64 protein-coding genes and 1 tRNA gene (1 of these 65 running past the window's edge) are annotated in these 52,925 nt (G+C 69.1%); 36 read left to right on the forward strand and 29 right to left on the reverse strand.

Going from position 1 to position 52,925, the window contains the following annotated elements:
• Positions 1-212: 212 nt before the first annotated feature.
• Positions 213-1,181 carry an AraC-like ligand-binding domain-containing protein gene (locus tag IEY82_RS28385; protein ID WP_189127308.1) on the reverse strand — a complete coding sequence of 323 codons (969 nt, stop codon included), beginning with the start codon at positions 1,179-1,181 and terminating at the stop codon, positions 213-215.
• A 182-nt stretch (positions 1,182-1,363) separates the two neighbouring features.
• Between IEY82_RS28385 and IEY82_RS28390 the strand changes: the two genes are divergently transcribed.
• Together IEY82_RS28390 and IEY82_RS28395 are read left to right on the forward strand one after the other, a co-directional pair.
• Positions 1,364-1,690: a PadR family transcriptional regulator gene (locus IEY82_RS28390; RefSeq protein ID WP_189127309.1), complete on the forward strand. Its 327-nt coding sequence runs from the start codon at positions 1,364-1,366 to the stop codon at positions 1,688-1,690.
• Between the two features lie 2 nt (positions 1,691-1,692).
• Complete coding sequence (locus tag IEY82_RS28395; protein ID WP_189127310.1) at positions 1,693-2,178, forward strand: hypothetical protein; 486 nt, start codon at positions 1,693-1,695, stop codon at positions 2,176-2,178.
• Between the two features lie 12 nt (positions 2,179-2,190).
• On the opposite strand, the gene wrbA is transcribed toward IEY82_RS28395, so the two are convergent.
• Entirely contained in the window at positions 2,191-2,799 is a 609-nt protein-coding gene (wrbA, locus tag IEY82_RS28400) for an NAD(P)H:quinone oxidoreductase (protein WP_189127311.1), read from the reverse strand.
• A gap of 211 nt (positions 2,800-3,010) precedes the next feature.
• Between wrbA and sigJ the strand changes: the two genes are divergently transcribed.
• On the forward strand, positions 3,011-3,946 hold the full coding sequence (sigJ, locus tag IEY82_RS28405) for an RNA polymerase sigma factor SigJ (protein ID WP_189127312.1): 936 nt from the start codon (positions 3,011-3,013) through the stop codon (positions 3,944-3,946).
• 67 nt (positions 3,947-4,013) lie between these two features.
• Here the strand turns inward: sigJ and IEY82_RS28410 are convergent, their stop codons facing one another.
• The 3 genes from IEY82_RS28410 to IEY82_RS28420 form a co-directional block, all read right to left on the reverse strand.
• Positions 4,014-5,075, reverse strand: coding sequence for a DUF418 domain-containing protein (locus IEY82_RS28410; protein ID WP_189127313.1), 1,062 nt, complete (start codon positions 5,073-5,075; stop codon positions 4,014-4,016).
• A gap of 104 nt (positions 5,076-5,179) precedes the next feature.
• Positions 5,180-6,418 (reverse strand): RNA polymerase sigma factor, encoded by a 1,239-nt coding sequence (locus IEY82_RS28415; protein ID WP_189127314.1) that lies wholly within the window; start codon positions 6,416-6,418, stop codon positions 5,180-5,182.
• A 67-nt stretch (positions 6,419-6,485) separates the two neighbouring features.
• Positions 6,486-6,857 (reverse strand): YciI family protein, encoded by a 372-nt coding sequence (locus IEY82_RS28420; protein WP_189127315.1) that lies wholly within the window; start codon positions 6,855-6,857, stop codon positions 6,486-6,488.
• 200 nt (positions 6,858-7,057) lie between these two features.
• On the opposite strand from IEY82_RS28420, the gene IEY82_RS28425 reads away from it, so the two are divergent.
• The gene (locus IEY82_RS28425; protein WP_189127316.1) at positions 7,058-7,483 is read left to right on the forward strand and encodes a hypothetical protein; all 426 of its coding nucleotides are present in this window, start codon (positions 7,058-7,060) and stop codon (positions 7,481-7,483) included.
• Between the two features lie 154 nt (positions 7,484-7,637).
• Here the strand turns inward: IEY82_RS28425 and IEY82_RS28430 are convergent, their stop codons facing one another.
• Positions 7,638-8,621, reverse strand: coding sequence for a zinc-binding dehydrogenase (locus tag IEY82_RS28430; protein ID WP_189127317.1), 984 nt, complete (start codon positions 8,619-8,621; stop codon positions 7,638-7,640).
• A gap of 122 nt (positions 8,622-8,743) precedes the next feature.
• The gene (locus tag IEY82_RS28435; protein WP_189127318.1) at positions 8,744-9,139 is read right to left on the reverse strand and encodes a cupin domain-containing protein; all 396 of its coding nucleotides are present in this window, start codon (positions 9,137-9,139) and stop codon (positions 8,744-8,746) included.
• A 52-nt stretch (positions 9,140-9,191) separates the two neighbouring features.
• Here IEY82_RS28435 and IEY82_RS28440 point away from each other — a divergent pair, with 52 nt between their 5' ends.
• Complete coding sequence (locus IEY82_RS28440) at positions 9,192-10,184, forward strand: GlxA family transcriptional regulator (RefSeq protein WP_189127319.1); 993 nt, start codon at positions 9,192-9,194, stop codon at positions 10,182-10,184.
• 39 nt (positions 10,185-10,223) lie between these two features.
• Here the strand turns inward: IEY82_RS28440 and IEY82_RS28445 are convergent, their stop codons facing one another.
• A complete protein-coding gene (locus tag IEY82_RS28445) occupies positions 10,224-10,700 on the reverse strand; it encodes a MarR family winged helix-turn-helix transcriptional regulator (RefSeq protein ID WP_225264005.1) in 477 nt (158 codons plus the stop codon).
• 57 nt (positions 10,701-10,757) lie between these two features.
• Here IEY82_RS28445 and IEY82_RS28450 point away from each other — a divergent pair, with 57 nt between their 5' ends.
• On the forward strand, positions 10,758-11,534 hold the full coding sequence (locus IEY82_RS28450) for an alpha/beta fold hydrolase (RefSeq protein ID WP_189127320.1): 777 nt from the start codon (positions 10,758-10,760) through the stop codon (positions 11,532-11,534).
• Between the two features lie 53 nt (positions 11,535-11,587).
• Here the strand turns inward: IEY82_RS28450 and IEY82_RS28455 are convergent, their stop codons facing one another.
• From IEY82_RS28455 to IEY82_RS40405, 4 genes are all read right to left on the reverse strand, one after another.
• A complete protein-coding gene (locus tag IEY82_RS28455; protein WP_189127321.1) occupies positions 11,588-12,016 on the reverse strand; it encodes a hypothetical protein in 429 nt (142 codons plus the stop codon).
• 276 nt (positions 12,017-12,292) lie between these two features.
• Positions 12,293-13,540 (reverse strand): formamidase, encoded by a 1,248-nt coding sequence (gene fmdA / locus IEY82_RS28460; protein ID WP_189127322.1) that lies wholly within the window; start codon positions 13,538-13,540, stop codon positions 12,293-12,295.
• Positions 13,541-13,619: 79 nt separating this feature from the next.
• Positions 13,620-14,285, reverse strand: coding sequence for an AmiS/UreI family transporter (locus IEY82_RS28465; RefSeq protein WP_189127445.1), 666 nt, complete (start codon positions 14,283-14,285; stop codon positions 13,620-13,622).
• A 99-nt stretch (positions 14,286-14,384) separates the two neighbouring features.
• Positions 14,385-14,663: an FmdB family zinc ribbon protein gene (locus IEY82_RS40405; protein WP_189127323.1), complete on the reverse strand. Its 279-nt coding sequence runs from the start codon at positions 14,661-14,663 to the stop codon at positions 14,385-14,387.
• A gap of 374 nt (positions 14,664-15,037) precedes the next feature.
• On the opposite strand from IEY82_RS40405, the gene IEY82_RS28475 reads away from it, so the two are divergent.
• Complete coding sequence (locus tag IEY82_RS28475) at positions 15,038-15,889, forward strand: DUF72 domain-containing protein (protein WP_189127324.1); 852 nt, start codon at positions 15,038-15,040, stop codon at positions 15,887-15,889.
• Between the two features lie 107 nt (positions 15,890-15,996).
• Positions 15,997-16,929 (forward strand): TolB family protein, encoded by a 933-nt coding sequence (locus IEY82_RS28480; RefSeq protein ID WP_189127325.1) that lies wholly within the window; start codon positions 15,997-15,999, stop codon positions 16,927-16,929.
• A gap of 11 nt (positions 16,930-16,940) precedes the next feature.
• On the opposite strand, the gene IEY82_RS28485 is transcribed toward IEY82_RS28480, so the two are convergent.
• Positions 16,941-17,087, reverse strand: a complete 147-nt coding sequence (locus IEY82_RS28485) for a hypothetical protein (protein WP_189127326.1) — start codon at positions 17,085-17,087, stop codon at positions 16,941-16,943.
• Between the two features lie 138 nt (positions 17,088-17,225).
• Here IEY82_RS28485 and IEY82_RS28490 point away from each other — a divergent pair, with 138 nt between their 5' ends.
• Positions 17,226-19,013, forward strand: a complete 1,788-nt coding sequence (locus IEY82_RS28490; protein ID WP_189127327.1) for a flavin-containing monooxygenase — start codon at positions 17,226-17,228, stop codon at positions 19,011-19,013.
• Between the two features lie 31 nt (positions 19,014-19,044).
• On the opposite strand, the gene IEY82_RS28495 is transcribed toward IEY82_RS28490, so the two are convergent.
• The gene (locus tag IEY82_RS28495) at positions 19,045-19,584 is read right to left on the reverse strand and encodes a GNAT family N-acetyltransferase (RefSeq protein WP_189127328.1); all 540 of its coding nucleotides are present in this window, start codon (positions 19,582-19,584) and stop codon (positions 19,045-19,047) included.
• A complete protein-coding gene (locus IEY82_RS28500) occupies positions 19,581-19,937 on the reverse strand; it encodes a YciI family protein (RefSeq protein ID WP_189127329.1) in 357 nt (118 codons plus the stop codon). The genes IEY82_RS28495 and IEY82_RS28500 overlap by 4 nt, the downstream gene beginning before the upstream one ends.
• 106 nt (positions 19,938-20,043) lie before the next feature.
• Here IEY82_RS28500 and IEY82_RS28505 point away from each other — a divergent pair, with 106 nt between their 5' ends.
• Together IEY82_RS28505 and IEY82_RS28510 are read left to right on the forward strand one after the other, a co-directional pair.
• On the forward strand, positions 20,044-20,352 hold the full coding sequence (locus IEY82_RS28505; protein ID WP_189127330.1) for a hypothetical protein: 309 nt from the start codon (positions 20,044-20,046) through the stop codon (positions 20,350-20,352).
• A complete protein-coding gene (locus IEY82_RS28510) occupies positions 20,352-21,455 on the forward strand; it encodes a bifunctional WXG100 family type VII secretion target/C40 family peptidase (protein ID WP_189127331.1) in 1,104 nt (367 codons plus the stop codon). The genes IEY82_RS28505 and IEY82_RS28510 overlap by 1 nt, the downstream gene beginning before the upstream one ends.
• Positions 21,456-21,622: 167 nt before the next feature.
• Here the strand turns inward: IEY82_RS28510 and IEY82_RS28515 are convergent, their stop codons facing one another.
• Complete coding sequence (locus IEY82_RS28515; protein ID WP_189127332.1) at positions 21,623-22,084, reverse strand: hypothetical protein; 462 nt, start codon at positions 22,082-22,084, stop codon at positions 21,623-21,625.
• Positions 22,085-22,410: 326 nt separating this feature from the next.
• Here IEY82_RS28515 and IEY82_RS28520 point away from each other — a divergent pair, with 326 nt between their 5' ends.
• The 9 genes from IEY82_RS28520 to IEY82_RS28560 are packed head-to-tail and all read left to right on the forward strand — an operon-like array spanning position 22,411 to position 27,308.
• Positions 22,411-23,667: an SRPBCC family protein gene (locus tag IEY82_RS28520; protein WP_189127333.1), complete on the forward strand. Its 1,257-nt coding sequence runs from the start codon at positions 22,411-22,413 to the stop codon at positions 23,665-23,667.
• Positions 23,668-23,714: 47 nt separating this feature from the next.
• Positions 23,715-24,119 (forward strand): gas vesicle protein GvpJ, encoded by a 405-nt coding sequence (gene gvpJ / locus IEY82_RS40515; RefSeq protein WP_189127334.1) that lies wholly within the window; start codon positions 23,715-23,717, stop codon positions 24,117-24,119.
• A 13-nt stretch (positions 24,120-24,132) separates the two neighbouring features.
• On the forward strand, positions 24,133-24,930 hold the full coding sequence (locus tag IEY82_RS28530; protein ID WP_189127335.1) for a GvpL/GvpF family gas vesicle protein: 798 nt from the start codon (positions 24,133-24,135) through the stop codon (positions 24,928-24,930).
• A 29-nt stretch (positions 24,931-24,959) separates the two neighbouring features.
• A complete protein-coding gene (locus IEY82_RS28535; RefSeq protein WP_189127336.1) occupies positions 24,960-25,184 on the forward strand; it encodes a gas vesicle protein GvpG in 225 nt (74 codons plus the stop codon).
• 43 nt (positions 25,185-25,227) lie between these two features.
• The gene (locus IEY82_RS28540; protein WP_189127337.1) at positions 25,228-25,590 is read left to right on the forward strand and encodes a gas vesicle protein GvpO; all 363 of its coding nucleotides are present in this window, start codon (positions 25,228-25,230) and stop codon (positions 25,588-25,590) included.
• Complete coding sequence (gvpJ, locus tag IEY82_RS28545; RefSeq protein WP_372459755.1) at positions 25,587-25,988, forward strand: gas vesicle protein GvpJ; 402 nt, start codon at positions 25,587-25,589, stop codon at positions 25,986-25,988. Before IEY82_RS28540 ends, gvpJ (IEY82_RS28545) begins: the two co-directional genes overlap by 4 nt.
• Positions 25,978-26,763, forward strand: coding sequence for a GvpL/GvpF family gas vesicle protein (locus IEY82_RS28550; RefSeq protein ID WP_189127338.1), 786 nt, complete (start codon positions 25,978-25,980; stop codon positions 26,761-26,763). Before gvpJ (IEY82_RS28545) ends, IEY82_RS28550 begins: the two co-directional genes overlap by 11 nt.
• Complete coding sequence (locus IEY82_RS28555; protein WP_225264007.1) at positions 26,750-26,992, forward strand: gas vesicle protein; 243 nt, start codon at positions 26,750-26,752, stop codon at positions 26,990-26,992. Before IEY82_RS28550 ends, IEY82_RS28555 begins: the two co-directional genes overlap by 14 nt.
• Entirely contained in the window at positions 26,973-27,308 is a 336-nt protein-coding gene (locus IEY82_RS28560) for a gas vesicle protein K (protein WP_189127340.1), read from the forward strand. Before IEY82_RS28555 ends, IEY82_RS28560 begins: the two co-directional genes overlap by 20 nt.
• Here IEY82_RS28560 and IEY82_RS28565 read toward each other — a convergent pair.
• Positions 27,287-27,877, reverse strand: coding sequence for a dihydrofolate reductase family protein (locus tag IEY82_RS28565; RefSeq protein ID WP_189127341.1), 591 nt, complete (start codon positions 27,875-27,877; stop codon positions 27,287-27,289). The two genes, IEY82_RS28560 and IEY82_RS28565, sit on opposite strands and share 22 nt — an antisense overlap.
• A gap of 116 nt (positions 27,878-27,993) precedes the next feature.
• Between IEY82_RS28565 and IEY82_RS28570 the strand changes: the two genes are divergently transcribed.
• On the forward strand, positions 27,994-28,800 hold the full coding sequence (locus IEY82_RS28570) for an MBL fold metallo-hydrolase (protein ID WP_189127342.1): 807 nt from the start codon (positions 27,994-27,996) through the stop codon (positions 28,798-28,800).
• A gap of 128 nt (positions 28,801-28,928) precedes the next feature.
• Here IEY82_RS28570 and IEY82_RS28575 read toward each other — a convergent pair whose 3' ends face one another.
• A complete protein-coding gene (locus IEY82_RS28575; protein ID WP_189127343.1) occupies positions 28,929-29,429 on the reverse strand; it encodes a hypothetical protein in 501 nt (166 codons plus the stop codon).
• A 158-nt stretch (positions 29,430-29,587) separates the two neighbouring features.
• Here IEY82_RS28575 and IEY82_RS28580 point away from each other — a divergent pair, with 158 nt between their 5' ends.
• Positions 29,588-30,124: a peptidylprolyl isomerase gene (locus tag IEY82_RS28580; RefSeq protein ID WP_189127344.1), complete on the forward strand. Its 537-nt coding sequence runs from the start codon at positions 29,588-29,590 to the stop codon at positions 30,122-30,124.
• 76 nt (positions 30,125-30,200) lie between these two features.
• A complete protein-coding gene (locus tag IEY82_RS28585; protein WP_189127345.1) occupies positions 30,201-31,082 on the forward strand; it encodes a rhomboid family intramembrane serine protease in 882 nt (293 codons plus the stop codon).
• Positions 31,083-31,115: 33 nt separating this feature from the next.
• On the opposite strand, the gene IEY82_RS28590 is transcribed toward IEY82_RS28585, so the two are convergent.
• Positions 31,116-31,361: a cell division protein CrgA gene (locus tag IEY82_RS28590; protein WP_189127346.1), complete on the reverse strand. Its 246-nt coding sequence runs from the start codon at positions 31,359-31,361 to the stop codon at positions 31,116-31,118.
• Positions 31,362-31,505: 144 nt separating this feature from the next.
• On the opposite strand from IEY82_RS28590, the gene IEY82_RS28595 reads away from it, so the two are divergent.
• Genes IEY82_RS28595 through IEY82_RS28605 form a run of 3 tightly spaced genes read left to right on the forward strand, consistent with a single transcriptional unit; the run spans position 31,506 to position 32,888 of the window.
• The gene (locus tag IEY82_RS28595) at positions 31,506-32,126 is read left to right on the forward strand and encodes a class E sortase (RefSeq protein ID WP_189127347.1); all 621 of its coding nucleotides are present in this window, start codon (positions 31,506-31,508) and stop codon (positions 32,124-32,126) included.
• A gap of 1 nt (position 32,127) precedes the next feature.
• Positions 32,128-32,286, forward strand: coding sequence for a hypothetical protein (locus tag IEY82_RS28600; protein ID WP_189127348.1), 159 nt, complete (start codon positions 32,128-32,130; stop codon positions 32,284-32,286).
• On the forward strand, positions 32,283-32,888 hold the full coding sequence (locus IEY82_RS28605; protein ID WP_189127349.1) for an anthranilate synthase component II: 606 nt from the start codon (positions 32,283-32,285) through the stop codon (positions 32,886-32,888). The genes IEY82_RS28600 and IEY82_RS28605 overlap by 4 nt, the downstream gene beginning before the upstream one ends.
• Positions 32,889-33,119: 231 nt before the next feature.
• On the opposite strand, the gene pknB is transcribed toward IEY82_RS28605, so the two are convergent.
• The 7 genes from pknB to IEY82_RS28640 form a co-directional block, all read right to left on the reverse strand.
• Entirely contained in the window at positions 33,120-34,967 is a 1,848-nt protein-coding gene (gene pknB / locus IEY82_RS28610; RefSeq protein ID WP_189127350.1) for a Stk1 family PASTA domain-containing Ser/Thr kinase, read from the reverse strand.
• Between the two features lie 83 nt (positions 34,968-35,050).
• Positions 35,051-36,436 carry a serine/threonine-protein kinase gene (locus tag IEY82_RS28615; protein ID WP_189127351.1) on the reverse strand — a complete coding sequence of 462 codons (1,386 nt, stop codon included), beginning with the start codon at positions 36,434-36,436 and terminating at the stop codon, positions 35,051-35,053.
• 21 nt (positions 36,437-36,457) lie between these two features.
• Entirely contained in the window at positions 36,458-37,918 is a 1,461-nt protein-coding gene (locus IEY82_RS28620; protein WP_189127352.1) for a peptidoglycan D,D-transpeptidase FtsI family protein, read from the reverse strand.
• Positions 37,915-39,309, reverse strand: coding sequence for an FtsW/RodA/SpoVE family cell cycle protein (locus IEY82_RS28625; protein WP_225264008.1), 1,395 nt, complete (start codon positions 39,307-39,309; stop codon positions 37,915-37,917). Before IEY82_RS28625 ends, IEY82_RS28620 begins: the two co-directional genes overlap by 4 nt.
• Positions 39,310-40,587: a Stp1/IreP family PP2C-type Ser/Thr phosphatase gene (locus IEY82_RS28630; RefSeq protein WP_189127353.1), complete on the reverse strand. Its 1,278-nt coding sequence runs from the start codon at positions 40,585-40,587 to the stop codon at positions 39,310-39,312.
• Positions 40,584-41,054 (reverse strand): FHA domain-containing protein FhaB/FipA, encoded by a 471-nt coding sequence (locus tag IEY82_RS28635; protein WP_189127354.1) that lies wholly within the window; start codon positions 41,052-41,054, stop codon positions 40,584-40,586. The genes IEY82_RS28630 and IEY82_RS28635 overlap by 4 nt, the downstream gene beginning before the upstream one ends.
• Positions 41,055-41,071: 17 nt before the next feature.
• The gene (locus IEY82_RS28640) at positions 41,072-41,812 is read right to left on the reverse strand and encodes an FHA domain-containing protein (RefSeq protein WP_189127355.1); all 741 of its coding nucleotides are present in this window, start codon (positions 41,810-41,812) and stop codon (positions 41,072-41,074) included.
• Positions 41,813-42,011: 199 nt separating this feature from the next.
• Between IEY82_RS28640 and IEY82_RS28645 the strand changes: the two genes are divergently transcribed.
• From IEY82_RS28645 to IEY82_RS28675, 7 genes are all read left to right on the forward strand, one after another.
• Positions 42,012-42,094: transfer RNA gene (locus tag IEY82_RS28645), tRNA-Leu, on the forward strand.
• Positions 42,095-42,444: 350 nt separating this feature from the next.
• Positions 42,445-42,900, forward strand: a complete 456-nt coding sequence (locus IEY82_RS28650; protein ID WP_189127356.1) for a hypothetical protein — start codon at positions 42,445-42,447, stop codon at positions 42,898-42,900.
• The gene (locus IEY82_RS28655; protein ID WP_225264010.1) at positions 42,897-43,961 is read left to right on the forward strand and encodes a peptidoglycan-binding protein; all 1,065 of its coding nucleotides are present in this window, start codon (positions 42,897-42,899) and stop codon (positions 43,959-43,961) included. The genes IEY82_RS28650 and IEY82_RS28655 overlap by 4 nt, the downstream gene beginning before the upstream one ends.
• Positions 43,958-44,686, forward strand: a complete 729-nt coding sequence (locus tag IEY82_RS28660; protein ID WP_189127358.1) for an ABC transporter ATP-binding protein — start codon at positions 43,958-43,960, stop codon at positions 44,684-44,686. The genes IEY82_RS28655 and IEY82_RS28660 overlap by 4 nt, the downstream gene beginning before the upstream one ends.
• Positions 44,686-45,882: an ABC transporter permease gene (locus IEY82_RS28665; protein WP_189127359.1), complete on the forward strand. Its 1,197-nt coding sequence runs from the start codon at positions 44,686-44,688 to the stop codon at positions 45,880-45,882. The genes IEY82_RS28660 and IEY82_RS28665 overlap by 1 nt, the downstream gene beginning before the upstream one ends.
• A 58-nt stretch (positions 45,883-45,940) precedes the next feature.
• A complete protein-coding gene (locus IEY82_RS28670) occupies positions 45,941-46,528 on the forward strand; it encodes an RNA polymerase sigma factor (RefSeq protein WP_225264012.1) in 588 nt (195 codons plus the stop codon).
• A 3-nt stretch (positions 46,529-46,531) separates the two neighbouring features.
• Positions 46,532-47,161 (forward strand): hypothetical protein, encoded by a 630-nt coding sequence (locus tag IEY82_RS28675; RefSeq protein ID WP_189127361.1) that lies wholly within the window; start codon positions 46,532-46,534, stop codon positions 47,159-47,161.
• 172 nt (positions 47,162-47,333) lie between these two features.
• Here the strand turns inward: IEY82_RS28675 and IEY82_RS28680 are convergent, their stop codons facing one another.
• Together IEY82_RS28680 and IEY82_RS28685 are read right to left on the reverse strand one after the other, a co-directional pair.
• On the reverse strand, positions 47,334-48,350 hold the full coding sequence (locus IEY82_RS28680) for a hemolysin family protein (RefSeq protein ID WP_189127362.1): 1,017 nt from the start codon (positions 48,348-48,350) through the stop codon (positions 47,334-47,336).
• Complete coding sequence (locus IEY82_RS28685; protein WP_189127363.1) at positions 48,347-49,693, reverse strand: hemolysin family protein; 1,347 nt, start codon at positions 49,691-49,693, stop codon at positions 48,347-48,349. The genes IEY82_RS28680 and IEY82_RS28685 overlap by 4 nt, the downstream gene beginning before the upstream one ends.
• Positions 49,694-49,937: 244 nt before the next feature.
• On the opposite strand from IEY82_RS28685, the gene IEY82_RS28690 reads away from it, so the two are divergent.
• Entirely contained in the window at positions 49,938-51,170 is a 1,233-nt protein-coding gene (locus tag IEY82_RS28690; RefSeq protein WP_225264014.1) for an LCP family protein, read from the forward strand.
• 39 nt (positions 51,171-51,209) lie between these two features.
• On the opposite strand, the gene IEY82_RS28695 is transcribed toward IEY82_RS28690, so the two are convergent.
• Positions 51,210-51,857, reverse strand: coding sequence for a GOLPH3/VPS74 family protein (locus tag IEY82_RS28695; protein ID WP_189127364.1), 648 nt, complete (start codon positions 51,855-51,857; stop codon positions 51,210-51,212).
• Positions 51,858-51,881: 24 nt separating this feature from the next.
• Between IEY82_RS28695 and IEY82_RS28700 the strand changes: the two genes are divergently transcribed.
• Positions 51,882-52,487, forward strand: coding sequence for a TenA family protein (locus IEY82_RS28700; RefSeq protein WP_189127365.1), 606 nt, complete (start codon positions 51,882-51,884; stop codon positions 52,485-52,487).
• A 51-nt stretch (positions 52,488-52,538) separates the two neighbouring features.
• Positions 52,539-52,925, forward strand: partial view of an Fpg/Nei family DNA glycosylase gene (locus tag IEY82_RS28705; protein ID WP_189127366.1) — the 5' portion only. 492 nt of this gene lie beyond the right edge of the window; the window shows 387 of its 879 coding nt (coding positions 1-387); the start codon lies at positions 52,539-52,541; the stop codon falls past the right edge of the window.

The following is a 52,925-nucleotide window of genomic DNA, read 5'->3' on the forward strand; positions in this document are numbered from 1 at the left end:
GACGGGCTGGGCAGTGAGTCACGCTGCCTGACGCGGACCAAACCGTCGAAACCACCGACGGCCAGGAGCTGCAAGCTCAGTCCCTTCAGGGCTGAGAAGCTGACTCTCCTTGTTGCTTCTAGGTCCGAGTTCCTTGTGGTCTCCAGCATGCTGATCGGCCGCTCGCCGGGCTTGCGGCTGCGTGCCAGGCGCTTGACGATCCGTGCCGGGCCTCAGCCACTCGGTGTCAGGCTCGCTCGGCGGTACTCAACGGGGGGCATCCCGTACGCCCGCCGGAACAGCCGGCTGAAGTGCGCCAGGTCGGGCAGTCCCCAGCGGGCCGCGATGCTGCTGACCGGCTGGTCGAAATTGACCGGGTCGGCCAGGTCGCGGCGGCAGCGTTCGAGCCTGCGGTGCCGGATCCATGCCGCGAGCGTGGTGTCCTGCGACGCGAACAGGCGGTGCAGGTATCGCAGCGAGACATGGTGCGCCGCCGCGACCGTCGCGGGACCGAGGCCGACGTCGCCCAGGTGCTGCTCGATGAAGGTGTGCACGTGCCGCAGCAGCACCCGTTCGCGGGTCTCCGGATCGAGCGCCGGGAGCTGGGACACCTGCTCGGCGATGGTGGTGGCCAGCAGGTCCATCACCACCGTGGACACCCGGGCCGCGCTGGCCGGCTGGTAGGTCTCCACGTCGCGGGCCACCCGGGCCAGCAGCGGCGCCGCCAACGCCGCCGTGCCGTCGCTCCCGGAGATCGCGACGGCCGTCAGCCGGGCCGCCGGATCGGCGGGCACGGCCAGCATCTCGCGGGTGAAGCTGAAGACGGCCAGCTCCACCGTCGTGTCGTAGACCAGCTCGTAGGGCCGGGAGAAATCGTAGACGGTGAGGTCGCCCGGCCCCAGCCGCGCCGCGCGGCCGTCCTGCTCGACCAGGATGGTCCCGGACACGGGCATCACCACCCGGTAGAGCTTCGGGGCTTCCTTCCGGATCAAGCCGGGCGTCCGCAGAACGCGGTGCGGCGTCGTCGTCTGGATCCTGCCGACACCGACCGGGCCGAGCCAGCCCGACTCGATCTGTCCCCGCAGGTCGGCGTCCCGATCCATCCGTACGTCCAGCGGCCCCAGGATGTCGCACACGACGCTCAGCCAGGCATCCACCCGGTCCGCGGCGGGCACATCACTCGCCCGGATCAGAACAGCCAACCCGTCCTCCGATCCCGGAAGATCATCGAGCGCGACCATGATCGGCCTGAAGGGCGCAATCCGCACGACCATTCTGGCCGACCGCTGCCGTCCCCGCCTACCGGCCGTACACCGAAGGGGCGTTCGGAGCGCCGTCGCCGCCCCCTCTTGCCCCATAGTACGGATGACGATATATATCGACTATGGCGCTACGCGAACAGAGCTACCTTGTGCTGCTGGCCCTTTCCGAAGGTCCCCTTCACGGTTACGGCGTGATCAAAGCCGTGCGGGAGTTGTCGGAGGACCGCGTACGCCTCGGCGCGGGCACCCTCTACGGAGCACTCGACCGCCTGACCAGAACGGGGCTCGCCCGCGTAGACAGCGAAGAGGTCGTGGACGGCCGTCACCGCCGCTACTACGAACTGACCGGCCAGGGCGCCGAGCTCCTGGCCGAGGAGACCGCCCGACTGACCAGGCTCGCCGCGACCGCGCAACGCCGACTCGGCTCACGACTTCAGCCCGGGACGTGATCATGAATTCCTACGAACGCCGCTGCCGACTCCTTCTGCAGGCCTACCCGTCCCGCTATCGACAGGCGCGCGGCGAGGAGTTGATCGGCACGTTGCTCGACCTGGCGGAGCCGGAGCGCGCCTGGCCCACCCTGCGCGACTCGCTCGACGTCGTACGTGGCGGCATCGTCCTGCGCCTGCGCGAGCGCCCACCACTGTGGCACTGGGCGAGATACCGGCTGTTGCACAAGCGCCTTCCCTACGCCTACCGCTGGTGGGCACGCGACGACCTGGTCGGTAAGTGGTACCTGGCGCGGCAGTACATGGCGTGGCTGCTCCTCACGTCGCCCCTGTGGACCTTCATCGCCCCCGGAGGTCTCCTCTGGGGCGACCTGGTGATCGCCTCGGCGCTCCTCCTCATGGTCGGCTATCTCAGCCGGCCGACCCTGCGCCGCTACCAGCTGAGCAGACACGAGTTCGACCACGAGGGCACACCCATCGGCCAATGAACGTTGACGGCGTCAAGACGATCCCCCGGCCTTGAGTGCGGCGGCGGTGTCGACGGCGCGCCGGGCCTGGTAGCGGGCCGCCTCCAAGGACACGTCGTTGGGCGGACCATCGCCGACCACGTGGGAGGTGCCGTAGGGATTGCCCGACTTGAACTGGACGGGGTCGGTGTAGCCGGGTGGCACGATGATGCCGCCCCAGTGGTAGAACGTGTTCCCCAGCGCCAGGAGGGTGGACTCCTGTCCGCCGTGGGCGGTGTTGCTGGCGGTGAACGCCGAATAGACCTTGTCGGCGAGCCTGCCCCGTGCCCACAGGCCGCCGGTGGTTTCGATGAACGCCCTGAGCTGGCTGGCCGGGTTGCCGAAGCGGGTGGGGGTGCCGAACAACACCACGTCGGCCCAGTCCAGGTCGTCGAGGCCGGCCTCGGCGACGTCGGCGGTGTCCTGGAGGTGCTGGGCCCAGGCGGGCTTGGCGTTGATCGCCGCCGGTGGGGCCAGTTCGGCGACCTTGCGCAGCCGCACCTGTGCGCCGGCCTTCTCCGCGCCCTCGGCGGCGGCTCGCGCCAGGGCGTGCACGGTGCCGGTGGCGCTGTAGTAGATGATGGCGACGTTCACGGGTTCCATGGTGGGTTTCCTCTCTTCGCCGGATCCAGCCTGCGCATGAGTACCGGCGGAAATGGCGTTCGTCTCAGCAGTACGACGAGACGACCCCTCAGAATGTGAGGCGATGCGGCCAACCTCACATTCGCCAACCTCACATCGCCAACCTCACATTCCAGGCGGTTGTCTCGTCGATCTCATGAGGACAGACGCGACAAAGGAAGTCGGCGGCACCATGACCACCCCACCCCAGCCAGAAGACGGCCGGCTCGATCCGGGCCTGAGCGCGATCATGAGCGAGCGGCGTCAGCTGATCAATCTCGCGTACCGGCTGCTCGGCTCCCTGGCCGACGCCGAGGACGTCGTACAGGAGACGTACGCCCGCTGGTACGCCATGTCCCGGCGACAGCAGGAGGCCATCGAATCGCCCGGCGGCTGGCTGACGAAGGTCGCCAGTCGCATCTGCCTCGACCTGCTCGGCTCGGCACGGGCCCGGCGCGAGAGCTACGTGGGCGAATGGATCCCGGAGCCGCTGCCCGATCGTACGGAGTGGATCAGCGGACGGCGGGGCGGCACCACCGTCGACCCGGCCGACCGGGTCACTCTCGACGAGTCCATCAACATGGCCTTCCTCGTCGTGCTCGAATCGATGACCCCTGCCGAGCGGGTCGCGTTCATCCTGCACGATGTCTTCCGCTACTCCTTCGCCGAAGTGGCCGAGATCGTCGGCCGCACGCCGGCGGCATGCCGCCAGCTGGCCTCCTCGGCCCGGCGCCGCATCCGCGCGTCGCAGGCGTGCGCGGTTCCGTCGACCCCGCGCGCCGACATCGTCAGGGACTTCAAGCAGGCGTGGGAGGCCAAGGACATCGACGCCCTCATCGGCCTGCTCGATCCCGACGCCGCGGCGATCGCCGACGGCGGCGGCCTGGTCAGCGCCGTGCTCCACCCCATCGAAGGCGGCGAGCGGATCGCGCGCGCCCTCGTCGACATCGTCGGCGAGGTGCCCGACCTGACGATGCTGGAGCGCACGGTCAACGGCCAGCCCGGTCTGGTGACTCAGCAGGACGGCGTCACCGTGGTGGTGATGGCGTTCGACGTCGCAGGCGACCGGATCAAGCAGATCTGGGCGGTACGCAACCCGGAGAAGCTCCGGACGTGGACGACGGGCTGACGCGCGTCTCGTACCGCCGGACCGGCTACGGGCAGCTTCGCGGGTCGTCAGCGCGTGCGGCCGGCGGTCAGGGGGTGCGGCGCAGAGGTGGACGGCTGACCCAGGTGGCCCAGCGCCAGAGCCATTCGAGAGGACCTTGGCGATAGCGACGCAGCCAGAGCGTGGACACCAGCCACTGGGGGATGAGGATGGCTCCGGCGATCAGGAGCACCGTCGCCGAGGACCAGCCGTCCGGGACGCTGCCGATGAGGCGGGCGGCCAGCAGGACGAGGACCGTGGCGGACAGGTAGTTGGTCAGCGCCATCCGGCCCAGCGGGGCGAAAACCGTCTGAAGCACCGGCCGGAGCGGCGTCCTGAGCAGGAGCAGCAGGGCGCACACGTAGACGCCCGCCATCAGCGCCCCGGCGAGGCCGAACCAGGTGTTGAGGTGCGCGTCGTCGATCGGTGTCCGGACCTGTAGCCACACCGCGGGCAACGCTCCCGCCGCGAAGACCAGGCCCAGCGCGGCCGGAACCCGAACAGAGCCCTCGATCCGGTCGATCACCCCGTAACGGGTCAACGCCGAGCCCAGGAGGAACAGTCCGGGCACCAGGGGCACGCCGTTGCCGCCGAGGATCAGCGGCGTCACGATGAGAACGGCCGCGAGTCCCGCGACGGCCCAGCGCGGCAGCCAGGTCGAGGGCAGCAGCACCAGCAGGCCGACGATGGCATAGATGGTCAGGATGTCGCCCCGCCACAGCAGGAACATGTGAGCCAGGCCGATGGCGAGCAGGGCCAGGAGCCGGCGCAGCAGGAGCACGCGCGGACGCGGCACCCGTCGTCCCGCGGATCTCACCAGTAGCGAGAAACCGATGCCGAACAGCAGCGAGAAGATCGGGAAGAAGCGCTGGTCGACGAAGAGCCCCAGCCCCAGCCAGGAGCCGTCCTGGCTCGTCGCCACCACGGGCTGCGTGGTCGACACGGTGTGGACCATGTGGGCGATCGGCTTGACGTTGGCCACCAGGATTCCGCATAAGGCGAACCCTCGCAGCACGTCGAGCGCGGCGATCCGCGGCTGGTCGGAGGGCGTCGTGGCGGGGTGCGCCGATCCGGCGGCCTGCGGTGTCGGGGGGTGTTTTTCCTGCGGCATGGGGCTTGATTCTGTGGTCCCCGGGCCGATGCCGGATCGGTCGAAAGGAGGTTGTTCGGCGGTCCGGACCGTACTTCCAGCCGATTCTGTGCCGGGCTGACCCGTCAGCCGAGGCGGTCGGCCCGGCCGAGCAGGTATCGCCGCTCTACCTGGTTGTCCGTCAAGGTGGCCGCCTCGCGGTACAGCGTCGCCGCCCCGGCCGTGTCGCCGGTCAGCTGGAACAGGTGGGCGCGCACCGCGCGTTCCCGTTGCCGGGTGAGTGGTTCCTGATCCAGCCGGTGGCGCCGGTTGAGGTCGTCGAGCAGGGCCAGCCCCCTGGCCGGCCCGTACGCCTGGGCCACCGCGACCACCCGGCTGAGCCGCACCGGCGCGGTCGGGGTGAGCCGTTCGAGCCACAGGTACAGCGCCGCGATCTGCGGCCAGTCCGTCTCCGCCGGGCCGGCGGCGGCGGCGTGCACGGACGCGATCGCCGCCTGCAACTGGTACGGGCCCACCATCCGCCGGCTCCAGGCGCGGTCGATCAGCTCGGTGCCTTCGCGGATCAGCCGGGAATCCCACCGGGTCCGATCCTGCTCCTCCAGCGGCACCAGCTCGTCGTCGTCGGTACGGGCGGTGCGCCGCGACTCGGTGAGCAGCATCAGCGCGAGCAGCCCGGTCACCTCGGCGTCGTCCGGCAGGGAGTCACGGAGCATGCGGGTCAGCCGGATCGCTTCGCGGGTCAGGTCGACGCGGGCGAGCTCGACGCCGGTGGAGGCCGTGTAGCCCTCGTTGAAGATCAGATAGAGCACCTGCGTCACGGCGGCCATCCGACTGTCGCGGTCCGTTTCCTCCGGCGGTGTGAAGCGGGCGCCGGCCCGGGCCAGTCGCTGTTTGGCGCGGCTGATCCGCGTACCCATGGTGTTCTCGGTGGTCCCGTAGGCGTGTGCGATCTCGGCGGTCGTCAGACCGCCCACCGCGCGCAGCGTGAGCGCCACCTGGGACGTGGTGCTCAGCGCGGGGTGGCAGCAGAGCAGCAGCAGGGTGAGGCTGTCGTCGCTCTCCTGAGGAGGACCCGCCCGGCGGGCCGGTTCCTGCATGGCCAGTTCGGTCAGTCCGGCTTCCCGCTCGCGCCGGCGCCGGGCCTGGTCGGAGCGGAGCAGGTCGACCATCCGCCGGTAGCCGATCCGGATCAGCCAGCTGCGCGGGTCGTCCGGCACGCCGTCGGCCTGCCACGTCCGGCTCGCGGTGAGCATCGCCTCCTGCAGCGCGTCCTCGGCGATGTCGAAGTGTCCGAACCGCCGTACCAACGCGCCGAGCACCTGCGGCGCCTCCGCGCGCAGCAGTCGCTCGACGTCCGTGGTCATGCGGAGGCCGCCCCTCGCGTGCCCTCCCGCCACTCCGCTCCGGCCAGGCGTCGCTCGGTACGATCGATCATGCCGTGAAGTCCTCGCCCATGATCGGCCGGATCTCGATCGGCTCACCCAGCACCTCGGCGATCCGCGAGCCGATCTCGACGGCTCGTTCATGGCCGGCCACGTCGATCACCGCGAAGCTGGCCAGGACCTCCTTGAGCTCGGCGAACGGTCCGTCGGTCGCCACCACGCCGTCCGCGGTTCTGCGCACCGTGGTGCTGACCGCCGGGTGGCCGAGGCCCTCGCTGCCAACGAACTCGCCGGTCTCGATCAGCTCCTTCTCGAACAGCTGGTACGCGGCGAACGCGGCCATCGCCTCATCGGACGGTGTGTCGGCGGTCGCGGCGTCCCACGCGGCGGCGGGAGTGTAGCTGAGCAGCAGATACTTCATGAGGAAATCCTCTTCGATCGTGCCCGTGCGACGGTGCCCGGGGTCAGACGGAGCGGCGCGAGGACGGGTTCGTGCCGGTACCTCGAAGCCGGACCTGGGATCTCGACCTGGCCGCGATGTGATCCACATCACACACGCCGGGTGTCGAGGTGCGGGGGCCGGCTTCGAGGTAGCGGCAGGAACTCACCGAGGAGGACGAGATGTCTGAGAACAACCAGCCGAGCGCCGAACTGAAGGCTCTGGAGCGCCTGGTCGGCACCTGGGCGGTTACCGGCGGCGCCGAGGGAACCGTGCGGTACGAGTGGATGCCGGGCCGGTTCTTCCTGCTCCAGCACGTCGAGCTCAGCCAGTTCGGCCAGCCGGTCACCGGGCTGGAGGTGATCGGAAACCTGCGCCCGTTCGGCGAGCCGGTCGGCGCGGACGTGGTGTCGCGGTTCTACGACTCGGTCGGCAACACCTTCGACTACGTCTACGAGCTGAACGGCGACAAGCTGACCATCTGGGCCGGGGCCAAGGGCAGCCCGGCGTACTACGAGGGCACGTTCAGCGCCGACGACGCCACGGTCACCGGCGAATGGGTCTACCCCGGCGGGGGCGGATACGAGTCGAGCATGACCCGCATCTGAAGCCGTCCCCGGCATGGCCGGAAGCGGTGGGCTCACCTGAACAGGGGGACCGCCGTTCCCGGCCGTTCACCCGGACGGTGCGTAACGCCGCGGCGACTCCGCTTGCTCGGGTGCCGGTCCCGGTCAGAGATGAGCAGGGCGTCGAAGGCGATCTCTAGTCGGCCGGCCGTTCAGCGCCCACCAGCAGCAGTGACTTGCCCACCGTGGTGCGCGCGGCCAGTGCGCGGTGGGCATCGGCGGCACGCTCCAGTGGGTAGGTGGCGCCGATCGCCGGCCGCAGCCGTCCCTCCGCGGCCCGTTCCAGTGCCAGGCTCAGCAACGCGCGCACGGTCTCCTGGTCCGGTGGACCGTCGAGGAGCGGGGTGTGCACCCGTACGCCGCGGCTCGTGGCCGACTCTGGGTCCGGAGCGGCGAAGCCGTCGGCCGTGCCGTAGGTGACGAATCGGCCGCCATCGGACACCGCATGGACAGTGTCCGTGCCGAGCGGGCCGCCCGCGCCGTCGTATACCAGGGCGGCACCGCCATCGGTGGCCTCACGCACCCGCTCGATCCAGTCTGGCCGCGTGTAGTCGACGACGACCTCGGCGCCCAGCTCACGGGCGAGTGCCAGTTTGGCGTCGCTGGACGCGGCGGCCACCACCCGGGCTCCAGCGTCGACGGCCAGTTGCACCAGCAGTGACCCGGCTCCACCGGCCGCCGCCGACACCAGCACCCATTCTCCCTTCTCCGGCCTGCCCAGCCGGTCCAGGTTGAGCGCGGTCACGCCGTCGTGCACCAGTGCCGCCGCCGTCTCGGCGGCCAGACCGTCGGGTATCGGCATGATCTCCTGCTCGCCCGCGACGATCCGTTCGGCGTACCCGGTGCCGGTCCGTACGACCACGCGCCGACCGATCCATGCCGGATCCACGCCTTGGCCGGTCTCCACCACCTCACCCGCTCCGCCGCCGCCTGGCACGTACGGCAGGGTCCGTGGGAAGAAGTCCTGACCCCAGCCGCCGCGCAGGAGAGTGTCCAGAAAGATGACATCCGCCGCGGCCATACCGACGACGACCTGGCCGGATCCGGGCACCGGGTCGGGCAGGTCCACAGCGGACAGTGCTTCCGGACCGCCGAACGAGGCCACCTGGATTGCGCGCATGGTGAACACCTTTACGTGAGACGTCGTGATGGCTCAGTGTTCAACCTGAAGGATGGTTGAGGTCAAGGGCCGGTCGGCCCGTCGGCCGACCTCCCATGCCGTTCTGAGCGAAGCCTGTCGGCTCAGGTGTCGAGTGCGTGCCCGGTGGTCGCGTCCACGTGGTCCGGGATCTCATCGTGGCGATCGCCCACGGACGGTGTCCCGGTGGGCTCGAACATCAGGATGGCGGTGCCGGACGGAGCGTAAGGCTTGTGCTCCGTGCCTCGGGGGACGGTGAAGACCGCACCCCGGGGGAGCACGACCGTGCGCTCCCCGGCGGGCTCGCGCAAGGAGATGCGCAGCTCTCCGTCGAGTACGAGGAAGAACTCGTCGGTGTCGTCGTGGACGTGCCAGAGGTGTTCGCCCTCGACCTTGGCGACGCGGACGTCATAGTCGTTGACGCGCGTGACGATACGCGGGCTCCACAGGGCGTCGAAGGAGGCCAAAGCCTTGCTGAGGGGGATCGGTTCGTTGCTCATGAGGTGATCCTTCGCCGTTTCGCGTGGTCGGCGTGAGTGCTAGGAATAGCACATGGCGAAAGAATCCTCGCACGCAGTGCGCGCGACGGGCGTGCACCGGGTCGTCGTGATCGTGGACGAGAACTCGAACCCCTTCGAGCTCGGCTGCGCGACCGAGGTCTTCGGTCTGCGCAGACCGGAGATCGGTCGTGATCTCTACGACTTCAGGCTCTGTTCGCCTGAGCCTCGCACCCTGATGCGGGACGGATTCTTCACGCTTACCGGAGTCGGCGACCTGGAGGTGGCCGACACGGCGGACACCTTGATCGTCCCCAACCGCCCCGACGTCGAGGTGCCCCGCCGCAGGTCCGTGCTCGCCGCCATCCGGCGGGCGCACGCGCGTGGTGCGCGCCTGGTCGGCTTCTGCAGCGGCGCTTTCACGCTGGCCGAGGCCGGAGTGCTCGACGGGCGCCGGGCCACCGCGCACTGGCAGTGGGCGGATTCCTTCCAGGCCCGCTTCCCTTCGGTCCAGTTCGAGTCAGACGTGCTGTTCGTGGATGACGGGGACATTCTCACCGCAGCGGGGAGCGCGGCCGCCCTCGACCTTGGGCTGCATGTGGTCCGCCGCGACCACGGCGCGGAGATCGCCAACTCTGTGAGCCGGCGCCTGGTCTTCGCGGCACATCGGGACGGTGGGCAGCGGCAGTTCGTGGAGCGTCCCATACCCGACCTGCCGGACGAGTCCTTGGCTCCTGTCCTGGCCTGGGCCCAGGAACGCCTCGACTCGCCGCTCACGGTGTCCGACCTCGCGGCGCGTGCGGCGGTCAGTCCGGCGACGCTGCATCGCCGCTTCCAGGCGCAACTGGGCACGACGCCGTTGACGTGGCTCACGGGAGAACGACTTGCCTTGGCGTGCCGGTTGATCGAGCGAGGTGAGTCTCGCTTCGAGATGGTCGCGCGGAGCAGCGGGCTCGGCACCGCCGCCAATTTGCGCACGCTGATGCGTCGCGCGACCGGCATCACTCCGTCGGCCTACAGGCGCAGGTTCGGGCCTGAGACGAGTTGACGGCGGGGCGCCCATGGCCGAAGGGCGCTGCCGGCCACGTCAGCCGTCCAGGTCGACGTTGTCGACGAGTTGGAGGAGGCGGGAGAGCACCCGGATGCAGGTGGCGACCTCGGCCTCGGTCAGGTCGCCGCCGATCTGGCTCAGCACCGCGCGCTCGCGGGCCATGACGGCGGTGATGGCGGCGCGCCCCTCCTCGGTCAGCCGGATGAGCGACGACCGCTGGTGCGCCGGGTTGGGGACTGACTCGACGAGGTGGCGCGCGGCCGCGTCGTTGATCATGCGTTGGACGAACTGGCGGCTCAACGCCTGAGCCCGGCCCATCTGGGGGACGGTCATGGGCCCGTGCTCACGCAGCATGTTGAGCACGGCCCGTACCCCGACCGACAGGCCCTCGATGGGCGCGTCCTGCTCGACCTTGCGCTGGGCGCGCCGGTACAGCGGCCCTACCAGGTCGAACACCTCCATGAGCCGGTCGGTCAGCTCTTCGGACGCCTGGGCACGCTCTGTGTCGCTCACTCCACCATGATGACACCTGAGTTGTCATTGTGCGCCAATGATGACACCTTGGTTGTCATGAATGACTTGTTCTGGCTCGACACCGGCTCCGGTCGGCCCCTCGTTCTGCTGCACGGCGGCTTCGTGGACCACGGCATGTGGGACGACCAGATCCCGGCCCTCGCCCCGGGATACCGCGTCATCGCGCCCGACGCCCGCGGCCATGGCCGCTCGGCCAACGCCACCGAGCCGTTCCGGCTCACCGACGACCTCGCCGCGCTGCTGCGCCACCTGGACACCGGCCCCGCCATCCTGGTCGGAGTCTCCATGGGGGCGGGCATCGCGGTCGACACGGCGCTGGAGCACCCCGACTTGGTCAGCGCCGTGGTCGTCAGCGGCGCCGGCACCAGCGAGCCGTACTTCACCGACCCCTGGACCACCCAAGCGCTGACCACGTGGCACTCGGCGATGGCCGCCGGCGACCTGGACGCCTCGATCGAGGGATTCATGCGGTTCGCGGCGGGGCCGCACCGCACCCTCGACGATCTCGATCCCGGCGTCGTGAGCCACCTGCGGCGGCTGGCCCGGGACACCATGTCCAAGCACACCGCCGGCGAACCCGACCGGCTCGTGCCGGTGCGCGACACCTGGGAGCGCGCCGCCGGAATCGACGTTCCGGTGCTCGCCGTCAACGGCGCCGTCGACTCGCCCGACCACATCGGCATGGCCGAACGCCTCGCCGGCACGGTCGTCAACGGCCGCGCCATCTCGATCGACGGGACCGCCCACTACCCGAACATGGAACGCCCGGACCTCTTCAACAAGATCCTCGAAGACTTCCTGCGCACCGTGTGACCGTCATGTCGTCCCTCTCGATCAGGGCGTACGGCCGGCGCGGAGCCGGAGGCTCACGGCGCGCCGGCGATCGCGCACGCGCGGCACGGGGGCCGTCCGCAGGTGCACTGCATGATCGCCTCAAGGACGTCGTGGTCGTGGTAGAGGCACCGGTCGTTGCAGGTGTGACGCGGGACGAACCCTGCCTGGATCTCGTCGGGCCAGGGGTCCTCGCCTTCGCGGCAGCGTACGAACTGCTCGGGGTCCGTCGCGTGCAGCCCCTCCATGCGCGACCGCGCCTGGGTCTCCAGCGCCCGCGTCTCGGCCACCATGGCCTTGAGCTGGGTGGCGAGGTCGGAGTACCGGTCGTCGCCGGTTCGTACGTGTGCCGCCCGCAGCGCCATCACGGCGTTGCCCAGGAAACGGCCGGCGTCCTGGAGGTCGGTGGTGTGGTGCAGCTGGATGCCTGTCACGCCCCGGACCCACACGGCGTCGTTGTTCATCGATCAGACCTTTCAAGGGGGCGCTCGTGTTCCGGAGTTATTTATGGCTATACGCGAGGATAACCGGAATTTGAGCGTGATTTATCGTACGTGTGGTCCTGATGAAAGGGCTGGCAGGGCTTGCGCGGGGCGCTGAGCTGGCGCGGAAGGCGTACGGGACGACCGCCAGGCGTACCTGTATCGCAAAATAGAATTTGACCATATTTTTAACGAAAAATGCCGCGAACCCCTGCCTGGTGATGATTCCAGGCAGGGGTTCACGTCACGGCGTGGCGGTCAGGTCGTCACGGCGCACTGTCCCCGGTCCATCTTCACCGGCCCTTCCGCGGTCGGACGGACGTCGAAGTCGAAGATGCCGGTGGGCAGGTAGAGCGAGCAGCACGCGTTGGGAATGTCGACGATCCCGCTGACTCGCCCCTCGATCGGAGCCGAGCCGAGGAGCAGGTACGCCTGCTCGCCGGTGTAGCCCCACTTCTTCAGATACTCGACGGCGTTGAGGCAGGCCCTGCGGTAGGCCACCGTCGCGTCGAGGTAGTAGTTGGTATCGGTGTCGTGGTCGACCGAGATCCCGATGAACGAGAGGAACTCGGAGTATCGGGGCTCGACGTTCCCCGGCATGAAGACCGGGTTGGTGGTGACACCGTACTTCTCCATGCCGCCCTTGATGAGGTCGACGTGGAAGTCGATGTAACCGCCCATCTCGATCGCGCCGCAGAAGGTGATCTCGCCGTCGCCCTGGCTGAAGTGCAGGTCACCTCCGGACAGTTTGGCGTCCTTCACGTGCACCGGGTAGAAGACCCTCGCTCCACGGGTGAAGTTCTTGATGTCGTGGTTGCCGCCGTTCTCGCGTGCCGGGACGGTGCGGGCGCCCTCGTTGGCGATCCGCTCCATCACGTCGCCCATCGCCGTGCCGGTGATGGCGTTCTCGGGCAACGGCGGCAGGCCCAGCGGCGGGACCCGGTGCGGATCGGTGTCGATGAGCGCCTGCTCCCGGCGGTTCCAGGACTCGAGCAGTGCCGCCGACGGCGCGGTGCCGAACAGCCCGGGATGGGTGATGCCGGTGAACCGCACACCCGGCAGGTGACGGGATGTGGCGGACATTCCGTGGAAGTCCCAGATCGCCTTGTAGGCGTCGGGGAAGTAGTCGGTCAGGAAGCCGCCGCCGTTCGCCTTGGCGAAGATTCCGGTATAGCCCCACCCCTGTCCGGGCGCCTGTCCCATCTGCTGCGGAACCGGGCCGAGATCGAGGATGTCGACGATCAGCAGATCACCCGGCTCGGCTCCGTCCACCCCGATGGGCCCGCTCAGCACGTGCGCGACGGTCAGATCGACGTCTCGTACGTCGTTCGCGGAGTCGTTGTTGCCTATCTGGGCGTCGGTCCATTCTCTGCATTCGATCCGGAATTCATCTCCCGGGTGCACCATGTCGGCCACCGGGACATCCGGGTGCCACCGGTTGTGGCCGGGTATTTTCTGATCACGCATGGATTTCGACTGGTCTATGCTGAATATGACCTTGGGCATGATGATCGGCCTTTCTTCGAATAACGGTGTCCTGCGCCTGCCGTACCACCTCCTGTCGCGACCACGGGTTCACGGTGTGCTAAGTCCAGTGATGGCGATGCTTGTCGTCATGGGCGCCCATCGACCCCTCGCCTGCGCCCGGTGTCGTGGCGGTGAGCTCCCGCTGCCGGGCGAGCAGCCACAGCCCGATGAAGACCACCAGGCCGAAGACGGCGAGGATGAGGGCGTAGAGACCCAGGTTCACCCAGTAGCCAGTGAGGATCATGAACGCGGGGATCGCCGCCGTGACCCACCCCTGGATCGCCGCGACCCAGCCGGTGTATCTGGTGATCTCCTCGCGCTTCAGTCCCAGCAGCACGAAGAACAGGGTCCACAGGAAGGCCCAGTAGAGCCAGATGACCCCGAACGCCGGGTCGGCCAGGAGTTGAAAGTTCGCGTACGAGTAGCCGAGCGCCATGATGGCCACGAACAAGGAGAAGTAGCCGACTCCCGTGGAGTCGAATCCGCCCAGCAGGGTGATCCCGACATAGAGATAGGTGAAACCGAAGAGATAGAGCCCCGACGCGTTCAGGAGTGCGGCCGGCACGTCGGGATTGGCGATGATCAGCACGGTGGGCGTGACCACCTGCAGGGCCCCGACGAAGAGATTGAAGATCGCGGCCGCACGTGGCTCCACCTTCTTCAGGAGCATCAGTCCGTTCAGGAAGAGCACCGCGCCGACATAAAGTAGCCCGACGGCTCCCATCAGCAACGCACCTCCTTGTGCTCGTGATGGATGGTTTCCGGCCGACCGTGCCGACCGTGCCGAGCGATCCGGCCCGTGGCGCGCGACCCCGTCGGCCCGTCAGGGCCGGGGAAGGCGTCGCAGTGCGGGGTGCTGCGGCGGCGGGCGGCGCCCCCTGGAAGGCAGACCGGTGACGACCTCGGGTGCTTCCCGTCCCTGCTCCTCGCGGGCGAGCGCGGTGGACACGGCCGTGGGCACCTGGTTGAGGTACGGCGCGGAGAAGACGCGAGGCGCCGGGAGGTGGCACGCGGGGCAGTCGCACACCGCCGTGGCAGTGCCTATGGGCAGGCGTATCTCGAATGACCCACAATCAAGGCAGCGATACTCGTAGGTTGCCATAGGCGCTCCCGCCGGAGGTCGAGCCCACTGTTTCCGGCCTTTGGTAAACGAATCTCGTCAATCCAATCACCGCTTGTGGCGATTGAGGCCGCACTTTCAGACAACCTCTGGCGGAAACCCATGTCAAGGTCGGCGGCTGGGTCGTGGAACAGCCGAAAAATCCCGGCGCGAAGCTGAAACCTGTTCGCCGCGCCATTTCGCATGGCCATTCTTTGTGGAGGCGCGGCGAACGATTTCCCGATGGCGCCGGCAAATTTCCCGACATTTGACTCGGCCGGGAGTGCGACGTCACCGAAGCTTTCCGAACCGTTCCGGACGGCTCTGGACCGTTCTGGGCCGCGCCGTTCGAGAGGCGCAGGCGGTAGCGTCGGGGCATGCGTCTTCATGTGGGATGCGCGATGTGGGCGCACGCGTCGTGGCAGGGGCGCTTCCTGCCTCATCCGCTGCCTCCCGCCGAGCGCCTGCGGGCCTATGCGACCTGGTGCAACGCGGTCGAGGGCAACACGACGTTCTACGCGACACCGGCGAAGAGCACGGTGGAGTCGTGGGCGCGGCAGTGCGGGCAGGACTTCCGGTTCGTGGTCAAGCTGCCCAAGCCCATCACGCACGAGCGCCGTCTCGTCGGCGTGGACGACGAGCTCCGGTCGTTCGTGGACACGATGGAGCCGCTCGGCCCGCGTGTCCACAGCCTGTGGATCCAGCTGCCCGGCTCGTTCGCGCCGAACGATCTCGGCGCCCTGGCGGCCTTCCTGCACCGGCTTCCCCGCTCGCACAGATACGCGGTCGAGGTCCGGCACCGGGCCTTCTTCGAGGACGGGCGTGCCGCGCGACTGCTCGAAGAGGTGCTCGCCCGAGCCGATGCCGAGTGGATCCCGTTCGACACCACCGCGTTCTTCCAGAGCCCTCCGACCAGCGACGCCGAACGGGACGCGTGGACGAAGAAGCCCCGCGTGCCGCGCCGGTCGTCGGCTCTGACAGACCGGCCGATCGTTCGCTATCTGGGCAGGGACGCCACGGAACGGACGGTCGAGGGCTGGCAGCCGTGGATCGGCACGGTCGTCGAATGGCTGCGCGAAGGCCGCTCGCCGACCGTGTTCGTCCACACCCCCGACAACGCCGACGCGCTGACGCTCGCCCGCCGTTTCCACGACGACGTGCGGAGCCGGCTGCCCGAGCTGGAGCCGCTGCCCGACCCGATGCCGGTCGAGCCGCTGTCCCTGTTCTGACCGCGCTCGGGCCCAACCTCCTGAGTTGGATCAGTCGTGACGGGTTGCGAACTGAGAGGCCCCTTCGCGCGTCGAACATCCCAAAGACTTCGTGGTGGGAGAAATCCGTGATGCACAAGACCCTGGCCGTAGTGACACTCGGCGCCTCCGTGCTGCTGGCCGCCACCCCGGCCGCAGCTGCTGCCGTCTCCGTCGCGCCGGTCGGCACGGCCGATGACGCGACGGCGGCGCGGGCGATCTCCGGTGCCGCCGTGTACGCCGGCTACCAGCGGGGCTACACGGTCTCCCGGCACCGGCCGGGCGCCGCGCCGAGCACGCTGGCCAAGCCGGGCGACAGCCCGCAGTTCGCGGCCTCGCCCGACGGCCGCAAGGTCGCCTGGATCACGGCCGGTGGGCTGCTGCGGGTGCGCGAGGGCGCCAAGGTCACCACCGCGGCCAGGGGGCTGCAGGGTGGCACGCCCTGCCTGTCTCCCGCCTGGTCGCCCGACTCGCGGCGGGTGGCGTACGTGCACGTGGGGCGCAACCCGGCGGGGTCGGTGAGCGTGGTCAACGCCGACGGCACGGGTGAGCGGGTGCTCGGCAGCACCCGCGGCGTGTGTCATCTGGCCTGGTCGCCCGACGGGCGCTACCTGGCGGGCTACGCCGGCACCACCGCCGGCGTCTACCGGCTGGACGTGAAGACCGGGAAGGCGGCCAAGGTCAAGGGTGTCGCCCTGGCCAACCATGTGCAGAGCCTGTCGCCGGGCGGCAGGTACGTGGTCGTACGGACGCTGCGGGCCGGTGACGACGCCGGCGACGGGTCGTGGCCGGAGTGGTTCACGCCGACGCTGGTCGACACGGTCACCGGGCGCAGGCTGCCGATCGCGGTGAAGGGGCGGCAGATCGGCGCGTTCCACCTGGCCGACGGGCGGCTGGTGGTCAGACTGGCCGGAAGTGGCGGCAACGCCCTGGTGGTGCTGGACGAGCGGGGCCGCGTGGTGCAGCGCCTGTCCGAGCCGGTCGCGGCCAAGAACCAGGCGCTGCTGCAAATCCTCCGCTGACGTTCAGCGGATCAGCGGTGTGAGCGGAACCGGCTGAGGAACCGCTTGGCCTTCTGCTGGTTCTGCGGGTCGTTGGCCATCCGTTTGGCCTTCTCGACTGCCTCCTTGCCTTGCGGGCTGCCCAGGTACGCGCGTACTCGATCGATGATTGTCGCCATACGCGTCCCCTACCCAGGACGGCCGAAAGCAACAGGCCGCCCCTTGCCGGACGTTATTCCCGAATGACATTCTGGAATTGCTGCGCAGCGGACGCCGCCCGGCATCCGGCACTCGTGGACCCGACCTCCGGAGCACGCATGCCCGCCATCGACAAAGACACTCTCCGCCGGAAATACCTTGAGGAACGCGACAAACGCCTCCGTCCCGACGGCAACGACCAGTACCTCCAGATCACCGGTCGGCTCGCGCACTACCTGGACGACCCGTACACCCCACGGGTCGAGCGCGAGCCCAAGACCGACCACGTGACGGTCGCGTTCATCGGGGGCGGCTTCGCCGGCCTGGTCACCGGCGCGCGCCTGCGGGAGGCGGGTGTCGACGACGTACGCCTCATCGAGAAGGGCGGCGACTTCGGCGGCACCTGGTACTGGAACCGCTACCCGGGCGCGCAGTGCGACACGGCCTCGTTCGTGTACCTGCCGCTGCTCGAAGAGACCGGCCACATGCCGACCGAGAAGTACGCGCACGCGCCCGAGATCCTGGAGCACTGCCGGCGCATCGGCAAGCACTTCGGCCTGTACGACAACGCGCTGTTCCACACCGAGGTCCAGGATCTCGAATGGGACGAGAGCCGATCCCGCTGGATCATCCGCACGAACCGGGGCGACGAGTTCACCGCCCAGTTCGTCGCCATGGGCACCGGCCCGTTGCACGTGCCGAAGCTGCCGGGGATCCCTGGCATCGAGTCGTTCAGGGGACACTCGTTCCACACGAGCAGGTGGGACTACGACTACACGGGCGGCGACCCGTCCGGCGCGCCGATGGACCGGCTGGCCGAGCGGCGGGTGGCCATCATCGGGACGGGCGCGACCGCCGTCCAGTGCGTGCCGCACCTGGCGCGGGCCTGCGCGGAGCTGTACGTCTTCCAACGCACGCCCTCCTCCGTCGACGTACGCGACAACCGGCCGACCGATCCCGAGTGGTTCGCCGAGATCTCCACGCCGGGCTGGCAGCAGCGCTGGCTGGAGAACTTCACGGCCAACCAGGCGGGCGGCATGCCCGAGGACGATCTGGTGATGGACGGCTGGACCGACATCGCCCGCCGGGTCCGCTCCAGGATCATGACGCTCCCGCCCGAGGACCGGAGCGTGGCCAGGATGCTGGAGGCTTTCGAGGACTACGACTTCGAGAAGATGGAGGAGATCCGGGCCCGCGTCGACTCCATCGTCGAGGATCCGGAGACCGCGCGGAAACTCAAGGCCTGGTATCGCCAGCTGTGCAAGCGGCCCTGCTTCCACGACGAGTACCTCCAGGCGTTCAACGTCCCCGGCACCCACCTGGTCGACACCGACGGCAAGGGCGTGGAGCGGATCACCGAGACCGGGGTGGTCGTCGCCGGCAGGGAGTACGAGGTCGACTGCGTCATCTACGCCTCCGGCTTCGAGGTCGGCACCGAACACACGCGGCGGGCCGGTTTCGACCTGACCGGCCGAGGCGGCGTCAGGCTCTCCGAGCACTGGGCCGAGGGCATGCGTACGCTGCACGGCATCCACGTACACGGTTTTCCGAACGCCTTCATCGTGCAGCCGACGCAGGGCGCCAACCTCATCTCCAACATCCCGCACAACCTCACGGAGGCGGGCCGGACGATCGCCATGCTGGTCAGGCACGCGCTCGACCACGGGTTCGACGAGATCGAGGTGTCGGAGGAGGCCGAGAACGCCTGGGTCGAGCTGCTGCTGTCGGGAGCCGGGATGCTGCTGGGATCACCGGACTGCACACCGGGCTACTACAACAACGAGGGCCGCGACCCAGGGGCGCGAGGGCGGCTCATGGTCGGCTACCCGCACGGGGCCATGGCGTACTTCAGCTACCTCGACGGATGGCGCTCGTCCGGCGTGTTCGAGGGGCTGGAGTTCCGCTGACCGCTCTCGGATCGCTCGCTCGACGTGCCGATCAGCGGTTCGGCCGGTCCACCCGGTAGAGGTAGTGGACGGGATCGTCGATCGGGTTGTCAGGCTCCAGGTCGCCCACCCCGACGCGGCGCAGCCCGGCCTTCTCCAGGGCCCGCCAGGAGGCGCGGTTGGCGGCCGACACGGGCACCAGCAGGCAGGTGGCCTCCGGAAGCTCGGCCCAGGTGCGCTCGACGATCGAGCGGATCATGGCCGTGCCGAGGCCACGGCCGACCTGGCCGGGATCGCCGATCAGGTAGTCGATGGTCACCGTGCCCTCGGGCACATCGACGATGGAGGCCAGCTCGTCCAGGTAGTCGGGGTAGTCGGCCAGCCGCGAGCGCTGGACCAGGCCGAGCGGCCGGCCGTCGAACAGGGCGAGCAGGTCCGCCGACGGCTCCTCGCCCCTGGTCGCGGGGCCGAAGTCACGCTCCACGGCCTCCATCGAGGTCTCGTGGTTCCACCAGCGGGCCACGTGCGGCTGCCGCAGCCATTCGCGCAGCATGGGGAAGTCCCGCTCGTTCAGCCGCCGCCAGGTGATCACCCGGCCTCTTCTCCCTGGAAGGGGCGCACCTCGACCGGGAGGTGTGCCACCGCGCGGGCCAGCTTGCGTCCCCATGCGAGCGCGGCGTCCAGGTCGGGGGCCCGGATGACGGTGAATCCGCCGATGTGCTCCTTGCCCTCGGTGTAGGGGCCGTCGGTCATGAGCACCTCGCCGTCGCGCAGCCGGAGCACGGTGGCCGTGCTGGGGGAGTGCAGCCCGCCGGAGAAGACCCACACCCCGGCGGCCCTCATCTCCTCGCCCACGGCGTCGAGCTCCCGCATGATCGGCTCCAGCACCTCGGCCGGCGGAGGGTCTCCATCGGGTTGGTACATGCTGAGCAGGTACTGCTTCACGCGGAACCCTCCTTGGCGATCAATCGCTACCACCCCTTCCTTCTTGATCACGACCTGCTACCTTAAATGGGGCGATTGTTGTCTATGTGGCATAGGTGGGGCTCTGGTGGCAGGCTTCGAGATCTATTTTGATGCCCTGAGCGACTGCGCGGACAGGGCCCTGCATATCTCCAAACAGTTCAAGGGCATGGCCGACGAGAGCCCTCCGGCGGTCAGTGCCAAGTGTTTCGGGGACCTCAGCGGCAAGTCCGACAAGCTGGGCGATGCTGTCAACAAGCTGGAAAAAATGCTCGACACCGAGAGTCGGTATGCCGAGCAGAACCTCCTCAAGGTCGAGGGTGCTCTGCACACGGTGATCAATAACATCAAGAGATCCGACAATCCGGACAACCCGAACAACCAGGTGAAGGACTAATGGGGCTCTGGGACACTCAACTCGCGGCCCTCAAGCGCATCGTCGATGAGCTGACCAGCGATCAGGGCGAGATCGCGAAAATCTCACAGCGCTGGCGGACGATGGCGACCGCGGTGACCACGGACACCGGCGCTCTCAACACCGCGGTCGGTACGGTGGACGATGCCTGGAAGGGCGGCGCGGCCGATAATTTTGTCACCTATATGGCGAAATATCCCAAATCTGCTAGCCAGTTGAAGGAGGCGCTGACCACCAGTGCCACCAAGATCGACGAGGCCGGTGCCGCGCTGAATACAGCCCGAGGCGACGTCCAGAAGATCTACACCGACACGAGCACCTGGCTGGCCAAGCAAAGCCCCAAAACTGACAGTGCGATCACGTCCATCACCAATCAGGTGAACGCAGCCGTGAAGCGGGCCGATGAGCCGAGGCAACGGGCGATCGACGCCATCGACGCGGCCATCAAAGAGATCAACAACCATGTCGACGACAAGTTCTTCACCACCATCCCGGCCCCGGGAGACCAGGACTTCTATCCCAAGAACAAGCCCAACCTGCACTGGCTCGTCGATCCGCAGTTCAAGCAGACGGGGGACCCCACCCAACCGACCGGCGACAAGGGCAACGGGTCGCCGAACGGCGGCAATGGTGGCAACGAATCCGGGGCCCCTCCGAACATCCCGCCGGCGGAGTCTCAGGTGCCGCCGGACGCGAAAGATCTCACCGAGAACCCCGATGCCCAGAAGATCCTCGACTACGCGTTCGAACAGCTCGGCGACCCTTACGTGTGGGGCGCGGAGGGCCCGGACAGCTTTGACTGCTCCGGCCTGACGCAGAAGGCGTACGAAGCGGCCGGGATCGAGATCCCCCGGGTCGCCAACGACCAGTGGGGGGCCGGACCGCGCATCCCTGACGGCAACGTTCAGGCCGGAGACCTCATCTTCTTCGACAATGACGGAAACGGCACCGCCGACCATGTCGGCATCGTCGTCGATCCGGAGAAGAAGACGATGGTCCACGCCCCCAACTCGACGACCGTGGTCCAGATCGCCGACTATGGAGGCAGAACCGCACTCGGCTTCACCAGGCCGGGCAACAGCTGACACCCGTACGTCTCTGATCCGGTGTAAGGCCCCGGGCGGCGCCGGCTGAGCAGCCGGTTCTGAAAGTTACCCGCCGATCCCGGTGATTGCGCCACCTTCGGCTTCCGGGCCTCCTGGAACGGTGCCAACGCCGCGCCCTCCCCGACCTGCTCGCCGGCCTACGGCGTTCAGAGGAACCGGGCGAGCCGGAACCTGCGTACGGTCAGCGGGACGGTGCACCGGCTGATCAGCCGGATCTTCCGGAGACGGGTCTTCTGGTTGATGGTGACCTTCACGCACTTCAACCGGACGTCGTGATCGCCGAGGAGCGTGTAGTAGGAGATGATGACCGCGCGCCGGCCGAGACCCCGGTCGGAGAGTCCCAACCCCACCTCCCGGTAGAACCGCCGCGACCCCTTGAGGGCGAACGCGGTGGAGCCGATGATCGCGTGGTTGGCCGTCGTGGGGCAGTGCACGAAGATCCGGACGACGTCGTTCTGGCGTGGCAGTTCGGGCAGGACCCGCAGTGACGTGACCTTCTTCCAGTCCTTCGGGGGCGAGTCGTCGGAGGTCGCCGGCGCCGTGCGCGCGTCGGCCGCCGGACCCATGGCGAGAGCGGCGACCAGGGCCATTCCCATGAGGACACGCATCTCTTCCCCTTGCCGGACGGACGCCCAGGTGTCGGCGGCGCCCTTGCGTGGAGCAGCGCAAACGCCGGTAACAGATGGCGGCCGTGGACGAGGAAACCCCTGCTGAACAGGCCGTTCGTCTCATTATGTCGATCAGGTGGCGATGGCGGGCGCGCCACGCCGAGGCGCGCTGAGGGCGCAAATCGCTGGTTTCTCTCGTGTCAATTCTGTCCTACTTTTCACCGATATTTGATTCTTTGTCGTGGTTGAGGGGCAGGCCCGGAAGAAGCCGCCGCAGCGGTGAGCACGGCTGTCAGAGAGGTCGGTCGGTCAAGGAGGTGAGGCAGATGGCGGACGGAACAGCCGGAGCCGGTCGGCTCAAGGACGCGGCGGAGCGGACAGGACAGGAAGCGGCGGGAAAGGCCGCCGAGCCGGCCAAGGGAGCCGCAGGGGCGGTCCAGGACATCGGCCAGGGGCTTGCCGGCTTGCCGACGGACCGGCTCAAGCAGGAGGTCCGGAACCTGCTGCGGGCGGCGGGCGAGCGGATGATCAACTCCGCCGGTGACCGGATCGCGGGTCTCACCGGCCGGTTGACCGACTATGCCGAGAGCGGTGGGAAGGGACTGGTCGGCGCGGTGGTCGATTCGGTGGCCGAGTCGGCGGGCGGCGGAGTGGCGGGCGGAGCCCTGAAGGGCGGACTCAAGGGCGGGCTCGCGGGCGGGATCAAGGGCGCGCTGAAGGGGCTGTTCAGCAAGGGCGGCAAGGGCGGCAAAGGCGGTAAGGGCGGCTTCGAGAAGGTCACCAACATCGTGGAGACGATCGACGTCGGCGCGTCCCGTCGCCTCGTCTACAACCAGTGGACCATGTTCCAGGATTTCCCGAGCTTCATGAAGAAGGTGGAGAACGTCAGTCAGGACTCCGACGAGGAGCTCACCTGGAAGGCGCAGGTCTTCTGGTCGCACCGGAACTGGAAGGCGCACATCGTCGAGCAGATCCCCGACCAGCGCATCATCTGGCGGTCCGAAGGAGCCAAGGGGTACGTCGACGGGGCGGTGACGTTCCACGAGGCCACGCCCGATCTCACCCGGATCCTGCTGGTGCTGGAGTACCACCCGCAGGGCCTGTTCGAGAAGACCGGAAACCTGTGGCGGGCGCAGGGGCGGCGGGCCCGCCTCGAACTCAAGCACTTCAGGCGGCACGTGATGTCGCACCTCCTGTTGCATCCGGACCAGGTGGGCGACGGCTGGCGTGGTGAGATCCGCGACGGCAAGGTCGTCAAGGACCACGAGACCGCGCTGCGGGAGGAGCAGGAGGCCGAGGGCCCGCAGGAGGAGCCCGAAGAGGGCCGGGAGCCCGAGGAAGCCGCTTCGGAGCGCGGTGGCGAGGAGGCGGCCGAGGAGGCGTACGAGGAGGAAGAGCCGGAACGGCCAGAGCCGGAAGAGGAAGAAGCCGAGGAGAAAGAGCCCCAAGAGGAAGAACGCGAGGAGGAGAAGGCCAAGGAAGGGGAGCCCGCGCGGCGGCGCGCAAGCGCGCGCCGCTCCGAGAGGGGAAGCGCCCGCCAGCGGGAACGCCCGGTCCGGCGGCGCAAACCCAGCACCGAGTAGAACCCGGCCGAGAGAAGAGCCGGGCGATCGATCAGCAGGGATCCGATATGACCATGCAACCCGCGCATCGCGGCTCGGCGGCCGGCGGTGGCTCCGCCACGGGCCTGGCGGACGTCATCGACACCATTCTCGACAAGGGCCTGGTCATCGACGCCTTCGTCCGTGTCTCGCTGGTCGGCATCGAGGTGCTGACGATCGACGCGCGGATCGTCGTGGCCAGCGTCGACACCTACCTGCGTTTCGCGGAGGCGGTCAACCGGCTGGACCTTTCGGAGACGGGCGAGAAGGGGCTGCCGGAGCTCGTCAAGGACGTCAAGCAGGTCCGAGCCGTGGACCAGGGCAAGGAGAAGCCGTTGGAGGCGGCCGGCGAGAGGCTGGAGGACCTCGTGGCCGATTCCTCCACCGAGCGTGAAGACAGGCCGCGCCGGGCGCACCGGCGAGAGGAGGAGTGAGGTGTCTCGACGCATGCGATCCACCGAAACCCAGGAGGCCGAGGCCGAGGCCGACGCCGGCGGTAACGGCGTCGGGTCCTACGTGTACGGGATCGTGCCCGGCGATGTGGAGGTCACCCCCGGCACCAAGGGGGTGGGAGACCCGCCCGGCCAGGTCGAGCTGCTGACCTACGGCGAGATCGGCGCCCTGGTGAGCGACGTGCCGGTGGACCGCCCGCTGGGCAGGCCGAAGGATCTCCAGAGGCACGCGGAGCTGCTGGACGACACCGCGGCCGAGGTGCCCGTGCTGCCGCTGAGGTTCGGCGCGGTGCTCACCAGCCCTGAAGCGGTGGTCGAGGAACTGCTGACCCCCTACCACGACGAGTTCCGCGACGCCCTGGAGGAGCTGGAGGGACGGGCGGAGTACGTGATCAAGGCCAGGTACGTCGAGCGGGCGATCCTGCTGGAGGTCCTCGACGAGAACAAGGAGGCGGCCCGGCTCAGGAAGGACATCCACGGCCGTCCCGAGGAGCTGACGCGGAACGCCCGGATGCGGCTCGGCGAGATCATCGAACAGACGATCGCGGCCAAGCGCGAGCTGGACACCGACACCCTGCTCGACGAGATCGAGAACCTGAGTGAGGCGGTGGTCATCCGCGAACCCACGCATGAGCGAGACGCCGCGCACATTGCCCTGCTGATGGAGAGCGACCGCCGGGCCGAGCTCGAACAGGTTCTGGACGAGCTGCGCGACGAATGGGCGGGACGCGTCGAGATCCGTCTCCTCGGCCCGCTGGCCCCGTACGACTTCGTGGGCACCACCGCGGAGTGAAGGGTGACGAGCGGGAGGAGTGAGATCTGATGGGATTGGGGACGCTGCTCTTTGGCTGGCCGCTCGCGCCGGTCTACGGAGTCATCAAGCTGGGTGAGCTCCTACGTGACCAGGTCGAACGCGAGCTCCACGACCCGGCGGTGGTTCGGCGCCGCCTGGAGGAGGTGGAGGAGGCCAGGGCCGCCGGCCGGATCTCCGAGGAGGAGGAGAGCCGGGCGGTGGACGAGATTCTGCGGAGGATGCTCGGTCAGTGAGGCATCAGGCGGTGCCGCGCTCGGGGGAAGCGGGGGTGATTTCATGCCTGTCAGGCATGGAACCAAGCACGAGGACCATGTCAAGGAAGAGGACGTCGAGGAAGAGGACGGCGGGGAGCCGCGAGAGAGGTCGCGGGAGCTGTCGGCCGCCGACGCAGGCACGGTCGGGTTGCGGCAGATCAGCGAGCTGACCGGCAAGGACGCCGAGGGAGTCACCCGCGTCGAGCCGACCGACGACGGATGGCTGGTCGGCGTGGAGATCGTCGAAGACCGCCGGATCCCGTCGTCCGGCGACACCCTCGCCCTGTACGAGGCCGACTTCGACATGGAGGGCTACCTGCTCTCCTACCGCCGGGTGCGCCGCTACAAGCGGGGGAGCGCCGACGTCGGCGAGGGCGCCCAGTGAGCGCGCCGGCGAGGTCGAGCCCCTACCTGCGTCAGTCCTCCATTCCGGGCACTCCCGGCGGGCGCGAGTCGGCCAACCTCGGAGACATCCTGGAACGCGTGCTCGACCGGGGCGTGGTGATCGCGGGAGACATCCGGGTCAACCTGCTCGACATCGAGCTGCTGACGATCAAGCTGCGCCTGCTGATCGCCTCGGTCGACACGGCCCGCGAGATGGGCATCGACTGGTGGGAGCACGATCCGTGGCTCACCGGCGGCCACCGCGAGCTGGCCGACGAGAACCGCAGGCTGCGCCGGCGGCTCACGGCGCTGGAGGAGACACTGGCCCTGCGCGGCGGGGAGGGCCGGGGCGGGCGGGTCCGCGAGCGCTCGCCCGAGGTGGCCGAGCATGCCGAGTGACGAGGGCGTCTACCTCTACGCGGTCACGCGCGCCGAGGAGCACGCCTGCCCGGAGGGCCTGACCGGCGTGTCCGGCCTGCCCGTGCGGTCGCTCGCGCATCGGGGTCTCGCCGCTCTCTACAGCCTGGTCTCGCTGGACGAGTTCGGCGAGGAGCGGCTGCGGCGCTCGATGGAGGATTTGTCCTGGCTGGAGGAGACGGCGCGCGGCCACCACCGGGTGGTGGAGGCCGTAGCACGGGTGCTTCCCACGGCCCCGGCCCGGCTCGTGACGGTCTACCGTCTCGAACAACAGCTCCGCGACCTGCTCGACGAGCGGCATGACGGCTTCGTCGCGGTGCTCTCCCATGTCGCGGGCCGGTCCGAGTGGGCGGTGAAGGCGTACGCCGAGCCGTACGAGAGCGCGCCGGCCGACGAGAGCGGCCCGGAGGACGACCGGCCGGGGCTCGCCTACCTGAAGCGCCGCCGGGCGGGCCTGCACGGCCGGGAGGCGGCGTGGCGCCGGGCCGCGACACGGGCCGAGTTCGTGCACGAGGTCCTGATGTCCGTCGCCGTGGAGGGCCGGCTCCATCGCGCCCAGGATCCTCAGCTGTCCGGCAGGGAGGAGCTGATGGTGCTCAACGGCGCCTACCTGGTGGACGAGGATCGCGCCGACGAGTTCGCCCGCGTGCTCGGCGACCTCGACGGCGATGGAGTCACCGTGGAGCTGGTCGGCCCCTGGGCGCCCTACTCGTTCGCGGTTCTGGAGGGTGAGGCGGCGCGCGGTGCCGCTCCCTGAGCCGCGCGGCGAGCGGCTCGCCGCGCAGGGCCGCCTGCCGGTCGAACGGGTGGCGCTCGTCGACCTGCTGGACCGCATGCTGGCGTGCGGGGTGGTCGTCGCGGGCGATGTCGTCCTGTCCATTTCCGGCATCGACCTGGTACGGATCTCGCTGCGCGCGCTGCTCGTATCCGTACGGGAGGCCGACGCGATCGACGGAGGGATGCGCCATGACGGCGTCGAGGAGTGACCCGCGCGGCTTGAAGCCGGGCGAGTGGCGGCTGGAGACCGACGCCGACTCCGTGCAGCGCGATCTCAGCCGCCTCGTGCTCACCCTCCTGGAGCTCGTCCGCCAGTTGGTGGAGCGCCAGTGCGTGCGCCGGATGGACCAGGGCGACCTGAGCTCCGAGCAGCTCGAAGCGGTCGGCTTGACCCTGATGCGGCTGGAGGAGGCCATGACGGAGTTGTGCGAGCGGTTCGAGCTGTCGCCGTCGGACCTCAACCTCGACCTCGGACCGCTCGGCACCCTCCTCCCGGCCGCCGATCAGCCGCCGGCGGCCTGGTAGGTGGCGATCAGCACGCCGGTGGTCGTGGGCTTGCAGTCGGTCAGCTCGAACGCGGCCGGAGCCAGGCCCGAGTCGAACAACCGGCGCCCCGAGCCGAGCACCAGCGGGTGGATCAGCAGCACGTACCGGTCGATCAGGTCATGTCGCATCAGCGACCGGATCAGCTCGCCGCTGCCCAGGATGACGAGGTCGTCGCCCGGTTCCTCCTTGAGCCGGGCCACGGCCTCCTCCGCGTCGCCCTTGAGCAGCGTGGAGTTGACCCACGGCAGCGGCTCGCTCAGCGTCCGCGACGCCACGTACTTGCGCATCCGGTTGAGCACCGCGGTGAAGGGGTTGGGCTCTGGCTGGTGGGGCCAGACGGCGGCGAAGTCCTCGTACGTCCGCCGCCCGAACAGCAGGGCGCCCGATCGGGACATGCCCTCGCCCGCGGCCTGCCCCATGACCGGGTCGTTGTAGCGCTGAGCCCAGCCGCCGTGCCCGAACCCGCCGCGCCGGTCCTCGTCGGGCCGTCCCGGCGCCTGCATGACGCCGTCCAGGGTGACGCTGTTGAACACGGTGATCTCACGCATGATCGAAATCCTTGTCTCTCTCTCAGGGCCGCCCGCCGAGGGGCGCTCACCCTCTGTACGAACGGACCCCGTCCGGATCGACACGGGATGCGCGGATTCGTTTAGGGTTTCGTGCCATGAACGAGCAGTGGCAGGAGGTCGGTGACCGGGTCTACGTCCGCCGGCACGAGTCGTTCGACATGAACGTCGGCCTGGTCGTGGGCGACGGGCACTGCCTGGTGGTCGACACCCGCATGTCCCATCGCGAGGCCGCCGATCTGATCGAGGCCATCAGGCGGATCACCAGCAGCCCCTGGACGGTCGTCAACACCCATTCCCACTTCGACCACTTCTTCGGCAACGCGCTGTTCCGCCCCGCCGAGATCTGGGGCCACGTCAGGTGCGTCGAGGAGATCGAGCTGTACGGCGAGCGGCAGCGGGCCGACGTGCTCGGCTTCCTGCCGGCGGACCGGCATGCTGAGGTGCGGGAGGTCGAGATCGTGCCACCTGACCACACCTTCGCAACCGGGGCCACGCTCGACATCGGCGGCCGCGTCGTCCAGCTGCGCCATTTCGGGCTCGGCCACAGCAGCAACGACGTCGTCACGCAGGTGCCCGACGCCGGCGTGGTGTTCGCCGGTGACCTGGTCGAGGAGGGGGCGCCGCCGGCGTTCGGCGACTCCTACCCGCTCGACTGGCCCGGCACGACCGCCGCGATGCTGGCCGAGCTGCCCGACCGGGTGATCGTGCCGGGCCACGGCGCGGTGGTCGACCGGGCGTTCGTGGAGAGCCAGCACGCCGATCTCGTGGCTGCGGCCGAGCTGGCCAGGCGGGCCCACGTGGAGGGGCTGCGCGACCTGATCGGCCGCTTCCCCTACCCCGAGGGCGTCACCCGCAAGCTCATCGAGCGCGCCTTCCTGCAGCTCGACGCCCTCCCCGCCTGATCGAACGCCAAAGGCCTGATCGAACGCGAAAGACCTGACTGAACGCGAAAGGCCTGATTGAACGCGAAAGGCCTGATTGAACGCGAAAGTGCGCCCCCGCGACGCGGAGGCGCACTTTCACTCGCGGATCAAGGCATCTTGCGGGATGCCTCTTCCGCCTTGTCGGTCACCTTGGAGGTGGCCTGCTCCGCGGAGCCGGCGGTTCGGTCCGCCTTCTCGCTGACCCAGCGCGAAGCGTCCGAGGCGGATTCCTTCATGTGCTCCGTCCACTGCTGTGCATTGCGACGGTAGAACATGTAACCCATCGCGCCCAGCGCCACCCCGGTCATCAGGACCATGACCGGCCAGCGCCGCGACTTCGCGTAGCTGGGGTCGATCTTGTGCGCCGCCGTGGTCAGCAGGGAGCTGACCTTGGGAGCGAACTGGTCCTCTACCCGGTGCGCGGCATCTTCGAGCCTGGGCGCGGCCCAGTAGCGGGCTTCCTCGATGCGCTGGGCGGTGGCCATCTTGGCCTGGTCCGCCATAGGCGCCATGCGTTGGCCGGTCTGTACGGCCTGGGCCTTCATTCGGCCTACCCACGTGGCGGGAACCTCTATGACCACGTGGCGTTTTCTCAGTGTCAGGGACACAACAACCTCCCCTGTCGGTGGGGCCCCGCAGCCTGACCTGCCCTGTACGAAGCGGCTCAATCATGGCCGGCCGTGGGAGGATGACTCAGAAGGCCATCCGGTCATAGACATCCAAACACCACAAACCAACGCTATGCATAGAGGAGGGCAGCTGTCTCGTGGCTGAGAAGCTGATCGCAAACCTGCAGACAAATCGTGGCAACATCAAGGCCGAGCTCTTCCCTAATCAAGCTCCCAAGACAGTGCGAAACTTCGTCGAGCTTGCCGAGGGCAGCCGTGAGTGGACCCACCCGGGCACCGGCGAGAAGAGCTCCGACCGCTACTACGACGGCACCATCTTCCACCGGGTGATCCCCGGGTTCATGATCCAGGGCGGTGACCCGCTCGGTCAGGGCATCGGTGGCCCCGGATACGAGTTCGACGACGAGATCCATCCCGATCTCTACTTCAACCGGCCCTACCTGCTGGCCATGGCCAACGCGGGCATCCGCTTCGGCAAGGGCACCAACGGGTCACAGTTCTTCATCACGGTCGTGCCGACGCCGCATCTCAACGGCAAGCACAGCATCTTCGGTGAGGTCATCGAGGGCAAGGACGTCGTCGACGCGATCGCCAAGACCCGCACCGGCCGCAACGACCGGCCGCTCGAGGACGTCGTGATCGAGTCGGTCACCATCGACCGCGTCCAGGGCTGAGGGGAGCTGACTGGGCGGCCGGGCCGGGGGATTCGCCGCACACGCGGCACCCTCCGGCAGGCCATAGGCTGCGGTCATGACCAGCCAGCCGCCCAGTCCCCCTCCTCACCAAGAGCCCGCAGAGGCGGTGCCGACGTGTTACCGGCATCCCGACAGGGAGACGTGGGTCCGCTGCCAGCGGTGCGAGCGGCCCATCTGCCCCGACTGCATGCGTGACGCCGCCGTCGGCTTCCAGTGCCCCGAGTGCGTGGCCGACGGCAACAAGGGCATCCGGCAGGCGAAGACCGCCTTCGGCGGCGCGGTCGTCCACACCCCCTACGCGACGTGGACCATCCTGGCCCTCAACGTGCTGGTCTACGGCGCGTCACTGCTGCTCGGCGACTCGGTCAACCTGGCGCTCGGCATGTGGCCCAACGGCGTCGCCCACCTCGACCAGTATCACCGGTTGCTGACGGCGGCGGTGGCGCACGCCAGCCTGATCCATCTGTTGTTCAACTGCTGGGCGATCTACGTCATCGGCCCCTACCTGGAGCGGGCCTTCGGGCACGGCAGGTTCGTGGCCCTCTATCTGCTGAGCGCGCTGGGCGGCTCGGTGCTCAACCTGTGGCTCGACCCGCTCAACACCCTGACCGTGGGTGCTTCGGGCGCGGTCTTCGGTCTGTTCGGCGCGGTCTTCGTGGTGGGTCGCCGACTCAACCTCGACGTGCGCGGCATCGCCGTGGTCATCGTGCTCAACCTGGTGATCACGTTCGTGCTGCCGGCGTTCTCGGGGCTGCGCATCAGCTGGACCGGTCACGTCGGAGGGCTGATCGTGGGCACCCTGCTGGCCGCCGCGCTGGTCTACGCCCCCAAGACCAACAGGACCCGCTGGCAGGTGCTGACGATCGTGGGAGCGGCGGCCGTGCTCGGCGTGCTCGTGCTGGTCCGGACGGCGTCCATCGTGGCAGGCGCCGGCTGACATCCCCAGCCTGTGGAAAAACTGTGGAAAAAACTAACGCCAGCGGGTGGAGAGCACCACTCCGAAGATGATGAAGACAAACCCGATCAGCAGGTTCCACTGGTTGAGGTCGCCGATGAAGGGGGCGCTGGGCGCCACATACCAGGTGGCGATCCACAGGACGCCGATGATCCATGCCGCGACCATCGTGGGAGCCAGCCAGCGCGGGCTGACCTTGACCTGCTGGGACTTCTGCGGCGGGGTGTAGACCGCCTTCTTGCGAGCCTTGGACTTGGGCACTGGTAACTCCTGCTGAGGGCCTGGGCTTCCGGATCGTCCACAGGCTCTTCGGTAAGCGTAGTCGTAGCGGGGCCCAGGATAGTCGCCACGCGCATGACATGGCGATCCCGGGCCGATGGATCGACCGCGCATACGCTTGATCGAATGAGGGCCATGCTGCGGGCCGTGGGGGAGTCGAGCATCACCGCGGGCCTGATAATCCTGCTGTTCTGCGCCTACCTGCTCTGGGGCACCGGCGGCTACACCGAGGACCAGCAGCTGCTGCTGCAGCGCCAGCTGACCGAGGAACGCCCCGCCGAGACGCCGCGCCTGGGGAGGATCCAGCTCGGCACCGCCGTGGCCATGCTGCGCATCCCGCGCCTCGGCCGCGACTACCGCTACGCCGTCATCGAGGGCGTGAGCACCGAGGATCTGAAGAAGGGGCCCGGCCACTATCCCGGCAGCGCCCAGCCCGGACAGATCGGAAATTTCGTCATATCGGGTCACCGCACCACGTATGCCGCGCCGTTCAAGCGGATCGGCGAGCTGAGACGCGGCGACGAGATCATCGCCGACGCCCGCGACGCGCGCTACACCTACCGGGTGACCAAGCAGGAGATCGTACGGCCCGACGAGGTCGAGGTCATCGCGCCGGTACCCGGCAAACCCGACGCACGCCCATCCCGCGCCGTCATCACGCTGACCACCTGCCACCCCGAATACTCCGCCGCCCAGCGGCTCATCGTCCACGGCGTGCTCAAGCGGCTCGAACTCCGGAAGGACTGACATGTACGGCTGGCTCTGGCGCAGGCTGCCGGGCAACACGGGTGTCAAACTGCTGGTGGCCACCGTGCTGGTCGCCATCGCGGTGGCCGTACTCTGGTTCGCGGTGTTCCCGCTGCTGGAGCCCGCCGTGACACTCGACGAGGTGACCCTGTTCGGATGACCGGAGTGCTGGTCGTGGACAACCACGACAGTTTCGTCCACACCATCGTGCAGTATCTGCGCGAGCTGGGCGCCACGTGTGACGTGCGCGCCCGCGACGACGTGCAGGTCGGCGACGCCGACGGCTTCGACGGCGTCCTCATCAGCCCCGGCCCGGGCGCTCCCGAGGCGGCGGGCGTCAGCGTCCCCCTCGTGCGCCACGCGGCCCGCCAGGGGCTGCCCCTGCTCGGCGTCTGCCTGGGCCACCAGGCCATCGCCGTCGCCTACGGAGCCGTCGTCTCGCGCGCCCCCGAGCTCGTTCACGGCCGCACCAGTGCCGTGTCCCACGACGGCCTGGGGGTGTTCGCCACGCTGCCCTCCCCGGTGCGCATGACCCGCTACCACTCGCTCGCCGTACGATCCGACACCGTGCCCGCCGAGCTCGACGTGACCGCCCGCACCACCGACGGCGTGATCATGGGCCTGCGTCACCGTGAGGCGCCCGTCGAGGGCATCCAGTTCCACCCCGAGTCCGTGCTGTCGGAGCATGGCCACCGGCTCCTCGCCAACTGGCTGCGCGCGATTCCTGTAACACCCCGCTTTCGCCGGACGACTCACCACTGAACGTCCCCGCCGTTGCCCCCGAGCGGCGGGGGCGTTCTGCTGTCCCGAGACTGGGGAAACGGCGAGGCCGCCCTCCCGAACGGGAAGGCGGCCCTCTCAACCGATCTGTCTCGGCCGGCAACCGGTCTGTCTCAGCCGGTCTGTCTCGGTCGGCAACCGGTCTGTCTCAGCCGGTCTGTCTCGGTCGGCAACCGGTCTGTCTCAACCGGCCGCGTCGCCGGCCTGTGCTCGTCAGCCGCTGAAGTCGTCGCCGATCGGGTTGTTGTCCTCGATCGGCGGGTCCTCCTCGGTGGGCTCGTCGGTCGGGGTCGACGGCTCGGGGTCGGCCGTCGGCTGCTCCGTGGGCGTGGTGTCGGGGCCCGTGGAGACCACGATCGTGATGGCAGTGCCGGGGTTGAGCTTGACGCCCTCCTGGGGGTTCTGCTGAATGACCGTGCCCTCGGGCTGGTCGCTCGCCTGCGTCACCACCCGGACCTTGAAGCCGGCGGCCCTGAGCATCTTGCTCGCGTCCTGCTCGGTCAGCCCGATCACGCTGGGGAGGGCCGTCATCTCCTTGGGCACGAACAGGGTGACGGTGCCGCCCTTCTCGATCTGCTCACCGGCCTTGGGATCGGTCTCGATGACCTTGCCCTGCGGCTTGCTGGAGACCTTGGCCTTGACCGTGGAGCTCAGTCCCAGCTCCTCGAGGATCCGGTTGGCGTCCTCGGTCGTCGCCCCGATCAGCCCGTCGGGGACCTTGACCTGCTCGGGCCCCTTGGACACGAACAGCTTGACCGTCGAGTCCTTGGCCACCTCGGTGCCCCCGGGCGGATCGGTCTTGATCACCGTGTCCTTGTCGTCCTCGGAGCTGAACTCCTTGACCACCTCGAACTTCAGCCCGAGCGCCGTCAGCTGCGACTGCGCGGATTTCTGGGTCAGCGTCGCCAGCTCCGGAACGGTGACCGGCTGGGTGGCCGGAGTCTCGGTGGTGGAGCTGAGGAACGCGTAGCCGATGCCGATGAACGCGCCGATCACCAGCAGCGGGACGATGATCCACGCCGCGGTCTTGAGCGCCCGGTTGTCGCCGCTGTTGGTGGCCCGGCGCCGGCCGCCGCGGCCGCCCCCCTCGCCGTCGGAGTATTCGTAGGGCGGGATCCCGCCGCGCTGCGTGGCCGGGTCGGCCGCCGACTGGGTCGCGGTCATCATGCGCGTGCCCTGGCCGTAGTTGCCGGTCATCGCCATCGTCTGCGCGTCGACCGGCATGCCGGACATGGCGCGCTGGATGTCGGCCCGCATCTCGCCGGCGCTCTGGTAGCGGTGGGCCGGGTCCTTGGCCATCGCCTTGAGCACGATCGCGTCGGCCCACGCGGGGATCTCACGGTCGATCTGCGACGGCGGGATCGGCTCCTCGCGTACGTGCTGGTAGGCGATCGCGACGGGCGAGTCACCGGTGAACGGCGGCTGGCCGGTCAGCAGCTCGTACAGCACGCAGCCGGTCGAGTAGATGTCGCTGCGGGCGTCGACCCGCTCACCGCGCGCCTGCTCGGGAGAGAGATACTGGGCGGTCCCTATCACCTGCGCGGTCTGCGTCATCGTCGCGGCCGAGTCGGCCATCGCGCGGGCGATGCCGAAGTCCATCACCTTGACGTCGCCGGCCCGGGTGATCATCACGTTGGCCGGCTTGATGTCGCGGTGCACGATGCCGCCGCGGTGGCTGTAGTCGAGTGCGCGCAGGATGCCGTCGACCAGCTCGACCGCGCGCTCCGGCAGCAACCGGCGGTCCGCGCGCAGCAGGTCGCGAAGCGTCCGGCCGTCGACGTACTCCATCACGATGTAGGGCACGGGGGCCCCCTCGGAGACGTCCTCGCCCGTGTCGTAGACCGCGACCACGGCCGGATGGTTCAGCGACGCGGCGGACTGCGCCTCACGGCGGAAACGGGCCTGGAATGTGTGGTCGCGCGCGAGGTCGGAGCGGAGGGTCTTGATCGCGACTATGCGGTCCAGCCGGATGTCTCGGGCGCGATACACCTCGGCCATGCCGCCGCGCCCGACGACACCGTCGAGCTCATAGCGACCACCGAGTAGCCGAGGCTGAGTCATTTCCTGCACTGTCCCTTACCGTTCATCTGGGGTACCGGCCTGCTCGGGGGGCCGCCGGTGTCCATCATCGACCCCGTGGCGCGTCACGTCTCCTCCTTTGGCGGGTTTGTGTCACCCGGGTCGGGGGAGGCGCTAGGTGTCGGAGTTGTCGGTGTAGTGGTGGGTTTTGGGGTGGGCGTGGGAGTCGGGGTCGGTGTCGGAGTAGGTTTCGGCGTCGGCGGCTTGGTGGGCGTAGCCGACTTGCTTACCGTAGCCGACGGCGAGGGCACCGGCCGCGTTGACTTCACCGTAACCACCGGGGGTCGACGAGTCCGTGTCTTCGTTTTTGACGGCCGTTGGCTGGGCGTCGTCACCACCGTCGATGTGGGCTCGGCGACGTCGGGTGGTCTGACCGGCGTGTCGCGCTGCGTCAGCGTCATGGCGCTGAACCCCACCGCGGCCATGCACCCCGCCGTCGCGACCGCCGCCACGGCCCGGATGCGCCTGTGCCGCCTCGGGCGTCCCGGCCGTCCCGGCCCAGTGGGCTGCTCCGGCCCGCGCAGCGTGGGAGTCGGAGGGGGCAGGCCGCCGGTCGGCTCGCCGTCGTGCGGCTCGCGCACCCGGAAACCGCCGGGGTCGGTCAGCATGCTGAGCTCGACACCCTGCCCTGCGCCCTGCTCGGCGTCGGCCAGCGACGCGCGCAGAGCGTAGGCCCGGTCGGCCACCTCCAGCGCCGGTTGCGGACGCTGCGCCGCCTCCTTCGCCAGCAACGCCATGACCAGCTCGCGCACCTGGCCCGGCACGTCGACGCCCAGCGGCGGCGGCTGTTCGTTCAAATGCTGGAGCGCGATCGCGACCTGGCTCTCGGCGCGGAAGGGCGTGCGCCCCGCCAGGCACTCGTAGGCCACGATGCCCAGGGAGTAGAGGTCGGTGGCGGGCGTGAGCGGCAGGCCCTGCGCCTGCTCGGGGCTGACGTACTGGGCGGTGCCGAGGACCGTGCCCGACTGGGTCACCGGCGCCGCCTCCAGGGCGCGGGCGATGCCGAAGTCGGTCACCTTGATGTCGCCCTCGGGCGTGACGAGCAGGTTGCCCGGCTTGATGTCGCGGTGGATGACCCCGGCGGCGTGGGCGACGTGCAGCGCCTTGGCCGTCTGGTGCAGGACGTCGAGCGCCACCTCGGGCCCCAGCGAGCCGTTGCGCGCCAGGATGGCCGACAGCGGCTCGCCGTGCACCAGCTCCATCACGAGGTAGGCGACGTCGTCCTGCTCGCCGTAGTCGAAGATCTGGGCGATGCCGGGGTCGGCGAGCGCCGCGGTGATGCGGGCCTCGTTGCGGAATCTCTCGCGGAACGTCGGGTCGGCGTGGATGTGGCTGCGCAGCACCTTGACGGCCACTTCGCGCCCGAGGAGCTCGTCGCGGGCACGCCAGACCTCTCCCATACCGCCCATGGCGATGCGGGAGAGCAGATGGTAGCGGTTACCGAGCCGCATGATTCAGTACGTTACCGTCGATCACTTGTTCAGCACCGCCTCCAGCACGGCTCTGGCGATCGGCGCGGCGGTGCCGCCGCCCGTCGCCTCGGCGCCGACGTTGGCGGCTCCCGACTCGACCAGCACGGCGAGCGCGATCTGCGGGTCGTCGGCCGGCGCGAACGAGATGAACCACGCGTGCGGCGGCTGACCGTCGGCGGTCTCCGCGGTGCCGGTCTTGCCGGCCACCTGCACGCCGGAGACCTGCGCCTGGTTGGCGGTGCCGTTGGCGACCACGCTCACCATCATCTCGCGCAGCTTGCCGGCGGTCTCGGAGCTGACCGCCTCGGTCAGCTCCTCGGGCTCGGCCTCCTCGACCGAGTCGCCCTTCGCGTCTGTGATCTTGTGCACGAGGTACGGCTTCATCACGGTGCCGTCGTTGGCGATGCCCGCGGCGATCATGGCCATCTGCAGCGGCGTCATCTGGTTGCTGCGCTGGCCGATGGAGGCCATGGCCACCGCTGCCTGGTCCTCCTTCTTGCCGAAGTCGCTCTTGGCCACCGACATCGGGATGCCGAGCTGCTGGCCCATGCCGAACTTCTCGGTCTGCTCCCGCATCTTGTCGTAGCCGAGGTCCATGCCCATGCTGCCGAACGGCGTGTTGCAGGACTTCTCGAGCGCGAAGGTCAACGACACCTGCCCGCCGCCGCAGGCCGCTCCGCCGTAGTTGGGCAGTCTGACGGAGGTGCCGGGCAGCGCCAGCGACTGCGGGGCGTCGACCACCGTGTCGGGGCCGCGGCTGGAGTCGTCCTCCAGGAACGCCGCGGCGGTGACCACCTTGAAGGTGGAGCCGGGCGGGTAGGTGCGGTCGATGTTGCGGTTGAGCAGCGGCTGGGACTTCTCCTTGGCCAGCTCGTCGTAGCGGCCGAACACCTTGCCCTTGTCGGTGCCCGACAGCTCGGCGGGGTCGTAGGTGGGCAGCGAGACCATCGCCAGGATCGCGCCCGTCTTGGGGTTGAGCGCGACCACGGCGCCCCGCTTGCCGCTCTGCCGCAGCGCGTCGTAGGCGGTCTTCTGCGCCTTGGGGTTGATCGTGAGGTCGACGTTGGCGCCCCTGGTGGGCTCGCCGGTGAACAGGTCGATGCTGCGCCGCAGCAGCAGGTCGGGGCTGGACCCGTCGAGCAGGCTGTTGCGGGCCGCCTCGATGCCCGAGGCGCTCTCGGGCGAGAAGAAGCCGGTGATGTGGGCGTAGAGCTTGCCGTCGGGATATTCCCTGAGGAACTTGAAGTCGCCCGAGGCTTCCTTGGACTGGGCGAGGATCACCTTGCCGCCCGCCGTGATGCGCCCCCGCTGCACCGCGTAGCGCTCGAAGTAGTTGCGGGTGTTGCGGGCGTCCTCGGACAGGCCTTCGGCGCGAACCGCCTGGAGGTAGTTCACGTTGATCATCAACAGCGCGAACATCACCAGGCAGGCCACGGCCGCGCGCTTGATCGGGCTGTTCATCGCTGGAACACCTGCGTCATTCCTTCGTTCTGGATCGCCTGGGGCGGGGGCCGCCGCGCCGCGTCCGACATGCGTACCAGGAGCGCGATGAGGATCCAGTTGGACAGCAGTGCCGAGCCACCCTGCGACATGAACGGGGTGACCAGGCCGGTCAGGGGGATGAGGTTGGTGACGCCGCCGACGATGATGAAGATCTGCCAGGCCAGCAGGAACGACAGGCCGGCCGCCAGCAGCTTGGAGAACGGGTCGCGAGCCGCGATCGAGGTGCGCAGGCCGCGTTCGACGAGCAGCGCGTAGAGCATGAGCAGTGCCATCAGCCCGGTGAGGCCGAGCTCCTCGCCGGTGGCGGCGAAGATGAAGTCGGAGAAGGCCAGCGGGATGATCTCGGGGTGGCCCTGGCCGAGCCCGGTCCCGAGGATCCCGCCGGAGCCCATGGCGAACAGGCCCTGCATGAGCTGCCCGCTGCCGCCGACCGCGTCGAAGAGCACTGGATCGCCGGGGTTGAGGAAGACCTCGAAGCGCTGCTGGACGTGGTTGAAGACCATGCCCGCCAGAATGGCGCCGCCCGCGAAGAGCAGGATGCCGATGATGACCCAGGAGCTGCGCTGGGTGGCGATGTAGAGCATCGCGACGAACGTGCCGAACAGCAGCAGCGAGGACCCCAGGTCCTTCTGCATGACCAGGACGCCCAGGCTGACGCCCCAGGTGATGAGCACGGGGCCGAGGTCGCGGGCCCGCGGCAGGTCGATGAACAGCAGCCGGCGCCCGGCGAGGGCGAGCACGTCGCGCTTGGCCACCAGATAGCCGGCGAAGAAGACGACCAGCGCGAGCTTGGCGAACTCAGCGGGCTGCAGCTGGCCGAGGCCGGGAATGCCGATCCAGATGCGGGCGCCGTTGATCTCCTGCCCGAGGAACGGGATCAGCGGCGAGACCAGCAGGAACAGGCCCAGCGCGCCGGCGGTGTAGGTGAGCCGCTGCAACGCGCGGTGATCGCGCAGGAAGATCAGGGTGAGGCTGAACAGCAGGACGCCGATGAACGTCCACAGCAGCTGGGAGCTGGGTGAGGCGAGCTTGGCCGAAGGCAGGGTCGAATCCGACTCGGAGAGCCGGAAGATCATCACCAGGCCCAGCCCGTTGATGAGCGTCACCAGCGGCAGGATCAGCGGATCGGCCCAGGGGGCGAACTTGGCGAGCACCAGGTAGGCGGCCAGCATCAGGCCGCCCAGGCTCAAGCCGTAGGTCAGCATGCCCGAAGGGATCTGGCCGTCGATGGCCAGCCCCACGTTGGCATAGGCGCCCATGACGATGGCCACCGCGAACGCGAGCATCGCCAACTGGGCCCCACGCCGCTTGGCGGGCATGGGGATGGGGGAGGCGGCTACTTCGCTCATCTACCGCTGCGTCTTCGTCGCGGTGGGGGACGGCGACGTGCTCGCGGGTGGCGTCGTCGCCTTCTGCTCTGTAGTGAACTTCAAACCGTTGATCCTCGTCATGCCTTCAGCGACGCTCGTGACCTCGATGCCGTCCTTGATCAGCGCCTGGTCGGGGGGAGAGAGCTTGGACAAGGGCTTGCCGGTGTGCTGCGCGACCGAGAAGAACTGGAACGGGCCCACCTCCTGCTGGATCCCCTGGAACACGACGACCTCGTCGCCTCTGGCTCCGACGAAGAACTGCTCCTGGGTCCACTGCCAGCCGAAGTAGCCCCCGACGCCCACCACGGCGGCCCCGAAGCCCAGCACGGAGACCAGCACGGGCCACACCCGACGACGCTTGACCGGCCGCCGGGACGCCTGGGCGCCCGGCTCGTAGTCGTCGTCAGTGATCACCGGCTGGGGCGCGGTCACCGTGCCGACGCGCCCCGGGGAGGTGTCCTGGGGGCTCGACCGCAGGCGGTTCATGCCCGCCGCGCCGACGACGGCCGCGTCGCTGGGTGGTTGCTGCCCGTCGCTGATCTCCAGGACGTCTGCCAGCACGCAGGTGATGTTGTCGGGCCCGCCACCCCGGTTGGCCAGGTCGATGAGCTGGCGTACCACCTCTTCGGGGTCGTCGATGTTGGTCAGCGTGGCGTGCAGCGTCTCCGCGCTCACCACACCCGACAGCCCGTCGGAGCAGAGGAGGTAGCGGTCGCCCACCTGCGCCTCGCGCAGCGTGAGGTCGGGATCGACCTCGCCGCTGCCGTCGAGCGCCCGCAGCAGGATCGAGCGCTGCGGATGCGTCGCGGCCTCCTCGGGCGTGATGCGCCCGTCGTCGACCAGCTGCTGCACCAGCGTGTGGTCATGGGTGATCTGGTAGAGCTCCCCGCGCCTGAGCAGGTAGGCGCGCGAGTCGCCGACGTGCACCAGGGCCACCTGGGTGCCGTTCCAGAGCATGGCGGTGAGCGTGGTGCCCATGCCCTTGAGGCTCGGGTCCCGACCCACCATCTCGTGCAGCTTGCGATTGGCGTCGCGTACGGCTGCCTCGATGGCGTTGAGCAGGTCACCGCCCTGCTGGGCCTCCTCCAGGGAGGCCATTGCGGAGATGGCGACAGAACTCGCCACCTCGCCGTGTGCGTGCCCGCCCATGCCGTCGGCGACGGCGAGCAGGCGGCCGCTAGCGTACGCCGAGTCCTCGTTTCCTTCGCGGAGGAGGCCGACGTCCGAGCGGGCGGCGTAGCGGAGTGCGATGGTCATTTGCGCAATTCAATGACTGTCTTGCCGACACGGATCGGAACACCGAGCGGCACCGGGGTCGGGCGGGTGACTTTCGAGCGGTCGAGATACGTGCCGTTGGTCGAACCGAGATCTTCCACGATCCACTGACCGTCCTGGGGAAAGAGCCGGGCATGTCGGCTGGAAGCGTAGTCATCGCTGACCACGAGCGTGGCGTCGTTCGCCCGGCCAATGGTGATGGGCGTCTCCGTGAGGTTAATGGTGGTGCCTTGGAGCGGGCCACCTGTCACGACAAGCTGGCGTGGCTCGCCTTTCTTGTTCTTCGGCTTTGCCACTGGTTTGGATGGTTTCGCACTCTTACGTGGACCGGCGGGGGCCGTGCGTGATCCGAACAAGTCAGTCCGGATCACGCCGACTGCGGCAATGACGAAGAACCACAGCACCGCCAGGAAGGCGAGCCGGATCAGCAGCAGCGTGAGCTCGGACATGGACCGTCTGTCTACCCTCAATCGCGCCGGAACACCAGTGTCGTACGCCCCAAAGTCACTCGCGTGCCGTTCTGGAGCTCGATCCTGCGTACCGGCTGGCCGTTGACGAATGTGCCGTTGGTCGATCCGAGATCGACCAGATGGACCTGCTGCCCCTCGACGCGCAGCTCCGCGTGATGACGTGAGACCCCAGGGTCTACCAGACGAAGATCGCAGTCGGTGCCCCGTCCGAGCAAGGTCACCGGAGTGGTGAGCTCGTAGGAGCGGTCGCCCTGAGGATCGTCCTGGGTGGAGACGAGCAGCCGGGGCCGCCCGCCGAACGCGTTGGGCCTCGACGGGGGCAGATCGCTCGCCGGCTGGCGAATCTCGTCCTGCTCCACCGTCGCGCCGCGGATGACGCCTGACCTGATGCGGAACAGTCCCACAGCCAGGTCGGTGGCGGTCTCGAAACGGACCCGGACCGGTCCCACGAAGGAGTAGCCCTGCTCCTTGGCGTACTCCCTGGCAAGGTTGGCCAGCTCGTGGCTGATGCTGTCGGCGTAGACCTCAAGCCGTTCGCTGTCGGTCGTGGACAGCTCCACCACGAAGTCGTTGGGCACGAGCGTGCGACCCTGTGCGACGATCGCCGCACGCTCATCCATCTCCCGCTGAACCGCGCTGGCGACCTCGACCGGCTGAAGGTCAGATTTGAACGCCCGCGCAAAGGCCCCCTCAACCAAGCCTTCGAGCCTTCGCTCGAAGCGCTGAAGGACTCCCACCGGGTACCTCCCTTCCTCCGTGCATATGATCGCGGCCTACAGACGCTCTCACGCCTGGTGCCCGCTCGTCCCACCGTCGCGGTGATCCCGGCGCTCGTCGGCTGTCGCGCCCAGCTCCTCCGCTCCCGTGTCTTATGCGATCGTATCCGGGTTCAGTACCAGCGGCTGTTCCGTGCTACTGTTTCTCAGCACCCACTCAGGGCGGGTGGCGGAACGGCAGACGCGCACGGTTCAGGTCCGTGTGTCCGAAAGGACGTGAGGGTTCAAATCCCTCCTCGCCCACCTCGCGGTTCAGCCGAAGAATTCGGCAGACCCACACTGACGAAAGACAGCCCCGGTTCGCAAGAGCCGGGGCTTCTTCTTTTCCAAGAACCTGTGTACGGCTGACGCCCTCGTGCGGGAATGTAGGCCCGGCCGGTTGCAGTCCACTTTCGGATGGCTATCGGCCGGGCGGTGTGTTTTTGACCACATTCCTGGGGTTGAGACCGCTATTGCGCACCGACTTGCTCAGGCCGCCATCGCGCGTGTCGAGGGGTCCGGCGCCGAGAAAGGCGGGAACCCGGCGGAGGCAGCGGACAGGACATGGGGCGAAGGAGCGAAAGCCGCTCCCTGGCCGGAAATGAGCGCACCCTATGCGACGAGTCGCACTCCTGCTGACGGTTCCCCTGCTGGCGTTGACCACGGCCTGCGGCAGCGCCCAGCCCGCCGGCGGCGACGCCGTGGGGATCCCCACGACCTCGGCCGCGAACGACTCCTACCTCAAGTACGCCAAGTGTCTGCGCGAGCACGGCGTCAAGAGCTTCCCCGACGACCCCAAGCAGCTTCCCGCGGGCGGAACGCAGATTCCCGAGGAGGCGGGCAAGGCGTGCGAGAAGGAGATGCAGGGCGTGGCCAACACGATCGACGGAAAGGACCCGGCCTATCTCGACCGCATGACCCGGCTCGCGAAGTGCATGCGAGGACACGGCATCGACTTCCCCGATCCGGGCCCCGACGGCAAGATGCCCGGCCCCGATTTCAACGGCGGCGATCAGGCGACGTTCGACGCGGCGATGAAGGAATGCTCCGCCGAGGCCGGTGGCCAGTGAAGCGCTCCGTCGTGGCGACCGCCGTCGTGGCGGTTCTCGCCGCGGCAGCGGGGGCGGCGATGGCCTTCACCGGTGGGCGGGAGACGCCCGTGGCCCAGGCCGTGCCCGTGGCCACCGCCGAGGTCATACGAGGTGATCTCGTCGACACCGTGTCGGTGGAGGGCACCTTGACCTTCACCGGAGAACGCCGGATCAGGACCGGCGCCGCCGGCATGATCACCTGGGTGCCCCGGCCGGAGGCCACGATCAGGCAAGGCGGAGCCCTGTTCGCCGCCGACCGGCGCTGGACCGTGCTCATGCGCGGCGAGGTGCCGCTTTACCGCGCGCTCCGGCAGGGGGTCACCGATGGGCCGGACGTGTTGCAACTGGAAAGAGGCCTCAAGGCGCTCGGATACGGCGACGACATGACGGTCGACCGGCATTTCTCCTATGCGACGGCACAGGCCGTACGGGCCTGGCAGAAGGACCGGGGGTGGAAGAGGACCGGCGTGGTGGACGCCTCCCAGGTGGTGTTCCTGCCCGGCACGGTGCGGGTCACGAGGGTGACGGCCGCCGTCGGCGACCTCATGGGGCCGAACGCGGAGGTGCTCACCGCGTCCAGTACGCGGCAGGTCGTGCGTCTCGACCTCGATGTCGACAGACAGGACCTCGTCCGCCAGGGTGCCCAGGTCTCGGCCGAGTTGCCGGGCGGCAAGACCGTCAAGGGAAAGGTGATCCGCGTCGGCCCCGTCGTACGGAAGGCGTCCGCCTCTCAGCAGGGCGAGGAGAGCACTGTGGACGTGGAGATCGCCTTGAGCGGCGGGAAGAAGGGCAGGGCATTCGACAAGGACCAGGCGCCGGTCACGGTGACGCTGGAGAGTGAGCGCCGCGAGGACGTCCTCAGCGTGCCGATCGAGGCTCTGCTGGCGCTACGTGACGGAGGGTTCGGCATCGAGGTGGTGGAGCCGGGCGAGGCCCGGCGGACCGTGGGCGTGCGGACCGGAGCCTATGGCGGCGGCCGTGTGGAGGTCTCGGCACCAGGGCTGCGGGCCGGGACGAAGGTCAGGGTGCCCGCGTCGTGAGAAGGGTCATCGAGGCACATGGCATCACCAAGCGCTACAACGGCTCCGTGGACGCCCTGCGCGGCGCGGACCTCATCGTCGAGGAAGGCGAGCTGGTGGCCATCGTCGGCCCGTCCGGCTCAGGCAAGTCCACGCTGCTGCAACTGATCGGTACCCTGGACCGGCCGACTTCGGGCACCGTGAGAATCGACGGCTTCTCTGTCGCCGAGCTGTCGGACCGGCAACTGTCCGGGCTGCGCTCCTCCCGCATCGGGTTCGTCTTCCAGCAGTTCCACCTGGCCGTCGGCACGTCGGCGCTGGACAACGTGGCGGACGGGCTGTTGTACTCCGGACGCCCGCTGCGTGAGCGCCGGACCCGGGCCGAAGAGGCGCTGCGGCGCGTGGGTCTGGGCCACCGGCTCGGCCACCATCCCCAGCAGATGTCCGGCGGAGAGCAGCAGCGCGTCGCCATCGCCCGCGCTGTGGTCGGCGACCCGCCGCTCCTGCTGGCCGACGAGCCGACCGGCAACCTCGACTCGTCCGCCGGGACCGAGGTGCTCAGCCTGCTGCGCGATCTGCACGCCGACGGCACGACGGTGGTCGTCATCACCCACGACCCGGAGATCGCCGCCTGGGCTCCGCGCCGGGTGCGCGTGCGTGACGGGCGCATCGTTTCCGATGACGGGCCGGGCGCCGGACATCGGCAGGTGGCGGCGCTGATCAAGAGCGGCCCGGGGGAGGCGTGATGAGCACGACTGTTCCCGCGCCGTCGCGGCTGCGCTTGCGCGATGTCCTCAGGGTTGGCGGCGCGGGGCTGCGGACCCGGCCAGGCCGCGTGTTCCTGTCGGCACTGGGCATCGCCATCGGCATCGCCACCATGATCGCAGTCATCGGCATCTCGGCCTCCGGACAGGAACAGCTCATGCGGCAACTCGATCGGCTCGGCACCGGCCTGCTACGCGTGGAGGCGGGCAGCACCTTCTCGGGCGAGGAGGCGCGACTGCCCGCCCGCGCGGTCGCGATGGTGCGTGAGGTGGAAGCGGTGCGCCATGCCGGGGCCACCGGGACCATCGCGGTGGCGATCCGGCGCACCGACCGGATCCCCAAGGAACTGACCGGCGGTATCACGGTGCAGGCCGCCACCTTCGACCTGTTGTCCACCCTCGACGGTCAGGTGCGGGTCGGCTCCTGGCTCAACGAGGCCACCGCACGCTATCCCGCGGTTGTGCTCGGCTCGGTGGCCGCGGAACGGCTCGGCGTCACCGGTACGGGGATGCGGGTCTGGATCGGCGACCGGTGGTTCACGGTGATCGGCATCCTCGGCCCGATGCCGCTGGCTCCCGAGATCGAACGCTCCGCGCTGATCGGGTTCGCCGCCGCCCAGAAGTACTTCCAGTTCGACGGGCACCCGACGACCATCTACGAACGGTCGGCGGAGGAGTCGGTGGAGGCCGTACGGGCCCTGCTGGCACGCACCGTGAACCCGGAGAACCCCGAACACGTCGCGGTCTCCCGGCCGTCGGACGCGCTCGCGGCCCGGGCGGCCGCCGCGGGCACGTTCACCGGCCTGCTCCTCGGCCTGGGTGCGGTCGCGCTCCTGGTCGGCGGTGTGGGGGTGGCCAACACCATGGTGATCTCGGTGCTCGAACGGCGGCGGGAGATCGGCCTGCGCCGCTCGCTCGGCGCCACGCGGGGCCAGATCCGCATGCAGTTCCTCACCGAATCCCTCATCTTGTCGGTGATCGGCGGAGGCGGCGGACTGGTCATCGGGGTGCTCGTCACCATGGCGTACGCGCTGATGCAGGGGTGGCCCGCGGTGGTGCCGCCCTGGGTGATCGGCGGCACCCTGGCCGCCACGCTCGCCGTCAGCCTGATCGCCGGCATTTACCCGGCGGTACGGGCCTCCCGTGTTCCCCCCAGCGTCGCTCTGGCGATGATCTGAACTCGTCCGGAGAATCTCGGAACCCCGAGCAGGCTGCGAACAGGTCTTGAGTATGGACATGGTGACACGAGCCCGGATCCGGGACGGGGACGCTGACGCGTTCGGACAGCTCTATGACGAGTTCGCCCGGACGGTGTACAACCACGCCTTCCGGCTGACGGGCGACTGGTCGACCGCCGAGGACGTGATGTCCCTGACCTTCTTGGAGACATGGCGGCTGCGTGGGCGCATCGACGCGGACGGCGGCAGCCTGCGGCCCTGGCTCCTGGGCATCGCCACCAACGTGGCGCGCAACACCAGGCGCGCGTCCCGGCGGTACGACAACGCCCTGGCCCGGATGCCGAGAAACGACCAAGTCGCCGACTTCGCCGAAGAGGTGGCGGGACGGCTGGACGACGCCGAGCGGGTGGCCGCGCTACGGCGGGCCTACGCCCAGCTGCGGCGTGCGGAGCAGGAGGTGATCTCGCTGGTCGTCGGCTCGGAGCTGAGTCACGCCGAAGCCGCCGAGGCGCTGGGCGTCTCGGTGGGCACGGTCAAATCCCGGCTGTCCCGCGCCCGGCGGAAGTTGGACAAGGCCACGGCGGAGCGAGAGCCGTCGCGGCCGGCACAGCAGGTGACCGTGACCCGGGTCATGAGGGAGGTCTGACATATGGACGCGAACGAGCGCGCCGAGTGGGACGAGAACGTGCTACCCGAAGTGGATCCCGTGCTGTCGGAACGGCGGCGCCAGAAGCTCAAGGAGTTCGTCATGGCGGAGATCCATCACACCGTCCGCCCAGCCAGGCCCAGGCTTCGGCTGCCCCGCCCGGCGATCCTGATCCCGGTGATGACGGCGGCCGCCGCGCTGGTGGTCGCCGCCACCCAGATCATCGGTGGCACGCCCGCCTACGCCATCACCAAGCTGGGCGACGGCACGATCCACGTCACGTTCACCGAAGCCAGAGACCCCGAGGGCCTGCGAGAGGACCTGAGCCGCATGGGCGTGAACGCGGTCGTGGACTTCGTCCCGTCAGGCAAGCGGTGCAGCCCGCAACCGCGCAGTACGAGCCTGCTGTCCGCGCAGGAGGCTCCCTTGGCCGTTCCGCCCGCACCGCAGACCCAGGTGGAGAACGGCTTCATCATTGACCCCCGCGTGGTCGGGCGCGGGCAGACAGCGGTGATCGAGCTCAACGTCTCCGACGACGATCGCATCGCCAGCATCTGGGCCCGTATCTCCAACGGCCCCGTGGCGGCATGCGAGCTGGTGGACAACGAGGAGGGCTCCGTCGGGCCGTCCTGACCGATATCACCGCCGGTGCCTCGCCGACCTCGTCCAGCCCACTTCTACCGCCTGCTCAGGCCCGGGTGCGGAATGTGGGCCCGGCCGGTGGCGGTCCTTTCGGATCGCCATCGGCCGGGTGGTGTGTTCTTGATATTCCTCGGGTCCAGCCCGCTATCGCGCGTCGACTTGGTCAGGCCGCCATCGCGCGCGTGTCGAGCAGCTCGCCGACCAGATCGGTGAGCGTCACCATGCCCACGACCGCGCCGGCCTGCCCGGTGACCAGAGCCAGATGCGCCCGCGCCTCCTGGAGCGCTGTGACGGCCTCTGGCACCTGCGTGGCGCCTTCCAGACCGGGCACGGGCCGGACGAGCTCGCCGGCCGTACGGTCGGGCTGGAGCAGCGCGTCGCGGACGTGCAGGACCCCCTGGACGTCGCCGGGGGACCCGACGAGCAGCCGCAGGTGGCCGCTGTCCCGGGCGGCCTCCCTGATGCGGGTCGCGTCGGCCGACGCGGGGACCATGACGGCCCGGTCGATCGGCACCATCAGCCGCTCGATGCCCTGGGCCTGCAGCCGCAGCGCCCGGGTCAGCAGGTCGTGCTCCTCCCGGTCGAGCAGGCCCATCCGGCCCGACTCGCCGACCAGCATGGCCAGCTGCCGCGGGGTCCTGGTGGTGGCCAGCTCGTCACGCGGCTGGACGCCGAAGACCCGCAGTATCAGGTTGGTCAGGCCGTTCAGCGTGGACAGCAGCGGGCTCATGACCCACACGAAGGCGCGGAAGGGCAGCGTCAGGAGCATGGCCGCCTGCTCGGGATGGGTCAGGGCCCACGACTTGGGCGCCATCTCGCCGATCACCATGTGCAGGAACGTCACCAGCGCCAGCGCGATGGTCAGCGAGATCGGCACCTGCAGCGGCTCCGGCACGCCGATCGCGCCGAAGACCGGCTCCAGGAAGTGCTCGATCGCGGGCTCGGTGACGAAGCCGAGGCCCAGCGTGCAGAGCGTGATGCCGAGCTGCGCGCCGGCCAGCATGAGCGACAGCCGCCGGCCGCCGCCGACCGCGGACTTCGCGGCGAACCTGACCAGGCGGTTGCCGCCGCTCGCCATCTCCTCCAGGCGGTGGCGCCGGGAGGAGACGAAGGCGAACTCGGCGGCCACGAACACCGCGTTGAAGAGCAGCAGCGCGATGCTGAGCAGAATCAGCGTCATCGGGTGACCTCCGCGTGTCGCACCGGGGCCAGCCGCACCCAGTCGGGCACCCGCCGGTTGAGGGAGAGCACGGTCAGCTCGGCCAGGTGCTCGTCGTCGTTCTCGACGAACGGGTCGGTCTCGGGCGTGGTGCGCACGATCACCGTGTCACCCGCGTCGGGCAGCCGGCCGAGCTCGGCCAGCACCAGCCCGGCGAGCGTGTCGTAGTCGTCGCTCTCGGGCAGCGCGATGCCGGTGGCCCGCTCGACCTCGTCCAGCCGGAGGCGGCCGGGCACGTCCCAGACGCCGTCGGGCCGCTCGACCGCGCCGGCCGGCTCGGGGTCGTTCTCGTCGACGAGCTCGCCGACCAACTCCTCGGCCAGGTCCTCGATGGTGATGACGCCGGCCAGGCCGCCGTACTCGTCGATGACGCAGACGATGTCGTCCTTGGCCGCGCGCATCTGCTCGAGCACCGCGGGCAGCGGCAGCGAGTCGGGCACCATGGGGGAGGACCGGGTGACGTCACTGATCCGGCCCTCCTCCAGGCCGGACGCCAGCAACTCGCGGACGCCGGTCACGCCCACGACGTCGCCGTCGTCGCGGAGCACGGGGTAGCGGGAGTGGCCGCACTCGCGCATGGCGTCGATGAGCTCGGAGATCGACTGGGACTCGCGCAGCGCCACGACGCGGGGGCGGGGCACCATGATCTCCTCGGCTATGCGGTCGCCGAACTCCAGCGCCCGCTCCAGCAGCTCCGACAGCCGCGGTGGCAGCTCGCCCGCCTGGGTGGACTCGGCGATGATCCGCGAGAGCTCCTCGGGGGTCGCGCCGTGCTCCACCTCCTCGACGGGGTCGATGCCGACGCGCCTGAGCAGGCCGGTGGCCGCCGAGTCGAACAGGCGGATCACGGGGCCGACGACGGCGAGGTACACCAGGGTCGAGGAGGCCAGGAACTTGGCGACGGGCTCCGGCCGGGCGATGCCGAGGTTCTTGGGCGCCAGCTCGCCCAGGACCATCTGCACCACGGTCGCGACGAAGACGCCGATGGTCACCGACAGTCCGGCGATGACGCCCTCGGACAGCCCGGCGTCGACCAGCCAGGGCCGTACCAGGGTGGCGATGGCGGGCTCGGCCAGGAAACCGACGATCAGCGCGGTGACCGTGATGCCCAGCTGCGCGCCGGAGAGCATGAACGAGAGGCGGGAGGTGACCTGAAGGGCCTTGGCCGCGGCCTTGTCGCCGGCGGCGGCCTGCTCACGCAGGACGGCCCGGTCGGCGGCCACGTAGGCGAACTCCTGGGCGACGAAGTAGCCGGTCGCGGCGGTGAGAAGAAAGAGGGCAAGCAAGCCCAGATAAGCGCTCACCGCAGTGAGCTCTCAGGGGAACCCGTGCTCGTGCACGGGCGACTACTCCATGGGTCCGAGGCGGACACGATCATCCTTTCGCTAGAAGTCGTCCACAAACGTAACGACTGGGAACGCGTCTATGTTTCCGGAGTGGCCAAGTGCAAGCTGTGCGTACTTTTCCGTGGGAAAACCTTGATGACGGGTCTTCACTGGACGATGGATCGACGTAGCGTCTATGGCAACAGAGGGGAAGAAGAGCGAAGTGTCTGAGGACGAGCGGACGCGGGCCATGCGCTCGCCTGGTGACGGCCGCCCGCTGCCCCCCCGGCAGGACGGCGGCCTGCGGTCCGGCGGTGCGCCCGCGCACCAGCGCCCGTCCGCGCCGCCCGGGGGCTCCCCCATGGGGCCGCCCGCCGGCGACCCTCCTCGGTCCGGCGGGCGCGTGTACGGCAGGCAACGCTCGGGCGGTGGCGGCCCGGTGAAGCCGTTGCGGCGTTCCGAGGAGCAGGCTCCCTCCGGCCCCCGGCCACCGCGACGACGGCCGTCCGGTCGCGTGATCCTGAGGATCGTCGCCGTCCTGGTGGCACTGCTGCTGGTCACGGCCGTCGGCCTGTTCTTCTGGATCGACTCACGGCTGGGCGGCATCGACAACGCGCTCGACGACTACGAGGGCCGCGTCGCCGACACCCCGGGCACCAACTGGCTGCTCGTCGGCTCCGACAGCCGCAAGGGCCTGTCGGCCGCCCAGCGCCGCAAGCTCGCCACGGGCCGTGCGGCCGGCCAGCGCACCGACTCGATGATGCTGCTGCACATCTCCGACGCCGGCGACAAGCCGACACTGGTCAGCCTGCCGCGCGACTCGGCGGTCACCGTCCCGGGCAAGGGCCGGCACAAGCTCAACGCCGCCTACGCCATCGGCGGGCCGAGTCTGCTGGTCAAGACCGTCGAGACCGTCACGGGCGTACGGGTCGACCACTACATGGAGATCGGCTTCGCCGGCTTCGTGGACATCGTCGACGCGGTCGGCGGGGTCGAGATCGACGTCCGCGCCGCCGTCGACGACCCCAAGGCGGGGCTCAAACTGAAGAAGGGCAAGCAGGTCCTGACCGGTGACCAGGCCCTGGGCTACGTACGCACCCGCAAGGGCGGTGCGCTGCCCGACTTCGAGCGCACCAAGCGCCAGCGACAGTTCCTGTCGGCCGTGGTGAAGAAGGCGGCCAGCCCCGGTGTCCTGATCAACCCCTTCACCTCCATCCCGCTGGCCATGAGCGCCACCGAGGCGGTTCTGGTCGACGAGGGCACAGGGGCGTTCGACATGCTCTCGCTGGGCCTGGCCATGGGCGACAGCCCGGTGACCACGGTGGTGCCGTTCGGCGGCAACGAGAGCGTCGACGGCGGCACGGCGGTCAAGTGGGACCGCGAGAAGGCACTCGGTCTCTTCAACGCGCTGGCCGAGGACAAGCCGGTGCCGAAGGAGATCATCGACGCGGGCTGAGGCCCGGCGTGGGCTGTCGCCACACCGCCCGATCAACCGTTAGCTGATCGTGGCGGTGACGGCCGCGGTGGTCGCGGCGATCATGATGACCGAGTTGATCGCCGCGATGGTCGTGGCCACGGCGTCGCCCGCCCACGCGCCTTCGGCGATCTCCTTGACGCGCTCCTTGTCGGCTCCGGGGAACGCCTTGCGGTCGAGCTTGGAGGCGTGCATCACGGCGACGAGCACGGCGGTGCGGGCGTCGGGGTCGGCGCCGCCGAGTGCGCCGGCCACGCGCTCCCTGACGTCGGCCTCGACCGAGCCGTCGGCCTCCGGCCAGCGGGTGGTCGGGAAGACGCCGAGCACCTTCCCCCGCTCCTCGGCCAGCACGCCCGCCTCGGCGAGCCTGGTCAGCAGGCGCTTGCGCAGCGTGGCGGAATAGAGCTTCTGGACCCACCAGGCGGGCTTGCGCTCCTTGTTCTCGGCCGCGATCCGGGCCAGCGCCGCGTCGAGCTCCTCGTCGCCGAGGGGCGTGGGGTCCAGGACCGACACCTTGGCGTCCGACAGGCTGATCCGCTCGTTGACGGCCAGCTCGGCGAGGATGGCGCCGCCGAGCGCGGCGTCGAGCTGCGTGGCGCTGATGAGCTGCTTGCCCTCATCCTCGCTGTAGGCGAGGAGCAGCAGTTCCTCCGCGATCGTGACTTTCATGCCTTTGACACTAACGTGCGGTTCATGAGTATTGCGGAGAAGTTGCACGCGGTCGGACGACCGCTTCTGCGGGCCCAGCTGGCGCATCCCACGGTGGTCGGCATCGGGCGCGGTGATCTGCCCGAGGAGGTGTTCCGGTCCTGGCTGGAGCAGGACTACCTGTTCCTGCACGACTATGTACGGGTCTTCGCGCGGCTGGCCTGGCAGGCGCCCGCGGCGCACCTGGGCGATCTCGTGGACCTGGCCCACGCGACCTTCCACGACGAGCTGGACCTGCACCGGTCGTTGTCGGCGGGGTTCGGCGCCGATCTGGAGGGGGCTCGCAAGGGGCCGGCGTGCGCGGCGTACACGTCGTTCCTGTTGGAGTCGGCGGCGGACTATGCGGAGGGGCTTGCTGCGCTTTATCCCTGTATGTGGGGTTATTCGACGCTTGGCCGGATATTGGCGGAGAATCCGCCCGCTGAGCCGCGATACCGGGCCTGGGTGGACACCTACGCCGATCCCGGCTTCGCGGCCCTGACCGGCCGGATCGGCGAGATGATCGACGAGGCCGCTCCGGATCCGGCGCGGGCCGAGGCCCTGTTCGTCGAGGGGATGGCGCACGAGCTGGCGTTCTGGGACGTGCCCTAGGAAGATTTCCACAGGCTGTGGACAGTGTGCCGCGCGCCGTACCCTGGTGACATGCCGGAGCTTCCCGAAGTCGAGTCGCTGGCCGGGTTCCTGCGCGAGCAGGCGGTGGGCCGCACCATCCTGGGCGTCGACGTGGTCGCGTTCCAGGCTCTCAAGACGTTCGATCCGCCGGTCAGCGCGCTCGGCGGATTGACCGTCACGGGCGTGTCGAGGCACGGCAAGTTCCTCGACCTCGACTGCGACGGCCTCCACCTGGTCTTCCACCTGGCCCGTGCCGGGTGGCTGCGCTGGCGTGACGACCTCTCGGGCGCCAAGCCGGTCCGTCCCGGCAAGAGCCCGCTGGCGGTACGCGTACGGCTCGCGCCCGACGACGAGGGACGGGCGCCCGGCTTCGAGCTGACCGAGGCGGGGACACAGAAGCGCCTCGCCGTCTATATC

The organism is Nonomuraea cavernae (assembly GCF_014646355.1).
Taxonomy (GTDB): Bacteria; Actinomycetota; Actinomycetes; order Streptosporangiales; family Streptosporangiaceae; genus Nonomuraea; species Nonomuraea cavernae.

Excerpts from the sequence above, each read along its gene's own strand:
- IEY82_RS28550 (WP_189127338.1), top strand. The coding sequence starts at position 25,978 with ATGCCGAGTGACGAGGGCGTCTACCTCTACGCGGTCACGCGCGCCGAG.
- IEY82_RS28630 (WP_189127353.1), bottom strand. The coding sequence starts at position 40,587 with ATGACCATCGCACTCCGCTACGCCGCCCGCTCGGACGTCGGCCTCCTC.
- IEY82_RS28635 (WP_189127354.1), bottom strand. The coding sequence starts at position 41,054 with ATGTCCGAGCTCACGCTGCTGCTGATCCGGCTCGCCTTCCTGGCGGTG.
- IEY82_RS28695 (WP_189127364.1), bottom strand. The coding sequence starts at position 51,857 with ATGAAAGTCACGATCGCGGAGGAACTGCTGCTCCTCGCCTACAGCGAG.
- IEY82_RS28420 (WP_189127315.1), bottom strand. The coding sequence starts at position 6,857 with ATGAAGTATCTGCTGCTCAGCTACACTCCCGCCGCCGCGTGGGACGCC.
- IEY82_RS28520 (WP_189127333.1), top strand. The coding sequence starts at position 22,411 with ATGGCGGACGGAACAGCCGGAGCCGGTCGGCTCAAGGACGCGGCGGAG.
- IEY82_RS28650 (WP_189127356.1), top strand. The coding sequence starts at position 42,445 with ATGCGACGAGTCGCACTCCTGCTGACGGTTCCCCTGCTGGCGTTGACC.
- IEY82_RS28560 (WP_189127340.1), top strand. The coding sequence starts at position 26,973 with ATGACGGCGTCGAGGAGTGACCCGCGCGGCTTGAAGCCGGGCGAGTGG.
- fmdA (WP_189127322.1), bottom strand. The coding sequence starts at position 13,540 with ATGCCCAAGGTCATATTCAGCATAGACCAGTCGAAATCCATGCGTGAT.
- IEY82_RS28440 (WP_189127319.1), top strand. The coding sequence starts at position 9,192 with ATGGCGAAAGAATCCTCGCACGCAGTGCGCGCGACGGGCGTGCACCGG.
- IEY82_RS28585 (WP_189127345.1), top strand. The coding sequence starts at position 30,201 with ATGACCAGCCAGCCGCCCAGTCCCCCTCCTCACCAAGAGCCCGCAGAG.
- IEY82_RS28465 (WP_189127445.1), bottom strand. The coding sequence starts at position 14,285 with ATGGGAGCCGTCGGGCTACTTTATGTCGGCGCGGTGCTCTTCCTGAAC.
- IEY82_RS28670 (WP_225264012.1), top strand. The coding sequence starts at position 45,941 with ATGGTGACACGAGCCCGGATCCGGGACGGGGACGCTGACGCGTTCGGA.
- IEY82_RS28515 (WP_189127332.1), bottom strand. The coding sequence starts at position 22,084 with ATGCGTGTCCTCATGGGAATGGCCCTGGTCGCCGCTCTCGCCATGGGT.
- IEY82_RS28700 (WP_189127365.1), top strand. The coding sequence starts at position 51,882 with ATGAGTATTGCGGAGAAGTTGCACGCGGTCGGACGACCGCTTCTGCGG.
- IEY82_RS28475 (WP_189127324.1), top strand. The coding sequence starts at position 15,038 with ATGCGTCTTCATGTGGGATGCGCGATGTGGGCGCACGCGTCGTGGCAG.
- IEY82_RS28570 (WP_189127342.1), top strand. The coding sequence starts at position 27,994 with ATGAACGAGCAGTGGCAGGAGGTCGGTGACCGGGTCTACGTCCGCCGG.
- IEY82_RS28450 (WP_189127320.1), top strand. The coding sequence starts at position 10,758 with ATGAATGACTTGTTCTGGCTCGACACCGGCTCCGGTCGGCCCCTCGTT.
- gvpJ (WP_189127334.1), top strand. The coding sequence starts at position 23,715 with ATGACCATGCAACCCGCGCATCGCGGCTCGGCGGCCGGCGGTGGCTCC.
- IEY82_RS28680 (WP_189127362.1), bottom strand. The coding sequence starts at position 48,350 with ATGACGCTGATTCTGCTCAGCATCGCGCTGCTGCTCTTCAACGCGGTG.
- sigJ (WP_189127312.1), top strand. The coding sequence starts at position 3,011 with ATGACCACCCCACCCCAGCCAGAAGACGGCCGGCTCGATCCGGGCCTG.
- pknB (WP_189127350.1), bottom strand. The coding sequence starts at position 34,967 with ATGACTCAGCCTCGGCTACTCGGTGGTCGCTATGAGCTCGACGGTGTC.
- IEY82_RS28620 (WP_189127352.1), bottom strand. The coding sequence starts at position 37,918 with ATGAACAGCCCGATCAAGCGCGCGGCCGTGGCCTGCCTGGTGATGTTC.
- IEY82_RS28625 (WP_225264008.1), bottom strand. The coding sequence starts at position 39,309 with ATGAGCGAAGTAGCCGCCTCCCCCATCCCCATGCCCGCCAAGCGGCGT.
- IEY82_RS28435 (WP_189127318.1), bottom strand. The coding sequence starts at position 9,139 with ATGAGCAACGAACCGATCCCCCTCAGCAAGGCTTTGGCCTCCTTCGAC.
- IEY82_RS28540 (WP_189127337.1), top strand. The coding sequence starts at position 25,228 with ATGCCTGTCAGGCATGGAACCAAGCACGAGGACCATGTCAAGGAAGAG.
- IEY82_RS28455 (WP_189127321.1), bottom strand. The coding sequence starts at position 12,016 with ATGAACAACGACGCCGTGTGGGTCCGGGGCGTGACAGGCATCCAGCTG.
- IEY82_RS28605 (WP_189127349.1), top strand. The coding sequence starts at position 32,283 with ATGACCGGAGTGCTGGTCGTGGACAACCACGACAGTTTCGTCCACACC.
- IEY82_RS28430 (WP_189127317.1), bottom strand. The coding sequence starts at position 8,621 with ATGCGCGCAATCCAGGTGGCCTCGTTCGGCGGTCCGGAAGCACTGTCC.
- IEY82_RS28565 (WP_189127341.1), bottom strand. The coding sequence starts at position 27,877 with ATGCGTGAGATCACCGTGTTCAACAGCGTCACCCTGGACGGCGTCATG.
- IEY82_RS28615 (WP_189127351.1), bottom strand. The coding sequence starts at position 36,436 with ATGCGGCTCGGTAACCGCTACCATCTGCTCTCCCGCATCGCCATGGGC.
- IEY82_RS28665 (WP_189127359.1), top strand. The coding sequence starts at position 44,686 with ATGAGCACGACTGTTCCCGCGCCGTCGCGGCTGCGCTTGCGCGATGTC.
- IEY82_RS28675 (WP_189127361.1), top strand. The coding sequence starts at position 46,532 with ATGGACGCGAACGAGCGCGCCGAGTGGGACGAGAACGTGCTACCCGAA.
- IEY82_RS28535 (WP_189127336.1), top strand. The coding sequence starts at position 24,960 with ATGGGATTGGGGACGCTGCTCTTTGGCTGGCCGCTCGCGCCGGTCTAC.
- IEY82_RS28530 (WP_189127335.1), top strand. The coding sequence starts at position 24,133 with ATGCGATCCACCGAAACCCAGGAGGCCGAGGCCGAGGCCGACGCCGGC.
- IEY82_RS28600 (WP_189127348.1), top strand. The coding sequence starts at position 32,128 with ATGTACGGCTGGCTCTGGCGCAGGCTGCCGGGCAACACGGGTGTCAAA.
- IEY82_RS28595 (WP_189127347.1), top strand. The coding sequence starts at position 31,506 with ATGAGGGCCATGCTGCGGGCCGTGGGGGAGTCGAGCATCACCGCGGGC.
- IEY82_RS28485 (WP_189127326.1), bottom strand. The coding sequence starts at position 17,087 with ATGGCGACAATCATCGATCGAGTACGCGCGTACCTGGGCAGCCCGCAA.
- wrbA (WP_189127311.1), bottom strand. The coding sequence starts at position 2,799 with ATGGAACCCGTGAACGTCGCCATCATCTACTACAGCGCCACCGGCACC.
- IEY82_RS28510 (WP_189127331.1), top strand. The coding sequence starts at position 20,352 with ATGGGGCTCTGGGACACTCAACTCGCGGCCCTCAAGCGCATCGTCGAT.
- IEY82_RS40405 (WP_189127323.1), bottom strand. The coding sequence starts at position 14,663 with ATGGCAACCTACGAGTATCGCTGCCTTGATTGTGGGTCATTCGAGATA.
- IEY82_RS28410 (WP_189127313.1), bottom strand. The coding sequence starts at position 5,075 with ATGCCGCAGGAAAAACACCCCCCGACACCGCAGGCCGCCGGATCGGCG.
- IEY82_RS28390 (WP_189127309.1), top strand. The coding sequence starts at position 1,364 with ATGGCGCTACGCGAACAGAGCTACCTTGTGCTGCTGGCCCTTTCCGAA.
- IEY82_RS28395 (WP_189127310.1), top strand. The coding sequence starts at position 1,693 with ATGAATTCCTACGAACGCCGCTGCCGACTCCTTCTGCAGGCCTACCCG.
- IEY82_RS28415 (WP_189127314.1), bottom strand. The coding sequence starts at position 6,418 with ATGACCACGGACGTCGAGCGACTGCTGCGCGCGGAGGCGCCGCAGGTG.
- IEY82_RS28425 (WP_189127316.1), top strand. The coding sequence starts at position 7,058 with ATGTCTGAGAACAACCAGCCGAGCGCCGAACTGAAGGCTCTGGAGCGC.
- IEY82_RS28490 (WP_189127327.1), top strand. The coding sequence starts at position 17,226 with ATGCCCGCCATCGACAAAGACACTCTCCGCCGGAAATACCTTGAGGAA.